This window comes from Flavobacterium riviphilum, assembly GCF_055231795.1.
In genome coordinates, this window is record NZ_JBUYSY010000019.1 from 1 (window position 1) to 41,224 (window position 41,224).

The 41,224-nt window shown below is 35.8% G+C and carries 39 protein-coding genes and 1 pseudogene; 7 read left to right on the plus strand and 33 right to left on the minus strand.

The window, feature by feature from the left end:
* A pseudogene (locus tag ACZIX2_RS12810) lies at positions 1-227 on the plus strand (REP-associated tyrosine transposase); the annotation flags it as partial.
* 80 nt (positions 228-307) lie between these two features.
* Here ACZIX2_RS12810 and ACZIX2_RS12815 read toward each other — a convergent pair.
* Entirely contained in the window at positions 308-727 is a 420-nt protein-coding gene (locus tag ACZIX2_RS12815) for an SMI1/KNR4 family protein (protein ID WP_463340492.1), read from the minus strand.
* A gap of 129 nt (positions 728-856) precedes the next feature.
* Positions 857-1,519 (minus strand): hypothetical protein, encoded by a 663-nt coding sequence (locus ACZIX2_RS12820; protein ID WP_463340493.1) that lies wholly within the window; start codon positions 1,517-1,519, stop codon positions 857-859.
* 484 nt (positions 1,520-2,003) lie between these two features.
* Here ACZIX2_RS12820 and ACZIX2_RS12825 point away from each other — a divergent pair, with 484 nt between their 5' ends.
* The gene (locus ACZIX2_RS12825; RefSeq protein ID WP_463340494.1) at positions 2,004-2,462 is read left to right on the plus strand and encodes an RNA methyltransferase; all 459 of its coding nucleotides are present in this window, start codon (positions 2,004-2,006) and stop codon (positions 2,460-2,462) included.
* Positions 2,463-2,653: 191 nt separating this feature from the next.
* Here the strand turns inward: ACZIX2_RS12825 and ACZIX2_RS12830 are convergent, their stop codons facing one another.
* From ACZIX2_RS12830 to ACZIX2_RS12860, 7 genes are all read right to left on the minus strand, one after another.
* Positions 2,654-3,412, minus strand: a complete 759-nt coding sequence (locus tag ACZIX2_RS12830) for a S1/P1 nuclease (protein WP_463340495.1) — start codon at positions 3,410-3,412, stop codon at positions 2,654-2,656.
* A gap of 80 nt (positions 3,413-3,492) precedes the next feature.
* On the minus strand, positions 3,493-5,322 hold the full coding sequence (locus ACZIX2_RS12835; RefSeq protein ID WP_463340496.1) for a hypothetical protein: 1,830 nt from the start codon (positions 5,320-5,322) through the stop codon (positions 3,493-3,495).
* Positions 5,323-5,363: 41 nt separating this feature from the next.
* Positions 5,364-5,897, minus strand: coding sequence for a mechanosensitive ion channel domain-containing protein (locus tag ACZIX2_RS12840; RefSeq protein ID WP_463340497.1), 534 nt, complete (start codon positions 5,895-5,897; stop codon positions 5,364-5,366).
* A gap of 11 nt (positions 5,898-5,908) precedes the next feature.
* On the minus strand, positions 5,909-6,490 hold the full coding sequence (locus ACZIX2_RS12845; protein ID WP_463340498.1) for a Maf-like protein: 582 nt from the start codon (positions 6,488-6,490) through the stop codon (positions 5,909-5,911).
* A complete protein-coding gene (locus ACZIX2_RS12850) occupies positions 6,483-7,418 on the minus strand; it encodes a geranylgeranylglycerol-phosphate geranylgeranyltransferase (protein ID WP_463340499.1) in 936 nt (311 codons plus the stop codon). Before ACZIX2_RS12850 ends, ACZIX2_RS12845 begins: the two co-directional genes overlap by 8 nt.
* A 49-nt stretch (positions 7,419-7,467) precedes the next feature.
* Positions 7,468-7,995, minus strand: a complete 528-nt coding sequence (locus ACZIX2_RS12855) for a KdsC family phosphatase (RefSeq protein WP_463340500.1) — start codon at positions 7,993-7,995, stop codon at positions 7,468-7,470.
* Positions 7,979-8,740: a Rossmann-like and DUF2520 domain-containing protein gene (locus ACZIX2_RS12860; protein ID WP_463340501.1), complete on the minus strand. Its 762-nt coding sequence runs from the start codon at positions 8,738-8,740 to the stop codon at positions 7,979-7,981. The genes ACZIX2_RS12855 and ACZIX2_RS12860 overlap by 17 nt, the downstream gene beginning before the upstream one ends.
* A gap of 196 nt (positions 8,741-8,936) precedes the next feature.
* Here ACZIX2_RS12860 and ACZIX2_RS12865 point away from each other — a divergent pair, with 196 nt between their 5' ends.
* Both ACZIX2_RS12865 and ACZIX2_RS12870 read left to right on the plus strand, forming a co-directional pair.
* Positions 8,937-12,143 carry a cytochrome c biogenesis protein gene (locus ACZIX2_RS12865; protein ID WP_463340502.1) on the plus strand — a complete coding sequence of 1,069 codons (3,207 nt, stop codon included), beginning with the start codon at positions 8,937-8,939 and terminating at the stop codon, positions 12,141-12,143.
* 139 nt (positions 12,144-12,282) lie between these two features.
* Positions 12,283-12,870: a glutathione peroxidase gene (locus ACZIX2_RS12870; protein ID WP_463340503.1), complete on the plus strand. Its 588-nt coding sequence runs from the start codon at positions 12,283-12,285 to the stop codon at positions 12,868-12,870.
* Positions 12,871-12,970: 100 nt separating this feature from the next.
* Here ACZIX2_RS12870 and ACZIX2_RS12875 read toward each other — a convergent pair whose 3' ends face one another.
* A complete protein-coding gene (locus ACZIX2_RS12875) occupies positions 12,971-14,140 on the minus strand; it encodes a dipeptidase (protein WP_463340504.1) in 1,170 nt (389 codons plus the stop codon).
* A 251-nt stretch (positions 14,141-14,391) separates the two neighbouring features.
* Between ACZIX2_RS12875 and ACZIX2_RS12880 the strand changes: the two genes are divergently transcribed.
* Complete coding sequence (locus tag ACZIX2_RS12880) at positions 14,392-16,485, plus strand: glycoside hydrolase family 97 protein (RefSeq protein WP_463340505.1); 2,094 nt, start codon at positions 14,392-14,394, stop codon at positions 16,483-16,485.
* A gap of 63 nt (positions 16,486-16,548) precedes the next feature.
* Here the strand turns inward: ACZIX2_RS12880 and ACZIX2_RS12885 are convergent, their stop codons facing one another.
* From ACZIX2_RS12885 to clpB, 4 genes are all read right to left on the minus strand, one after another.
* On the minus strand, positions 16,549-16,914 hold the full coding sequence (locus ACZIX2_RS12885) for a VOC family protein (protein ID WP_463340506.1): 366 nt from the start codon (positions 16,912-16,914) through the stop codon (positions 16,549-16,551).
* 62 nt (positions 16,915-16,976) lie between these two features.
* Positions 16,977-17,849 (minus strand): DUF808 domain-containing protein, encoded by an 873-nt coding sequence (locus tag ACZIX2_RS12890; RefSeq protein ID WP_463340507.1) that lies wholly within the window; start codon positions 17,847-17,849, stop codon positions 16,977-16,979.
* Between the two features lie 53 nt (positions 17,850-17,902).
* Positions 17,903-18,157, minus strand: a complete 255-nt coding sequence (locus tag ACZIX2_RS12895; protein WP_463340508.1) for a hypothetical protein — start codon at positions 18,155-18,157, stop codon at positions 17,903-17,905.
* 203 nt (positions 18,158-18,360) lie between these two features.
* Positions 18,361-20,967, minus strand: a complete 2,607-nt coding sequence (clpB, locus tag ACZIX2_RS12900) for an ATP-dependent chaperone ClpB (protein ID WP_463340509.1) — start codon at positions 20,965-20,967, stop codon at positions 18,361-18,363.
* Between the two features lie 154 nt (positions 20,968-21,121).
* Here clpB and ytxJ point away from each other — a divergent pair, with 154 nt between their 5' ends.
* Positions 21,122-21,517 carry a bacillithiol system redox-active protein YtxJ gene (gene ytxJ, locus ACZIX2_RS12905; protein WP_463340510.1) on the plus strand — a complete coding sequence of 132 codons (396 nt, stop codon included), beginning with the start codon at positions 21,122-21,124 and terminating at the stop codon, positions 21,515-21,517.
* Between the two features lie 12 nt (positions 21,518-21,529).
* Here ytxJ and ACZIX2_RS12910 read toward each other — a convergent pair whose 3' ends face one another.
* Positions 21,530-22,882 (minus strand): amidohydrolase, encoded by a 1,353-nt coding sequence (locus tag ACZIX2_RS12910; protein ID WP_463340511.1) that lies wholly within the window; start codon positions 22,880-22,882, stop codon positions 21,530-21,532.
* A gap of 359 nt (positions 22,883-23,241) precedes the next feature.
* Here ACZIX2_RS12910 and ACZIX2_RS12915 point away from each other — a divergent pair, with 359 nt between their 5' ends.
* Positions 23,242-23,763, plus strand: a complete 522-nt coding sequence (locus ACZIX2_RS12915) for a GNAT family N-acetyltransferase (RefSeq protein WP_463340512.1) — start codon at positions 23,242-23,244, stop codon at positions 23,761-23,763.
* An 85-nt stretch (positions 23,764-23,848) separates the two neighbouring features.
* Here the strand turns inward: ACZIX2_RS12915 and argH are convergent, their stop codons facing one another.
* The 18 genes from argH to ACZIX2_RS13005 all read right to left on the minus strand — a co-directional run.
* Positions 23,849-25,129, minus strand: a complete 1,281-nt coding sequence (gene argH / locus ACZIX2_RS12920; RefSeq protein ID WP_463340513.1) for an argininosuccinate lyase — start codon at positions 25,127-25,129, stop codon at positions 23,849-23,851.
* Positions 25,130-25,288: 159 nt separating this feature from the next.
* Positions 25,289-26,359 carry a M20 family metallo-hydrolase gene (locus ACZIX2_RS12925; RefSeq protein ID WP_463340514.1) on the minus strand — a complete coding sequence of 357 codons (1,071 nt, stop codon included), beginning with the start codon at positions 26,357-26,359 and terminating at the stop codon, positions 25,289-25,291.
* A gap of 54 nt (positions 26,360-26,413) precedes the next feature.
* Complete coding sequence (argB, locus tag ACZIX2_RS12930) at positions 26,414-27,190, minus strand: acetylglutamate kinase (protein WP_463340515.1); 777 nt, start codon at positions 27,188-27,190, stop codon at positions 26,414-26,416.
* A gap of 9 nt (positions 27,191-27,199) precedes the next feature.
* Positions 27,200-28,174 (minus strand): N-acetylornithine carbamoyltransferase, encoded by a 975-nt coding sequence (locus tag ACZIX2_RS12935; protein ID WP_463340516.1) that lies wholly within the window; start codon positions 28,172-28,174, stop codon positions 27,200-27,202.
* Between the two features lie 64 nt (positions 28,175-28,238).
* Entirely contained in the window at positions 28,239-29,000 is a 762-nt protein-coding gene (gene proB / locus ACZIX2_RS12940) for a glutamate 5-kinase (protein WP_463340517.1), read from the minus strand.
* A gap of 100 nt (positions 29,001-29,100) precedes the next feature.
* Entirely contained in the window at positions 29,101-30,297 is a 1,197-nt protein-coding gene (locus tag ACZIX2_RS12945; RefSeq protein ID WP_463340518.1) for a glutamate-5-semialdehyde dehydrogenase, read from the minus strand.
* A gap of 83 nt (positions 30,298-30,380) precedes the next feature.
* Complete coding sequence (locus ACZIX2_RS12950; protein ID WP_463340519.1) at positions 30,381-31,517, minus strand: aspartate aminotransferase family protein; 1,137 nt, start codon at positions 31,515-31,517, stop codon at positions 30,381-30,383.
* Positions 31,518-31,600: 83 nt separating this feature from the next.
* Positions 31,601-32,578: an N-acetyl-gamma-glutamyl-phosphate reductase gene (argC, locus tag ACZIX2_RS12955; RefSeq protein ID WP_463340520.1), complete on the minus strand. Its 978-nt coding sequence runs from the start codon at positions 32,576-32,578 to the stop codon at positions 31,601-31,603.
* Between the two features lie 143 nt (positions 32,579-32,721).
* A complete protein-coding gene (locus tag ACZIX2_RS12960; protein ID WP_463340521.1) occupies positions 32,722-33,921 on the minus strand; it encodes an argininosuccinate synthase in 1,200 nt (399 codons plus the stop codon).
* A 52-nt stretch (positions 33,922-33,973) separates the two neighbouring features.
* Positions 33,974-34,594, minus strand: coding sequence for a GNAT family N-acetyltransferase (locus ACZIX2_RS12965; protein ID WP_463340530.1), 621 nt, complete (start codon positions 34,592-34,594; stop codon positions 33,974-33,976).
* Between the two features lie 488 nt (positions 34,595-35,082).
* A complete protein-coding gene (locus ACZIX2_RS12970; protein WP_463340522.1) occupies positions 35,083-36,267 on the minus strand; it encodes a hypothetical protein in 1,185 nt (394 codons plus the stop codon).
* Between the two features lie 191 nt (positions 36,268-36,458).
* On the minus strand, positions 36,459-37,529 hold the full coding sequence (gene arsB, locus ACZIX2_RS12975; protein ID WP_463340523.1) for an ACR3 family arsenite efflux transporter: 1,071 nt from the start codon (positions 37,527-37,529) through the stop codon (positions 36,459-36,461).
* Between the two features lie 2 nt (positions 37,530-37,531).
* Positions 37,532-38,164 (minus strand): arsenate-mycothiol transferase ArsC, encoded by a 633-nt coding sequence (locus ACZIX2_RS12980; RefSeq protein ID WP_463340524.1) that lies wholly within the window; start codon positions 38,162-38,164, stop codon positions 37,532-37,534.
* Positions 38,165-38,192: 28 nt separating this feature from the next.
* The gene (locus ACZIX2_RS12985; RefSeq protein WP_463340525.1) at positions 38,193-38,663 is read right to left on the minus strand and encodes a DUF6428 family protein; all 471 of its coding nucleotides are present in this window, start codon (positions 38,661-38,663) and stop codon (positions 38,193-38,195) included.
* Between the two features lie 17 nt (positions 38,664-38,680).
* Positions 38,681-39,040 carry an ArsR/SmtB family transcription factor gene (locus tag ACZIX2_RS12990; protein ID WP_463340526.1) on the minus strand — a complete coding sequence of 120 codons (360 nt, stop codon included), beginning with the start codon at positions 39,038-39,040 and terminating at the stop codon, positions 38,681-38,683.
* 134 nt (positions 39,041-39,174) lie between these two features.
* On the minus strand, positions 39,175-39,810 hold the full coding sequence (locus ACZIX2_RS12995; RefSeq protein WP_463340527.1) for an SOS response-associated peptidase: 636 nt from the start codon (positions 39,808-39,810) through the stop codon (positions 39,175-39,177).
* 84 nt (positions 39,811-39,894) lie between these two features.
* Positions 39,895-40,641: an LOG family protein gene (locus ACZIX2_RS13000; RefSeq protein WP_463340528.1), complete on the minus strand. Its 747-nt coding sequence runs from the start codon at positions 40,639-40,641 to the stop codon at positions 39,895-39,897.
* Positions 40,642-40,912: 271 nt separating this feature from the next.
* On the minus strand, positions 40,913-41,224 hold a 312-nt coding region (locus tag ACZIX2_RS13005), incomplete at its 5' end, for a T9SS type A sorting domain-containing protein (protein ID WP_463340529.1).

The following is a 41,224-nucleotide window of genomic DNA, read 5'->3' on the forward strand; positions in this document are numbered from 1 at the left end:
GGTGTGCGCATCTTAAGAGAGATCAAAGCTATAAAGTATGGCAAGACGGCTATCACGCAGAAATAATAGAAACCAATTGGTTCATAAAACAAAAAGTGAATTATATCCACAACAATCCAGTAAAAGAGAAAGTAGTTAGCTCACCAGAGGATTATTATTTTAGTTCTGCCAGAAATTATGCAGGCTTAGAAAATGAATTAGATGTCGTAATGTTGGATTTATTTTAGATTGTTGATGCACAGTGTGGGCACGGATTGCAAATCCGCGCTATCGTGCGGGGGACATATCCGCGCGATCGGGATTCATTTTAAATAGTTGATATTAACATTTTTTCTCTTACGAATTCACGAAATGTTTTACCGGTATAGTAAACTTCGTTTGAATCATGCCAAAACTCTACTACTTCGTCTGTATTCTCCTTTGATAAATCAAATCCTGAAAAGTCGCCCGAAAAATTATCGCCAAATAATTTAATATTAGAAGGCAATTCATATATATCATCAAGACCTAGTTCAACAAAGTCTACTAATTTTCCATAAACTTTAAATTGTGAAGACAATATATTTCCTATTCCTATTTCTTGTAAATAATCAATAAAATCAGCTGGCACAGTTGGGTACTCTTTTAAAATATCATCTATTTCATCCTGTGTTAATAATATTCTTTGATTGAGGCTTTTTTGTTCCTCATTAAGATTCAAATAATTTAATTCATTTTCAAAACTCATCTTATCATTATTTTATTTAAACAATTCTCTTGAAGGTGATCCTGCTCCATGAATACCACCTTGATGTTCATCAGGAAATTTAGCAGGATGCATATTCCACCATTCATTATCGCCTCCGAATTAAAATATTTACTCAACTACTACGACATAATCTAATTCCGAAAACTCTAACCCTTCTAGATTCATTGCTTCAATTGTAATTTTTAAATTTTCTGAAACTAGTTTATCTCCATTCATATTTACTACAAAATCAAAAGGATCAACTAACACTGTCTTTCTCCATTCAATATTCTTTTTTGTTTTTTTCCAAATAGTATAATCATAATCATCATATTCTTCGGCTGTTTTTAACCCCATTACTCTTTCATTATCAAGAAAGTATTCACTTTTTTCGTAGTCATAGTTTTGTAATGGGTTTATAGGAAATTGAAAAATCCAATATTTTAGTTTATTTCCTTTATACAAAAGTCTGGTTTCATAAAAATGATAGTCAGGTGCAATTTTAAAATTTTCTAATAAAAGTTTAAAATCATCTGAAATATACCAATAACCTCCTGCTGGATAATCATAAGCTCCTCCATGTACATCTTGCAAGCGCCATTCCCATTCTTCTTTAGATCCAGAGGTTTGCAAATAAAAATAATCAAAAATAGGTGTGTCTTTAATTATTTCTCTATTACCTATTCTGTCAAAATATTCTTTAGCATTAGATACTAACTCTCCATTAGCATATCCTAAAACTTCCTCTTTAGTATTAAAAATACTTGTATAATTTATTTTATAGTACTTCATATTTTAAAAGCTTATTATATCGTTTACATCTTTATTGCTCGCTCTGCGAAGTCTCCCGACTTCGCACTTTTTTTAAATCTTCATTTAAAGCAGTAAATCTAATAAAAGTCTCCCGACTTTTTCCGAAAATATGATAACACCCAATCGCTAGGATATGTATAAATGTTTTTTATCATAGAATGCGCAGCTTTTTATAAGGAAGACTTCGGAGAGGGTAACGGGGTGCAAAGTCGGAGACATTCGCACGGCACGCCCAACTTTTAATAACCTTTTCGTTTTAGAGAAGATTTCGGACAGCTGGGGACTTAAAATAAACGCAAAGTCATGAGACTTTGCGGAGCGGGATTTTCTTGGCCTTATTAGCCATTGTCCTCCTTACGTATGCTCAATTAAATTCGTAATCTTTTCTAGGAGCACCACTTCTTTGTCTTAATTGTTGGGATAAAAACTCCAACGTTCGTTAGTAGTTCGTATTTTTGCAGTTATGAATGATAATTTTACAAACGAATATTTTGGGATTGGGATACAAAATGGTAAAACTCCCGAAAACTTAGGTGTGTTATGGCGCACGGCCCAAAATCTTGGGGCTACGTTTATTTTTACCATTGGGAATCGCTATGCCAAACAAGCTTGCGATACGCATGATGCCGTCAAGGCGATTCCGTATTTTCATTACCAAACATTTGAGGATTTTTACGAAAATCTTCCCAAAGGCGCACGATTAGTAGGAGTGGAGCTGAGTGATAAAGCTGCGGACTTAGAAACTTTTCAACATCCCAGACGTTGTGTGTATTTGTTAGGAGCAGAAGATCACGGATTGTCAAAACTAGCTATGGAAAAATGCCATCACTTGGTCAAATTCAAATCAGAAAAAAGTTTGAATGTATCGGTTGCCGGAAGCATTGTCATGTATGATAGAAATTTACCTAAGCCTAGATCGTAGATATTGTAAATTTCTATTAACCTGTTTAGGTTTGAGTTATTTTTTGGGTTAAGATTTATAGAGAACAAATAGTCTTTAATTTTATAAAAAAAAACAGCAAGCTAGTTGTACTAGTTTGCTGTTTTGTTATGTAAAAGCAGATATTACTTGATTAATAAGTATTTATCGGTTGTTTAATTTTTGATTTAGGTTTACCCAAAAATTTCATTAAGTACTGCTGCCAGTCGTATTCCCGCGTGCAAAAGTTGTTTTTTGATGATTGGACTGTGTTGGTCTACATAAGTTTCATTGATTACATGACCTTTAAAATCATAGATACTTGGCAGATAACTTCTGGATTCTTTGGCCCATTTTTTTACATTGATTTTTTCTAGGCGATTTATTTTGCTTTTAGCATACGTGTTAACTGCTAAGCAATCGTTAAGGGTAATGTTTCTTGCGTTGATAATGCCGCTATCGAAAAAAGAATGTAGGTTGGTGCCTTTGCCATTGTAATTGATTTGAATGGTATTACCACCTTTATCTACACCATACCCCACGTGCATAGGTTGATGCAAATCGCCCACCAAATGAAAAAGAATACAGATTTTCATTTTAACGGCCTCTTTTGAAAGCGTTTTGTAGTTTTTCAATTCTTTTATGGTTTCCGAAAGTTGAAATAAAATATTATCGCCATGCGGAATAATTACTTTAGTTCCTTTGACAAAATTCACATAATGATAAGGCTTGAGGTAATCCAATGTGTGGTCATCGCGTACATCGTCCATCCAATTGGCAGCGTCTTGAATGGAACGCTCTTCTAGGTATTGTTTTACGATTTGCTGAATAGCTGGATCAAGATAGGTGAAAGCAATTTCGGCCACCATAGCATGTCCTTTTTTGCCCCAGGCAAAACTTGGTGTAGTGCAAAAGATTAAGAAAAGTAAGGATAACAGGCTTAGTTTTTTCATGAATATAATTTTTGAGTGTATTGAAGCTATTGAAAGCGCAAAATTACACTTTAAATACAAAACCTTTTGTTAGTATAGGATTATTTGTAGATAACCGTTCTGGGCTTATTGATTTCAAAATCTAGTAAACCAAAGTCGCTACTTTCAAAAGCATTGGTATTGAAAGTTTCACCTGAGGCATTGAAACCTCTAGGGTAATAGGCAAAGGAAAGTTGGAAGGAGCTGAATACCAAATAGTCATTGTTGACAATAAAACCCAATCCAATACTAGAAAATGTTTGTTTTTTTAGTAACGTCTTTTTTGGATTTCCGATAATTCCCAAAGTGTAATTTAAAAAGGGATTCAGGCGAAATCCCCATAGATTCCAAGGGGAGTAACTTTGGGTTTGCGTACTTAAAATTAGTTTTTTGGTGCCATAGAGTGGCTGATTAAAACCAGGAATACCACCTGTGTTTTCATTGATGGTCAAACGATCGCTCAAGGTTTCAAATCGATTAATACCTACTATAAATTGTTGTTTTAAGAATTGACGAATTTTCCATTCTCCCACTTCGTAGAGTTTAGTAAAATAGTTAGTCTGTAATGAAAAGGTAGTTTGCAAAGTTTTGGAGTTATTTACAAAAGTGCCTATTTCGCCATTCATGCTGAAAAATCCCCAACGGAAGTAGTTCCCAAAAGAAGCTCTTCCTCCAATATACCAATTGGTTTCGTGGTTTTTTCTTCGGAAACCACTAGTTATGCTATATACTTTGCCAATAGGAACGTCTTCAATAATTCCGTTATTGAATAAATACCGTTCCTTGATGAAGTTTCTCGAATTGATACCTACACTGAGTAGGAGTAATTTTTCGTCATTGTAAAATTGGATACTATCAAATTCAATGGAGGGTTTTTCAAGGAATTTTAGATGTAAATAGCTCGTAGAAAAGACAAAATTAGTGATTTTGGCAGGATTCTCTTTTTTCAATGGAATGGCATATCCAAACCAATAATCGTCTCGATTGGTTTTGAAGCGTTGCTGTTCTAGGGTGCCTTTTTGGTTGGCTAACGTGTCAAATTCAAATCGATGATCTAGTAGTATTCCACCACCCCATCGGGTCAAAGGCGAAAAAAAGGAGCGGGTTAAATTAATACTTCGGTTGTAATCGCCATTTAATTTGTTTTGGTTAGTGGCCTGTAGTTGTATAAACGATTTTCTAATATTCTGAATGGTATATTGCAGTAGATGTCCGTTGTTTTTATCATTATTGTTATAATAATATTCACCACGTATTTCGTGACCCTGCCCCATAAAATTGCGTTCTTTCAGTTTCAGAGCCGTTTGAGAGGAACTAACAGAAGCGTTGGGGATTAAGCTCCAAGAATCCAAAACGTTTACATATACATCAACTGAATCTGAAGTACTAGAAGTATTTTTGATGTTTATGGCTACTGTTCTAACAAATCTTTGGGTTCTAAGTATACGTTCACTTTCTTTAATTTCTACAGAGTCTAATTCGGTGTTTTCTTTGAAGAGAAGAGTTTTTCTAATCGTGTATTTTTTAGATTTTAAATGCAACCGATTCCCTAATACTTCAACTTTTCGAAGGTTTCTATTTGGTAGAACGATAGCGTTGTTTTCATTGCTATAGCCAAATGGATCATAGGTTTCGATTATTATTTTTCGAATTATTTTACATTGATAAGGAGCGTAATTTTCTTTGAAGTTGATTTTTTTATATAGTTTAGGTTTTACTGGTTTAAAGATAAGTTTATGAATAAAACTGGTGGTTTTCTTCTTTTTTGAAAATTTTTCAATGTCTTGATAAATTTTTACGGTGTCTTGTTGTCTTTTTTGCTCTTGTGCGTATATAGGCAAGTGCAATGCACTTAGAATAGTAAAAAACAAAAGGGTTTTCCATAGCCACATAAAAATTAACTACTTATTTATCAACCCTTAAATATAGTAATTTAATCAGTAAACTCGTTGATTTCGCTAGTTTTCTTTTTTACAATGGAGATCCCTTTTTGGAAGAATAGATTGTTTGGGTAGATAACGGTTTCTCCTTCTTTGGATTTAAGCGTTACGTGGAAGGCACCAATATCCTCGATCTCGCCTTCTACCAAGTATTCTTTGTCGTGAATTAAAATTACATCGCCAATTTTGAATGGAAAAGAAAAGAAGAGAATAATTCCAGCAGTAATATTGCTTAAAATAGACCATTGTGCAAACATAGCTACCCCTATCACGGTGGCGACAGAAGAAATAGTAATAAAAATATCTTTGGCTTGAACACCCCATATCAAGATAAGAATGATTATGGCCAAGATCGAAATTAGTATATTGATGTATTTGATTACTAAGTTGGTTCTTCTTTCAATGATCTCACTTGATTTGGCATACCTTCGGACAATTTTAGCAATTAAAGTTTTGGTAATAAAAACTATAATCAACAAGGCTAAAGTGCTAATTTCTTCTTTGATATAGAGGTTTAAAAAGTGCATAAATAGGGTGGTTAAAGCGAATTTAAATAGTTAAAAACTTGATCAGTAGGTAAACCCATCACATTGGTATAAGAGCCTTCAATTTTTGCAACACCAATATGTCCAATCCAATCTTGGATACCGTAGGCGCCTGCTTTGTCAAAAGGGTGGAAGTTTTGAATGTAATAATCGATTATCTCATCACTTAATTTATTAAAGGTAACTCGAGTGGTTTCGCTAATCACTTGCGTACGGTCTTTGGTTGTAAAACCCACAGAGGTGATCACTTCGTGTGTAGTATCCGACATGGACTTTAGCATTTCAAAAGCGTCTTTAGCATCTTTGGGTTTTCCGAGGGCTTGGTTGTTGTGCCAAACTATCGTATCGCTAGTTATCAAAATCTCGTTGTCTTTTAATTCCCCTTCAAAAGCTTTTGCTTTCAGTGTGGCTAAATAACTTGTGATTTCAGCAGCTTTCAAATGATCTGGATACACTTCCTCAATCTCTTTCAAGCGAATTTCGAAGTCGATATTCAACTCTTTAAAGAATTGCTGTCTTCTGGGTGAGCCCGAAGCTAAAATTATTTTATAGGAAGATAGTTTCTCTTTAAGCATGATGTTTAACAGTATAATCTAAAATAGGCAAGAGGAATATTCCAAAAAACACGATCCATTTTAATAAATTGCTCATCGTTTGAAAATCTTTTTTACTTGAAGCATTCCAAATTTTGATTGCAAAAAAACACATCGGAGCTAGTACGAAAGTTAAGCAATATATAGCAATCAAATGTAAGTTGTTCATCAAAAAATAGGTAATTGTGTAGTACAAAAGTAAAGCAATAGGAATAATAGTTAGTAGTGCTACTGTTTTTGTAGTTTTTGCAATACCCAATTGAATGGCCATCGTTCGCATACCTTGATTCCAATCGCCCTCATAATCTTCAAGATCCTTAACTATTTCGCGAAGCAAGTGTATAAAGAAACCTAATATTGAATAATCAAGTACTATTCCCATTAATCGGCGCATTTCAGCTTGGTTTTCTGCATAGTTTACAGGTAACAAATCGAAAATACCTATAATAAGTATACTACTAGCCAGAATTAATGCTACTAAGACGTTGCCGATTAAGAAAAGTGGTTTTAAAGTAGTGGCATAGTAATACAAAGCAGCGGCAATTATAATAAAAAATGCAGCAAAATTGGGTCGTTCAATACTGTTGGCTAAATAAAATCCGATACCTACACCAACAATGGTTAATCCTGCGTATAGCGAATAGGCTTGACTTTCGGGCACCGATACACCAATTATTCTTTTATGGGGTTTGTTTATAGCATCAGTATTTTGATCAAAAATATCATTAATAATATAACCTCCTGCTGCAATAGCTAAGGTGGCGATGATTAATAAAACAAATGAAAAATTTGATAGCCCTAGTGGTCCTTGTTGTGGCACTAAGAAACCATAACGAATCATAAGTTGCATCAAGGCAATCATGAGTAAATTTTTGTAACGAATCAGCTGAAGGTATTTAGCAATATTCATTTAAATTAGTTCGACTAGTTAAGTAATTGATTTCGGGGAGTAATTTGGGTTAATCTAATTTACCGTCAAAGCTTTCCATCCATTTGGCTTGTACTTTCATTACTTGTTCTATCACATCTCTCACGGCACCTTTTCCGCCGTTTTTATGAGAAATGTAGGTGGATATGGCTTTTATTTCTGGGGCTGCATCTTGTGGGCAAGTAGGGAGTCCTACTTTTTGCATAACATGATAATCGGGTATGTCGTCTCCCATGTATAGTACCTGTTTGGGATGAATGTTGTAGAGTTCGATGTATTCATCAAAAGTAGCCACTTTGTCTGGTGTACCTAAATGGATATCGGTGATTCCTAAATTGCGTAGCCGTACCCGAACGCCTTCATTGCTTCCGCCCGAAATGATGCACACATTATAGCCATTGTCCACTGCTGCTTTCATGGCATAGCCATCTCTGATGTTCATGGTACGTAGCATTTCGCCTTGATTGTTAATAAAAACAGCGCCGTCAGTAAGTACACCATCCACATCAAAAACAAAAGTGGTGATGTCATTCATTATTTCTTTATAGCTTTTTGCCATGATTTTGTATAGATTGAGTTAATATATTATAAATGGTACGTTGATGCTCTTGAGTGAGTAATTTTTGGTGCGCCATAATTGTATGAGTGTCATTTCTCTTGGCGGGACCGGTTTGTGCTTGACTAGGTGTTAAGGTTTGAATTTTTTGGGCGGTTTCGAGTATGAGAGGTTGTAAAATCTCAAAAGGAATTTGATGTTCCTCACAAATTTCTTGGCCAATTTGGTAAAGATAATTGGTAAAGTTGTTCACAAATACAGCAGCCAAGTGCAAAGCTTTTCTTTGCTCTGAATGGATTGCATACACCTTGGTACTTATTGTTTTGGCAAGGGTTTCTAAAATAGGATACTCTTTTTCGCTTTCCGTTTCTATGCACAATGGGATGGTTGTAAAATCTACTTTTTTGCCTTTGGTAAAGGTTTGTAAAGGATAAAAAACCCCTCTTATATTTTTTTTGTCTAAAGTTGTTAAAGGCATCGCTCCGGAGGTATGTACGACTAAACGATGGTCAAACGGTAGGGATTGTGATACCTCTGCTATAGCGTCATCGCTCACGCAAATCAAGTACACATCGGCCATAGTTAAGGCATCGTAAGAAGTTACAATTTGATGAGGAAGCAGTTCCGGTATTGATACTGTGTGATTTCTGGAAAACACTTGTTGTATTTCGATACCTGGGCTGGTATGAAATACTTCGATGAAATGGTGTGCCAAATTGCCAGAGCCTATTACGGTTACTTTAATCATAAAAACAAAATTAGTGATTTTTTATAGGGATAAAAAACATTAAGGCGCTACCGTTTAGAAAATACAAAATAATGAGACTTTTTTGAAAGTGTTTTTTGTCAATTTTGTAAAAATTAAATTAACAAATGTCACGCTTTTTATCCACAATAATTAAGTATTTTTGCCACACTTTAAGAATTTTAAACTTCAATTTTTAATGGATAAAAAAATATATTCAGCCCTTTTTTCTACACGATTCATGGCTCTTTTATTTGTGGTATATGCCGTAGCCATGGCAACAGGTACTTTTATAGAAAGTAAATACAATACCGATACTGCCAAAATTTGGATTTATAACGCTTGGTGGTTTGAAATGATTCATTTGTTTTTCCTAATCAATTTTTTTGGAAACATCAAAAAATATCAATTGCATAAAAAAGAGAAATGGGCGTCTTTATTGCTGCATTTGGCTTTTATATTTATCATTTTGGGAGCTTTTATTACCCGATATATTAGTTACGAAGGTATGATGCCTATACGCGAAGGGGCTACTGAAAATCGTATGTATTCTGATAAAACGTATTTGACCGTTTTTGTGGATGGGGAGTACAAAGGAGAAATGAAAAGACGTGTTTTCGAAAAACCCTTGTTGCTTTCACCTGTAACGAATAATGATTTTAGCATTTCCAACGAATTTGCCGACATACCTTTTGAAGTAAGCTATGAAAACTTTATTATGGGAGCCAAAGAATACATCAAGCCCGACCCCAAAGGGATGTATTATTTGAAGTTGGTTGAAGCTGGCGAAGGGGGGCGAGAAGAGCATTTCTTAAAAGAAGGAGAAGTACAAAACATTCACAATGTTTTGTATGCCCTCAATAAATATACAGAAGGTGCAATTAATATCACTATACAAGGCGATACATATACCATTCAAACACCGTTTGAAGGGAATTTTATGCGAATGGCTGATAAGTTGCAGGGTAAAGTAACTAAAGATGTGGCACAACCCTTAATGATGCGTTCACTATATTCTATTGGCGAAAAACGTTTTGTTTTTCCTGAACCTGCTGTAAAAGGCGTAATTGCCTACGAATCTAGCAATGATTTTAAAGCCAAAAACGCAGATGATGCCTTAGTGATAAATTTGACTTCTCAAGGTAAAACGGAACAACTTACATTGGTAGGTTCAAAAGGAAAAATTGGGGATTTTAAAACCGTGAAAATCGGAAAACTTGACTTTACGTTCTTTTTTGGTAGCAAAGAATATACTTTGCCTTTCAAATTGAAATTAAATGATTTTATAGCGACCAAATACCCAGGTACAGAAAAAAGTTACTCAGCTTTTGAGAGCCAAGTAACGGTACTAGATCCTAAGGGGAATTTTGATGCTCGAATCTATATGAATCACGTATTGGATCATGAGCAATATCGCTTTTTCCAAGCGTCTTTTGATCCTGATGAAAAAGGAACCGTTTTGTCTGTGAATCATGATTTTTGGGGAACCAACATCACTTATTTGGGGTATTTTTTATTGTTTTTTGCTATGATGGCCATTTTATTTGTGAAAAATTCGCGTTTTGCCGATTTAAAACGAAAACTAGAGAAAGTAAAAGCTAAAAAAGCCGCTTTGCTTCCCATTCTTTTCTTGTTTTTTGGTCTTACAAGTATAGCTCAAACGCAAGCGCCACATGATCATAGTGAACATGAGGGACATCAGCACAATGAGGCGCACACCAATGCCAAAATGCCTGTTCGTAAAGTGCTGTCTGATGCAGCCATCGATTCGTTAGTGAAGTTGTATACTGTGGCTCCTGAGCACGCTTCGAAATTTGGACGCTTGGTGATTCAAGATGCTGGAGGAAGGATGAAACCTATCAACACTTTTTCCTCTGAATTGTTGCGAAAAGTACATCATGCCAACTCCTTTAAAGGATTGAATTCGGATCAAGTATTTTTGTCTATGACTCAATATGCTAACTTTTGGTTGGATGTACCTATGATTTATATCAAATCGGGGAATGATAGTATTCGTAAAATTATCGGTATAGATGCCAAGGCCAAATACGTTCCTTTTATTAAATTTTTTGATGATTTCGGGAACTATAAATTAGCGCCTTATTTGGATGCAGCCTACAAAGCCGCCAATCCTAATCAATTCGAAAAAGACTTTGTTGAAACCGATAAGAAAGTCAACTTAATGGAATCTGCCTTGAGTGGAAGAATTTTGAAAATATTCCCTATACCCAATGATGCTAATTCTAAATGGATTTCCTATTTAGAATTGAATGAAGCTAAATTGACAGGGATGGATTCTACTTATACTAAAAGTGTTTTGCCCTTGTATTTTGGTACTTTAGACCAAGCTATTAAAACCAAAGATTATACCACTTCCGATGATTTATTAGAAAGTATCAATGGATTTCAAAAGAAATTTGGATCAAAAGTTCGTCCGTCCGAAGAGAAAATTGATTTAGAGATTGCTTACAACAAATACGATGTTTTTCAAAAATTACCTTATGCTTATTTGTTTGGTGCTGTGTTGATGCTACTCTTTGCGGTGCTACAAATTTTTAAAGATCGTAAAGTGTTGCGTTGGGGAATCAATGGATTTCATGTTTTCATAGGATTATTATTTCTAATACATACATTGGGTTTGATAGCTCGTTGGTACATTTCAGGGCACGCCCCTTGGAGTAACGCTTATGAATCCATTATATATATCGCTTGGGCCACTATGTTTTTTGGTTTGGCCTTTGATCCTAAATCTAAATTGACTGTAGCCTCTTCAGCATTTGTAACTGCCATGATATTAACGGCAGCTTATGCTAACTGGATTGATCCGGAAATTGCCAATTTACAACCCGTTTTGAATTCGTATTGGTTAATGATTCATGTGGCTGTTATTGTGGCGAGTTATGGCCCATTTGCTTTGGGAATGATACTTGGTTTTGTTTCTTTACTGTTGATTTTCTTTACGAATGAAAAGAACAAAGTTAAGATGGATTTACATATCAAAGAATTGTCCTACATCAATGAAATGGCCTTAACTGTTGGATTGGTAATGCTTACCATTGGGAACTTTTTGGGAGGACAATGGGCCAATGAAAGTTGGGGGCGTTATTGGGGTTGGGATCCCAAAGAAACTTGGGCTTTGATTAGTATTATGGTCTATGCATTCGTTATTCATGCTCGATTTGTACCTGCTTTGCGAGGAAAATGGATTTTTAATTTGATGAGTATGTTTGCTTTCTTGTCGATTTTGTTTACCTATTACGGGGTGAATTTCCACTTGGTAGGGTTGCACTCGTATGCTAGTGGAGAAGCCAAATCGTTAAGTTGGATATGGTATTCGCTAGGTACTATTTCATTTATAGGTGCCCTGACGTATCCAAAGTACAGAAAGTATTATAAGAAAAAGTAACTATTCTAAAATGTTAATAAAAAACAATTGTACCTTAAGGGACAGTTGTTTTTTTTTTTTTTTTTGAAACTTTTAGAAATGTTTAACAAAATATATTTTTAATCAAACAATAAATAAGTAACTTTACAAAAAAAATCAAATGAAAAATTGTTTCGCAATTGCCAGTTTCTTGATGCTTTTTTTGAGTTGTCAAAATCAAGCTCAAACTTCTCTTTCAAAACCCTTAGTTATGGATGCACAAGTACTAAAACAAAACATTTATCAGTTTAAAGTTACCGATTTGTACGGTGCTCCTTTTGATTTTGCTAGCTTGAAAGGGAAAAAAATTATGATAGTGAATACGGCTTCAAAATGTGGATTAACTCCACAATACAAAGATTTAGAAGCTTTATATAAAGAATACAGTTCCAAAGGATTTGTTATTGTAGGTTTTCCAGCCAATAATTTTATGTCACAAGAACCTGGAACTAAAGAAGAAATAGCCTCTTTTTGTCAAAAGAATTATGGTGTAACTTTTCCTATGATGGATAAAGTTTCGGTAAAAGGGGAGGACATGTGTCCTATTTATCAGTTTTTGACTCAAAAATCCAAAAATGGATTGAAAGATTCAGAAGTAGAGTGGAACTTTCAAAAGTATTTGTTGGATGAAAAAGGAGAATTGGTTGATGTTATTTCGCCAAGAACTTCTCCTAAAGATGAAAAAATTATTAAATGGTTAAAAGGTTAGTTTATTTTGTTATTTTATTTTAGAATTTAATTTTGAAAAAAGAGCTTCTTCGAGCTCTTTTTTTTTGCTATGATATTATTATACATTCTTGGCTTACGTTTTATCTTTGTTCGTTGGCTTGTAAGACTCTTAAAAAGTTACCTCCTAGAATTTTAGCAATATCCTTTTTACTATATCCTTTTTCGGTAAAGTACTTGGTAATTAAGGGGTAGGAGGTCACATCATCCAATACTAAAGGCGTTAGATTGATTCCGTCAAAGTCTGAACCTAAGCCTACATAATCAACGCCTACTAAACGAATGACATATTCTATATGGTTCATAACGAGTTGGAAGGCAGGACGAATGGCATTGGCCTCTTGAGGATGTTTTTTGTATAATGCATCTACACTATAATGCGGTCCCAGTCCACTTTTAGATAGGGAGTCCAATTCGGATTGATGCGTTTGTATGAATTGATTTTCTTTGGCCGAGAACGTACTGTCTATAAAAGCGGGATGAAAATTGATTTGAATGACACCTCCATTTTTGGCGATGGCTTTAATTTGATCGTCTTTTAAGTTACGACGATGTGGAGTAAGAGCATAGACAGAGCTATGTGACGCAATTATGGGTTTTGATGTCAATTTGATAACCTCCCAAAATGTCTGTTCTCCTGCGTGACTTACGTCGATTAACATACCTAAGTCATTCATTTTTTGGACTACTTGTTTTCCGAAGTCGTTGAGCCCTTTTTGTTTTTTCGATGAGGCATCAGTTTCGTCTACACAACTGCTTACCCATGATGGCGAAATGTTATGGGTTAATGTTAAATATCGGGCTCCTCTGTTATAGAGAGTTTCCAATTTCGTCAAGTCGTTTTCAATCATATGACCGCCTTCTACCCCGAACATGGCAGCTATTTTACCCTTTTTAACAGCTCTTTTAAGTTCTTTATAGTCGGCTACTTTATATATTTTGTACTGATTTCTTTTGATAACAGCATCCAAACTGTCCATCTCTCGGCTTGCATAGGCAAAGGGATTTGGAGCATCTCCATCACAAAATACCGAAAACAATTGGACATCGAGTCCTCCTTGTTTCATTCTAGTTAAATCGCTGTGGGTTTTTCCTTTTAGATTCTGATCTATAATCACTCCATTATCGGCCACTTTCATTAAAATATCATTGTGAGTATCTACCACTATAGCTTTGTGATGGGTGGTAAGATATTGTTGTGAATAGCCTTTTCCGATAATGATCGATAAAAATAGAAGTAGGGTAAGTCTCATGTTTTTTGTCTTATTTTGAGAAGTAAATATAGTTTTTTAACTAAGAAATATTCATTCTTAAATGAATTTTATTTTTAAAGTATAATCAATTAAAAGCGTCACCTAAACTAGACTTCATACATTGTAGCATAACTTGTTTTTCTCGCAATCGATTGAATAGTTATACTTAAGTTAAAATTTAAAACTTGAGGTTTTTTTCTGTTTTAGAGCTATTATTTTTAAATAATTTTAAGGTCTAAAATCAATACTACATGAAAAAAATATTCATTTTATTATTACTGAGCATCGGAATTTTGGATGCTCAAACCCTACAATCCCCAAAGGGTGATTTATCATTAACCTTTCAATTGAATGCTTCGGGTGTGCCTACTTATAGTGTTGCATTTAAAAGTAAACCTGTAATTACCACGAGTGCTTTGGGTATTAGTTTAAAGGATAAAACAGGATTAGTTCAACATTTTGAAGTAATTGGCACTAAAACTAATTCGGTTAACGATACTTGGCAGCCTGTTTTAGGTGAGGAATCAACTATTGTAAATCATTACAATGAGTTAATTGTTTCTTTGCTTCAAAAAGAATCGAAGATACAAATGAATCTAGTATTTAGAGCTTTTGACGAAGGTATTGCTTTTCGTTACGACTTCCCTAAACAAGAAAACTTGAATTATTTTATCGTTTCCGATGAAAAAACAGAGTTCAATTTGACTGATAATCATAAAGTTTTCTGGATACCAGGAGATTTTGATAGCAATGAATATGTGTATAACGAAACCCAATTTTCTGAAATTGACAATGAAAAGTTGAATATGAATAATGGTATTGGTGTTAAGTCATTGCCAGGAAAATATACGATTCAAACTCCGTTGCAGATGAAATCAAATAATGGTTTGTACCTCAATATATTCCAAGCTGCAGTAGTAAATTATCCGGTCATGCATTTGGATGCCAATGTGAATAAATACACTTTAAAAGCCAATTTAGTTCCTAATGCGATTGGAGATAAAGCCTATTTACAAGCGCCTTGTGTTTCGCCATGGAGAACCATTATGATATCTGACGATGCTCGCAAAATTGTGGGTTCTAAAATGATTTTAAATTTGAATGAACCTTGTAAGTTAGACGATACGTCTTGGATCAAACCCATGAAATATGTTGGCATTTGGTGGGAAATGCACGTAGGAAAATCCACTTGGGATTATGCGGGTTCACAAAATGCACAAAACGCGGATGGAAGTGCTATTCCAACGGGTAAACATGGTGCTACAACCGAAAACACAAAACGCTACATTGAATTTGCTGCTAAACACGGATTTGATGGGGTATTGGTAGAAGGATGGAATGTTGGTTGGGAAGATTGGGTAGGCAATTGGAAGGAAGATGTATTTGATTTTATTACACCTTATCCTGATTTCAACTTAGAAGAAGTGAACGCTTATGCTAAAGCGAAAAATGTTAAAATGATCATGCACCACGAAACTTCAGGTTCTGTTGGGAATTATGAGCGCCATTTGGATCGCGCTATGGATTTGATGAAAAAATACAATTATCCAGCAGCTAAATCGGGTTATGTTGGGAAAATAATCCCTCGTGGCGAATTCCATGATGGACAAGCCATGGTAAAGCATTTTAATTTTGTAGCGCGCCGTTTTGCAGATAATAAACTGATGTTGAATTCACACGAATGTTCTGTACCAACTGGGTATAGCAGAACCTATCCCAATTACATTGCTGCTGAGTCTGCCAGAGGAAATGAGTTTAATGCTTGGAGTAACGGAAATCCACCAGCACACGAAACCATTTTACCATTCACTCGTCAATTGGGAGGACCCATGGATTATACGCCTGGTATTTTTGAAGTAAAAATGAGTTATTACGGCAAAAACAAAAAAGAACAAGTACATACTACTTTAACAAAACAATTGGCATTGTATGTAACGATGTATTCTCCTTTGCAAATGGCGGCTGATTTGATAGAAAATTATGAAAAATATCCAGATGCTTTTCAATTTATTAAAGATGTGGAATTGGATTGGGATAAGAGTTTGTACCTAGAAGCAGAGCCTGGGGATTATTTGACAGTGGCAAGAAAAACCAAAGGGAAAGAAACCTGGTTCTTAGGAGCAATTACGGATGAAAATGCTCGTAAAACAGAGATTAAACTGGATTTCCTAAACAAAGGACAAAAGTATAAAGCCATTATTTACGAAGATGCTAAAAATGCACATTGGGAGAAAAATCCAATCGCTTATAAAATTAAGACACTACTAGTAACTTCTACTAGTACGTTGAAATTAAATTTAGCTGCTGGTGGTGGAACTGCAATCAGTTTTGAGCCAGTGAAATAAAAGTGTTTTTTGTTTGTTAAAATCCATTTTTCTGAAGTTTTTGACTGATGAAAAATGGATTTTTTATTTAGAAAACGTTCCAAAATGCCATAATATACCTGAAGGATCGTGTAGGAAACATTCTTTGCCCCACGGTAATGTGCGTATAGGAACCAATTTAACAGAAGGGAATTTTGTTGTAAGATCTAAATTTTGAAGCGATTCCCAAAACTCATCTACGTTTTCAACCTCCATAAAAACCATAGTATTGTCAATCCAGTCTTTAACGTAAGCGTCTTGTAGATAAAATCCAAAGTTTTCGCAATGAAAATAACTAAGTTGATTGGAGATTTTGCTTTCAACAAATCCTAGTTCGGTATAAAAACTTCTGGACACCTCAAACGCTTGGGCACCTATAAAAGGACGAATGGATTGAGCTTTAATTTTCATTTTACATTCAGAAGTTGGTAGAAGCAAAACAGAAATAGAAAAATCGTTTCGTCTTCTTGGGATTATTTTTTACCTAATACTTTTTTTACAAGGGTTACTACACCAACAGTAACAAGTCCCACTAGAAAACCTACTACTAATTCAGTTAGCATCGCTGGAATTTGAGGAAATATATGGTGTAGCACAGGAATATTGTGAACAAATATTCCTCCAGCAACTAACAGTAAAGCGATCGTTCCAATAACTCCTAAACTTTTAATAACCAAAGGCAATGCTTTTACTAATATATTACCTATAGTAGACAGTATCCCTTTTTCATTGGAACTCGTATTTATTAAACGGTATCCCATATCATCCATTCTAACAATTAAAGCTACTATTCCGTATACTCCGATAGTGGCTAATATTGCTACAAACGAAACCGATAAAATTTGTATGGTGATTGATTTTTCTACAACAGCCCCTAATGCGATGATAACAATTTCAATAGAAAGAATGAAATCGGTAACGATAGCAGCTTTAATTTTATCTTTTTCTAGTAACAATACTGCTTCTTCAGAGAGGGATTCTTCAGCTTGAATTGCTTTGGTTTCATGTGGGTGTGGAAAGAAATATTCTATGATTTTTTCGGCCCCTTCATAAGCAAGATACAAGCCACCCAAAACCAAGATAATGATGATGGCCATGGGAGAGAAAGCGCTTAAGAGGAAAGCAAATGGCAAGATGATTAACTTGTTGATAAACGATCCTTTTGTAATGGCCCATAAAACAGGAAGTTCTCTTGAGGATACAAAGCCTGAAGCTTTTTCTGCGTTTACCGCCAAATCATCTCCTAATATTCCAGCTGTTTTTTTAGTTGCTACTTTACTCATAGTAGCTACATCATCCATAAGAACTGAGATATCATCTAATAAGGCAAAAAATCCTGAGGCCATACTTATTTAGTTTAAAATTTGGTTAATTAAATTATGTAAAAGGAGTAAACAAATTATTTTTCTTCAAATCCTGAAACTTCATTAATTTGATCTAAAATATTGGTTTGATTGGGTGAAATATAATTTTTGTTTTCTGTAGTGGGTTCTTTTTTGAATAATAAATCTAAGGCATTGTATAGTTTTAATAAAACGTCTCGATCCTGTTTGTCGATTTCCACTGCACTATTAAAATTAAAGACATAATTATTGGAATTACGCACTTCTACTTTTATAGTTTTAGGTGTGATTTTAAATTTAACAATGTCCATGCTTTGTATTATTTTTTATGAAGGCCAACAAAATGATTCGATTTTAGGTTGGTTTACAAATGTATGCAAAGTCTGAACAAATCAAAAAAAAATAACTCGATTGCCAGGATTTAATTCTAGTTTTTTTAAAATTATATTTCTTTGTCAAAAAAAAACCTTTCGGACTTGTGAATCCGAAAGGTTTATGAGGGAATATTTATTTTTTAGGAATTCACTAAATCACTTTGATTTCTGAAGACCAATTCATTGTCAAAAGCATCCAGCAACACTATGCTATCCGTGGTGATTTTTCCTGAAAGTATTTCCTTGGACAAAGCATTAAGAACTTCACGTTGAATTACTCTTTTTACGGGTCGTGCTCCAAACTGTGGATCAAAACCTTTTTGTGATAAATACGTTATAGCTTCCGGTGTTGCATCAAGTGTAATGCCTTGTTGCGCTAACATATTCGTCACGTTTTTCAATTGTAAACCAACAATTTGCTCAATATTAGCGTTGGTCAACGGAGTAAACATCACGATTTCGTCGATACGGTTGATGAATTCTGGGCGAACCGTTTGTTTGAGTAAACCCAATACTTCTACTTTGGCGGCTTCGGTAGCAGCTTCGATACTTCCTTTTAAATTCTCGAATTTATCTTGAATGATTTGGCTTCCCATATTCGAGGTCATAATGATAATTGTGTTCTTGAAGTCGGCCAAGCGTCCTTTATTGTCTGTTAAACGACCTTCGTCCAGCACTTGAAGCAAGATATTGAAGGTGTCAGGATGTGCTTTTTCTATTTCGTCAAGCAGAATTACAGAATACGGTTTTCTTCGCACGGCTTCAGTCAATTGTCCTCCTTCGTCGTAACCCACATAACCCGGAGGCGCTCCAACCAATCGGCTCACACTATGACGTTCTTGGTATTCGCTCATATCGATACGGGTCATGGCATTTTCGTCGTCGAAGAGGTATTCTGCCAAGGCTTTGGCCAACTCGGTTTTACCCACACCAGTGGTTCCCAAGAAAAGGAAGGTTCCTACGGGTTTTTTCATATCCTGCAAACCTGCGCGACTTCTACGAACCGCATCACTCACAGCCTCGATGGCTTCTTCTTGTCCTACCACACGTTTGTGTAATTCATCTTCTAATTTCAATAGTTTTTCACGTTCGCCTTGTAGCATTTTCATGACAGGAATTCCGGTCCATTTGGCTACAACTTCGGCAATATCTTCTCGCGTTACTTCTTCTTTAATCAAAGAAGTACCCGATTGATTTTCTTGTAATTGATGCGTAAGATTTGCTAATTTTTCTTGCGCTTCTTTGATTTTACCGTAACGAATCTCCGCTACTTTACCATAATCGCCTTCACGTTCGGCGCGTTCTGCTTCGTACTTGAAGTTTTCGATTTCTGTTTTTACCAATTGTATGTTATCTACGATATCTTTTTCAGATTTCCATTTGGCAAAAATTTCGTTGCGTTCTTCTTTTAAATTGGCCAAATCCAAGCCTAAAACTTTCAACTTGCTTTCGTCTTTTTCCCGTTTGATGGCTTCGATTTCAATTTCAAGTTGCATGATTCTGCGATCCAAGACATCGAGTTCTTCGGGTTTGGAGTTAATTTCCATACGTAATTTCGATGCCGCTTCGTCCATCAAATCGATGGCTTTATCCGGTAAAAATCGGTTAGAAATGTATCGTTGTGACAATTCAACCGAAGCAATAATAGCTTCGTCTTTAATTTGAACTTGATGGTGTGTTTCGTATTTTTCTTTGATACCTCGTAAAATCGAAATAGCGCTTTCGGTATCGGGTTCTTCCACCATTACTTTTTGGAAACGACGTTCTAAGGCCTTGTCTTTTTCAAAATATTTTTGGAATTCATCCAAAGTGGTTGCACCAATGGCACGCAATTCGCCACGTGCCAAAGCTGGTTTTAAGATATTGGCAGCATCCACCGCACCCTCGCCACCACCAGCTCCAACTAGTGTGTGAATTTCGTCTATGAATAACACGATATCTCCTTCCGAAGCGATAACTTCTTTCACTACCGATTTCAAACGTTCTTCAAATTCTCCTTTGTATTTAGCTCCTGCAATCAGAGCACCCATGTCGAGTGAGAACACAATTTTGTTCTTTAAGTTTTCGGGAACATCGCCCGCCACAATTCGGTGCGCCAAACCTTCGGCGATAGCCGTTTTACCCACACCTGGTTCTCCCACGAGCATTGGATTGTTTTTGGTTCTTCTAGTCAAAATTTGAAGAACACGACGAATTTCTTCGTCACGCCCAATTACAGGATCTAATTTGCCGGTTTTAGCTAACTCGTTTAGGTTTTTAGCATATTTACTCAAGGAATTATACGTTTCTTCTGCCGAGGCCGAGGTTACGCGTTCGCCTTTACGCAATTCGTCGATGGCCGCTTTTAGTCCTTTTTCAGTCACACCTTGGTCTTTTAGAATTTGGGCGACTTTACTTTTTGAGGCAAAAATGGCTAGGATTAAATGCTCAATACTAACGAATTCGTCATTCATTTTTTTAGCAATGATTTCGGCTTCGTTAAGTGCGGTGTTAGCATTTCTAGATAATTGAATTTCACCTCCAGAAACTTTTGGAAAACTTTGTATGGTACTGTCAATTATTTGTTTGAATAAAGGCACATTTACATTGAGTTTTTTCAAAATAAAAGGAGCTACATTTTCGTCTACTTCAAAAATAGCTTTGAAAATATGTTCGTTTTCTATTTGTTGTTGCCCAAGGCTTAGCACCAATTGTTGGGAGTGCTGAATGGCCTCTTGGGATTTGATGGTAAATTTGTTAATATTCATGATTGATAGATTTGATGATTATTGTTTGTTGTAAATGTTTATTTTTGTTGACAAAGCGTCAAATGGTATTCCAATATAAATTTACGGACATTTTGGCTGTTATTATTTGATTTTCATTATTATTTAACGACAAAAAGACATAAAAAAAGACAAAATGAGCCTATTTCATTCCCTATTTGGTAGTTCAGAAGAAAAAAAAGAATCGGTTAGTAAAGTCAATTGGATACCCTTGCAATTGATGGGACAATTGGACGAGTTAACAGCACATTCTAATGAAAAACCTATACTTATCTTCAAGCACAGTACGCGTTGTAGCATTAGTCGATTTGCCTTGAAACAGTTTGAAAATGAGTTTGAACTGCACGATAGTATCGATGCTTATTTTTTGGATTTAATTGCTTATCGTGAGATTTCAAATGAAATTGCCACTCGTTTTGGTGTACAACATCAATCGCCTCAACTTCTTTTAATTAAAGAAGAAAAGGCGATTTATAATGCCTCTCATGATGCTATTGAGGCGGTTGCTTTAAGTAAGTTTTTAGGACAATAAACAAGTTTGTAATTATTTTGAGAAGGCTTCCAAAACAGCTGCTAAACCAAGGGATGTTCCGAATGGTATAGCAGATAAATCAACCCAGAAATCGGGATTATGATTCGAAAAAGGGAATTGTTTGCCTTCTTTTGTTGCTTTTTCAAAAACTTCATGATTGGCGATTCCAACGATGAAATAATTGTAAGGGACTTCAGGATGATCTTTAAGTAATTCTTGAACATCTTCTGATCCCATAACCGGAGGTATCGATAAATTTTTGTTTGGGCCAGCCATTTTCTCTAAGGCTATATTGATTTTTGCAGTCAAAGCCTCATTATTTTTTAAGGTACCAAGATTTTGTTTAATCACTGTTTTTGGGTATAATTCTTTGGGAAGATTATTTGAAACAGCGATTCCTTCATTTATTTCATTAATTCTTCTGAGTAAAAGTTCTTTGTCTTCTTTTCGATACCATCGAAGATTTAGTTTTAATAAAGCTTTATTAGGAATGACATTATTATCAATTCCAGCTTCCATAGCGCCTACGGTCAATACCACAGGAAATTGAGGGTGTGAATTTCGACTTACAATAGTTTGGTATTGAAGGATGGCATTAGCAGCCATGACGATAGGGTCTTTAGTTTGCTCAGGGGTTGATCCATGTCCGCCAATTCCAAAAAATGTAACATCCAATTGTACCGCTCCTGCCATACGTTCCCCTGGTCTATTTAAGTATACTCCTACCGGAGCAGGCCCCGTATGCATGCCTAAAAGCAAGTCTGGAACGGGGACACCTTTGCTGTACATTTCCTCTGCCATTGCTATGGCTCCAAATCCGTTTTCTTCTGCTGGTTGTCCTACTAGCACAAGGGTACCTTTCCATTTGTTTTTTAATTTTACCATTTGTTTGGCCATACCAAGCATCCATGTAACATGAGCATCATGTCCGCAAGCATGCATTACGGGTACTTCTTTGCCTTCTTCATTTTTTACTTTTTTGGTGCTAGCATAGGGGAGATTCACGGCTTCTTGTACCGCAATACAATCCATATCGGCTCGATACATTACCGTGGGGCCATCCCCATTTTTCAAAATGCCTACAACGCCGGTCTTGCCTACTTTTTCTATTACTTGAAAACCTAAGGCTTTTAATTCTTTAGCAATAATTCCTGAGGTTCTAATTTCCATGAATGGAAGTTCAGGATTACTGTGTAAATCCTTAAAAATAGCTTCTAATCTAGGCGTATCATTTTTACATAATTCTTTCAATTCTGATACAGAAATACCATTGATAATTTCTTTTGATGCCTCGGAAGTGTTGGATTGACCAATCGCAAAAAAAGATATAATACTAAAGCAAAGGGTAGAAATAATCGTTTTCATAATTTATGTTTAAAATTAGTTAAGTGAAAGTTATTGTTTGAACTTTATTTAAGGTAAAACATGCTTTATTTATTAATTTTTTTTTGTTTGAACGAATACTTATAATTCGAAAACCAAGAATATCAAAATGATTTTTTATTTTTTAACACATGAATAATTGGAAATTCAGATGCTCCTCATCAGTTTCAGGTCTAATTCCTACAATTTAATTTTGCTTAAATTTCTTCCAACGGATCATTAGTATTATATTTAACCCAAAGAAGCTTATATTTTGCAACTATTTAATCAAGGAAAGACATGATGTTACAAAAATTCGCTTTTTTTTCAAGTTAAATATAATAAATATTAAATTTAAAATTATGACCAATATTGTAATATCTAAAGTTCAAAATAATGATATAGCTCAATTGCAAAAAATAGGACAACAGACTTTTCGAGAGACTTTTTCTGATTTTAATTCAGAAGCAAATATGAAAATCTATTTGGAGGAAGGTTTTTCTATTGAAAAACTTACGTCAGAGTATCAAAACAAAAATTCTGAATTCTATTTTGCGACTTATCAAAACGACATCATTGGATATTTGAAAATCAATTTTGGAAAGGCTCAAACAGAGTTGAAAGATATTCTAGCGCTTGAAATTGAGCGTATTTATGTTGTCAATGCCTTTCATGGTAAGGGTGTTGGGCAATTACTCTATGATAAAGCCATAACGGTTGCCAAATCAAAAGGACTTGCGTATGTATGGCTTGGTGTTTGGGAAAAAAATCTCAGAGCGCTTCGTTTTTATACCAAAAATGGTTTTGTACCCTTCGACCAGCACATTTTTAAGTTAGGCGATGATGAGCAGACCGATATTATGATGCGATTGGATTTGAGTTAGTTTTGATTTGAAAATCGTAACCAAGTTTAATAAAAAAACCGTTCTAAATTTCTCAGAACGGTTTTGTGTTTTAGATGCATTTCTTCTAAAAAACATTTTGCATTTTTTCTTTAATTTCCTTCAAACACAAATTATTAATACTTCCTTCGTGCGTGTGTTGGGTAGCTTTTGGTGATTCGTAAGTACCATTTTCTAATTGTTCTGCCACCGCTTTGTAGGCGTCTCTAAAAGGCATTCCAGCTACTACCATTTCGTTTAAAGTATCTACGGTAAATAGGTAATTGTATTTAGGGTCGGCTAGAATGTTGTCTTTTACCTTAATGTCTTTGATGGAAAAAATGGCAATATCCAAACAGGCTTTTAGATTTTGAATCGCAGGAAATAATCCTTCTTTCAACAATTGAAATTCACGGTGATAGCCACTAGGAAGGTTATTAGTGATTAAAGTAATTTCATAAGGCAACGCTTGAATTTTATTGCATTTGCCACGGATTAATTCAAAAACATCGGGGTTTTTTTTGTGGGGCATAATGCTCGACCCAGTCGTTAGATGAGCTGGTAAACTAATAAAATCAAAGTTTTGGCTCATATATAAACAAACGTCCATAGAGAATTTTGCCAAAGTCGCTGCGACACTACTCATTGCAAAAGCTACAGTTTTCTCGGATTTACCACGGCTCATTTGTGCTGCTACCGAATTGAATTTTAAAGTAGCAAAGCCTAATTCCTGAGTAGTAAAGGTTCGGTTGATAGGGAAGGAGCTGCCATAACCAGCGGCAGAACCTAACGGATTTTGATCGACCACTTTCAAGGCGGCGTTCAACATCGTGATATCGTCTATTAAAGTTTCGGCATAAGCAGAAAACCACATACCAAAGGATGATGGCATAGCAATTTGTAAATGCGTATAGCCAGGTAACAGTACGTTTTGATACTGTTCAGCGGATTCCATGAACAAATCAAAAAGCGTTTTTACTTGCTCTTTGAGTGCAATAACAACGTCTTTCAAATATAAATTGACATTCACTAACACTTGGTCGTTTCTAGAACGTGCCGTGTGTATTTTTTTACCAGCATCGCCTAGTTTCTCTGTCAATAAATATTCGATTTTGGAATGTACGTCTTCAAAGCTGTCTTCGATTTCGAAATCTCCTTTTTCGATAGCTGTGATTATCTCTTGTAAAGCCAAAACTAAATCATCAGCTTCTGTAGTCTCCAATAATCCTATTTGAGCCAACATTTTAGCGTGAGCAATAGAACCTAAAGCATCGTATTTGGCCAAAACCAAATCGAGTTCACGGTCATTTCCTACCGTAAAATGTTCGATTTGTTTATCGGTTGGTATTCCTTTTTCCCAGAGTTTCATATTATTTTTTTTTTCACAAAGCACCACAAAGGAGATCAGAGGTTCGCAAAGTGTCTTTGTTAGATTTATGTTCTCGTTTTATTTTATTCCTAGCCCCGATAGTAGTGAAAATCCTTTTATGGCGGGGTTCGCCATAAAAGATTGTAACGGATAGCGGGATTAGCTCCTAAAAAAATCTGTCAATATTTTAATGTACAATTCAATTCCTTCTTCGATTTCATTGATGTAAATGAATTCGTCTGCCGAGTGTGACCGCAGGGTTTCTCCTGGACCTAGTTTTAACGACTGGCAACTCAATACCGATTGGTCTGAAAGCGTAGGAGAGCCATAGGTGGTGCGCCCTAACGCGATTCCTGCTTGTACTAATCCGTGTGAAAGAGGAATAGAAGAAGCATTGAGATGCATAGAACGCGGGGTAATCTCAGCTTTCACTTGTTGACGAACTGTGTCTAATATTTCCGCATTGGTATAACAATCGTTTACTCGAATATCGACTACCAAATGACATTCTGCAGGCACTACATTGTGTTGTTTTCCTGCGTTGATTTGGGTTACCGTCATTTTTACAGGTCCTAAAACTTCTGATACTTTTTCGAATTGGTAGCTGTTAAACCAACTGATGACAGGCATCGCATTGTAAATCGGATTGTCTGGATTGTGATGCGCTGCGTGGCTTGCGGTTCCTTTTACGACTACATCCAAAACCAAAAGGCCTTTTTCGGCTATAGCCAATTGCATTAAGGTAGGTTCGCCCACAATGGCGCAATCAATTTCTGGTAAATGTTGTAGTACGCTATTCAATCCGTTTTTGCCACTGCTTTCTTCTTCTGCAGAAGCCACCATCACCAAATTGTAAGGCAAATTTTCTTGAGCATAAAAATGAACAAAAGTGGCCAATAAAGCCACTAAACAACCTCCAGCATCGTTACTGCCGAGACCAAATAATTTCCCGTCTTTTTCTATAGGCTCAAAAGGGTCGTTGGTATAGCCTTGGTTGGGTTTTACTGTATCGTGATGCGAGTTCAGTAAAAGGGTAGGTTTAGCCGCATCAAAGTGTTGGTTGTACGCCCAAATATTATTGTTTTCCCGCTCAAAAGGAATGTTATTTTGTTGGAACCATTGCTCTATCAAAAGCGCAGTTTGTGCTTCTTCACTAGAAAAGGAAGGAGTAGCAATCAGTGCTTTTAGTAAGGCGATGGCTTCTTGTGTAAGGGTTGTTATGGTTTTCAAAATTTATAATTTAACCCTTTCAGAGTTTCAAACTCTGAAAGGGTTGTTAGTAATCTATAATGTTATACTCGTACAAAGTACGTTGTTGTCTTTCAATAGTCTGTGATGTCCAATTTTTATTTTATGAACGCCTTTGGACAAGCTGTTAAAGCAATTGTCGAGTTTTGGAATCATCCCTGAATGTATGGCGCCTTCTGTTTTTAATTGGTCATACAGTTCTTTATTGATGTTTTCAATGACAGAAGTGTCATCTTCTGCATCATACAAAACCCCTGATTTTTCAAAGCAATACGTCAAAGTTACTTCAAAAACTTCCGACAAAGCAATGGCTAATTCACTGGCAATCGTATCAGCATTCGTATTCAATAATTGTCCTTGTTTGTCGTGTGTAATAGCGCAAAAAACCGGTGTTATCTCGTTTTTAATCAATGTTTCTAGCAGCGAGGTGTTTACTTTTTGCACATCTCCCACAAAACCGTAATCAATCGTGGGATGATTTCTTTTGGTAGACTGAATCAAATTGCCATCCGCGCCAGAAAAGCCCATAGCATTGGTTCCCTTTGCTTGTAATTGTGCCACGATATTTTTGTTGATTTCGCCAGCATAAATCATCACCACAACGTCTAGCATAGGCTGGTCGGTAATGCGTCTTCCATCAATCATTTGAGGGACTAAGCCAATACTTTTTGCCATTTTGGTCGCTGATTTTCCTCCACCGTGCACCAACACTTTATAGCCTTCAATTTTTGAAAAATCGGCAATAAATTGCTGTAGTTCTGCTGGGTTGTCGATGATATTACCTCCGATTTTTACTATTGTTAGTTGTTCCATTTTTTTAGTTTAATAATCCAAACTATGGTTTTCATCAGGAAGCCTTTTCAGTATTTTTTGCAAAACTAATTGAGCCGAATAGGTTCTGTTGTTGGCTTGTTGAATTACTATGGAATTTTTACCGTCAATTACATCGTCTGCTACAATCATATTTCTTCTCACCGGCAAGCAATGCATGAATTTAGCATTATTAGTTAATTTCATTTTATCGGCCGTCACGGTCCAATTTTTATCCATACTGGTTACTTTACCGTAGTCGTTGAAATTGCTCCAATTTTTGGCATAAATGAAATCAGCATTTTCAAAAGCTTTGTTTTGATCGTATTCAATAACCGAATCTTTGGTGATTTCGGGATTCAATTCATAACCTTCCGGATGCGTAATTACAAAATCCATATCTTTTTGCAGTTGCATCATTTCTACGAACGAATTGGCTACGGCCTGAGGCAATGCTTTTGGGTGCGGTGCCCAAGTCAGCACTACTTTGGGTCTGTGTTTGGTTTTGAACTCGGCCATGGTTATTGCATCGGCCAAGGATTGTAGCGGGTGACCCGTAGCACTTTCCATATTAACAATAGGTACTGTAGCGTATTTTACAAAACCATTCATTACCGTTTCTGCATAATCTTTTTCACGATCGGTAAGTCCCGCAAAAGCTCTGATGGCAATAATGTCGCAATATTGCGAAACGACTTCAGCGGCTTCTTTGATGTGTTCTGAGGCGCCTTGATCCATTACGGTACCGTCCTCGAATTCTAAAGTCCAACCTTCAGCGCCAAAATTCATCACCATCACGTTCATTCCTAGATTGATGGCCGCTTTTTGAGTACTTAAACGCGTTCTCAAACTTGGATTAAAAAAGAGCATTACCAATGTTTTGTTCTTGCCTAATGATTGTTTTTTTAAAGGGTCTTTCTTTATCTTGAGGGCTTGTTTTACCCATTTTTTTAGCGAATTGATTTCTTTTATTGAGGTGTAATTCATAGCTATATCGTATTAGAATGCTATATAAGCGGATTTGTAGTTTGTGATTTTTAGTGGCTCTAAGTTAAATAATTTTAGTGAAAGGGATTTCATTCCGCAGCGCTTTCCGCATAAAATCATCCTCTAGGCCATTCACAATCCAAGTCTCAATATTGGCTTTTTTGGCAATGGCTGCCGCTTCAATTTTCGATTGCATACCTCCAGTTCCGTGTGAAGACTTGAAATCGCCGATTTCTTTTTCTAGCAAAGACAAATCATTTACGTGTTCAATGGTGGTTGGTAATTCCTCTTTTAAAGAGGCCTTGGTGTATATTCCATTGGTGTTCGTAGCAATAATCAAAATATCTACTTTTAAAAGTTCAGCTGTCAAAGCGGCTAATTTATCGTTGTCGCCAAACTTAATTTCGTCTGTCGCCACCGTGTCATTTTCATTGATGATGGGGATGTAGTTGTTTTTGACCAACACATTGATGGTGTTCACGATGTTGTCTTTGGATTGTTCTTTTTCAAAATCAGAATAGGAGAGAAGACATTGAGAAATATGCAATCCTAAATCACTGAAATTTTCGTGGTAAATACGCATCAAATGAGGTTGCCCAATAGAGGCTAAGGCTTGTTTTACAAACACTTCTTGGTCATTATTGTCAAGTTTGACAAACTGTTTGGCAGCGGCAATCGCCCCAGAACTTACAATAATGAACTCGTATTGGTCTTGTAGCGCAGCAATTTGCATTCCAATATCCTCAATCTTTCCTCTCGAAATATGATTGGTTTCCTTGGTTAAGGTGTTGCTGCCTAATTTTAATAATATTCTTTTTTTTGTCATCTTTTTTAACCGCAAAGGGCGCATTTTTTATAATTGGAACGATTAAAACGCAACGTTCGCAAATCTTTCGTCTAAAATCTATACTCTCAATTCTGCCATCTTATCTGACTTGTCCTTCTCCGTAAACATACCATTTGTTGGTAACCAAATGTTGTAAACCAATGGGACCGCGTTGGTGTAATTTGTCTGTGCTGATAGCCAATTCTCCACCTAGACCAAATTGTCCTCCGTCGGTAAAACGAGTCGAAGCATTATGATAAACAGATGAGGCGTCAACATTATCCATAAATTCTTGGGCTGTAGTTTCACTTTCGGTGATGATAGCAGCTGAGTGACCACCGCAATATTTATTGATTTTAGCTATTGCTTCTTGATTAGAAGAAACTGTACCAATTACAATCTTGTAATCCAAAAATTCTTCATACCAAATAGCATCTGAATCAATTTGGGAAATTTGAGTAGCTTTGGCCATTGTAGCATCGCCCAAAACGGTCACTTTTCGTTCTTGTAAAGCACGAACTAATTGGTTTGCAAAGTCTTCCCAATTTGGTAAATTAACATCAATGACTACTTTATCTAAAGCATTGCAAACAGATATATTTGAGGTCTTTGCGTTTATAATTATATTTAAAGCTTTGGTTACATCCGCTTCTTTTTCGATGTATAAAAAGTTGTTGCCACGACCGCTCACGATGACTGGACAAGTAGCGTGTTTTTTGGTGAATTCAATTAATTTTTCTCCGCCACGAGGTACAATCAAATCGACTTTTTGAGTTGGTTTTTCCAAAAAAGCTTGGGTTTGTACTCTATCGTAATTCAGGTATTCTACCCAATCCGTTGCTACACCATTGCTGTCTAACGCTTGATGCCAAAGACTTACAATCTTTTGATTCGATAGTAATGATTCTTTACCGCCTTTTAAAAGAATTTTATTTCCGGACTTAAAAGCAATACCACCTGCTTCAATGGTTACATCAGGTCGAGACTCATAAATAATTAAAATAGTGCCAAATGCAGCCGTTTTGTTATAAATTTTGAGACCATTATCGTGAACAAATTCAAAACGTACTTTTCCCACGGGGTCTTCTTGAGTGGCCAATTGTTGCAAGGACAAAATCATACCGTCAATTTTGGCATCATCGACCAACAAACGTTTTTCCATTGCCAAATCTTCTCCAGAATAATTGGCTAAATCCTGTTGGTTGCTACTTTTCAACGCCGTTCGTTCCTGCTCAAGCAAAGTTGCCATCGTGGTTAAAACGGCGTTTCTTTTTTCGATGGTTAGTAGTGTATTCATAGTTTTTGGTTAGTTAATTTTTTGGGCGTGCCCCTTTTTTATTCTATAGTCTTTGGTTTAAACCACAGGCTAAAGAATAAAAACTATTTCAATTCGGCCAACGACTCTTTCAAGGCCGTGATAAAGGTATCAATTGCTGTTGTGGTAATGGTCAAGGGCGGTAAAATTCTCAATAAGTTTTTATTATTGGCACTTCCTGTAAAAATATGCTTTTCCACTATCATTTTCTTGCGTAAGGCACTCACATCAAAATCAAATTCTACCCCCAGCATTAATCCTTTTCCTTTTACTTTGATGATTTCAGGCACTTGTTGGATGGCTTTCATAAAGTACTCGCTAACGGCGTTTACATTATCCATTAATTTTTCGCTTTTAATCACATCCAAAACGGCAATTCCTGCGGCACAAGCCAAATGACTTCCGCCAAAAGTAGTACCTAGCAAGCCATAACTCGCTTTGAAATGTGGAGCAATCAAAATCCCACCAATTGGGAAACCATTGCCCATTCCTTTGGCCAAGCAAATGATATCCGCTTTGATGTTATGGTACTGATGTGCAAAAAACTTCCCGCTTCTGCCATAACCTGATTGGACTTCGTCTAATATCAAAACCGCTTCGTATTGTTTGCACAGTTTTTCTAAGGCTTGAAAGAATTCGGTTGTGCCTTCATCTAAACCGCCCACACCTTGAATACCTTCAATAATCACGGTGCATACATCGCCTTTTTGTAATTCGGTTTTTACCAAATCAATCTGGTTTAGTGGTAAAAAAGTAACCACTTGTTGTGCATTAATGGGAGCCACAATTTTTTTGTTGTCCGTTACCGCCACTGCTGCCGATGTTCTTCCGTGAAAGGAGTTATCGAAAGCAATCACTCTCGATTTTCCGTTGTGGAAAGAGGCTAATTTTAATGCGTTTTCATTGGCTTCGGCTCCTGAGCTGCACAAAAACAAAGCGTAATCATCATAACCTGATAATTCACCTAATTTTTGGGCTAATTCCACTTGTAATGGATTTTGGATGGCGTTAGAATAGAATCCAATATTGTCCAATTGTTCTTTTACTTTCGCCACATAATGCGGTTGGGTGTGCCCAATGGAGATGACTCCGTGGCCGCTGTATAAATCTAAATATTCTACACCGTTTTCATCTGTAATGGTGCAGTCTACTGCTTTTACAGGTGTGATGTTGTATAATGGGTAAACGTCGAATAGGTTCATTGTTGTTTTTTGTTTAAGGTTTAAAGTTTAAGGTTTAAGGTTACACGAGCAACTTTAAACTTTTAAACTTTAAACAATTTTTTCTAAAATCCACTTGGTTTCAAATGCAATCCGGTACTTTCGTCGAGTCCAAAGAGCAAGTTCATATTTTGAATGGCTTGACCTGAAGCACCTTTGACTAAGTTGTCGATAATCGATGTAATCAAAATTCGGTTGCCTTTTTTCATCAAACTAATGATGCATTTGTTGGTTTGAACCACTTGTTTTAAATTAATGTTGGTAGTGGTAACCGTTACAAACGGTTCGTCTTTATAAAAAGCTTCATATTTGGCCACGATATCTTCTAAGCTTTCCTCACAATGCGTGTAAAGTGTGGCAAAAATTCCTCTTGGGAAATCGCCTCTGTTGGGAATGAAAAGCAATTCGTTGTTGAAATCTTCTTGCAATTGGTGCAAACTTTCGCCTATTTCTCCCAAATGTTGGTGTTCAAAAGCTTTGTAGTGCGACATATTGTTGTTTCTCCAACTAAAATGTGAGGTTTCTGAAAGACTCACTCCAGCGCCCGTACTTCCGGTTGTGGCGTTGATATGCACATCGCTATTGAGTAATTTAGCTTCTGCTAAAGGCAGTAAAGCCAATTGAATAGCGGTGGCAAAACAGCCAGGATTAGCGATGAATTGTCCATTTTTAATGGCTTTTTTGTTCAGTTCTGGTAAGCCGTATATGAATTTTTTGCCGTCAAAAATTGCGTCTTTTTCTAACCTGAAATCATTGCCTAAATCAATGATTTTGGTATGGCTGGCAAATGTATTTTCGGATAAAAAAGCTTTGGATTTACCGTGACCAAGACATAGAAACACTACGTTTACATTTGGGTTGATGGTGTCTGTAAAATTCATTTCGATATCGCCCAACACATCTTGATGCGCTACCGAAAGCGGTTTGCCCGCATTGGTGGTGCTGTACACAAAGTCGAGCTTGGCGTTGGGATGAAACATCAAGATTCTGATGAGTTCGCCAGCCGTATAACCCGAACCGCCAATAATTCCAACATTAATCATAATTTTTATTTTTAAAAGCTGAATAGAAATTCTCTAAAAAGTAGTAGGTTCAAATCTTTAACACTAAGAACATAAAGAAGGCACAAAGTTCACAAAGCATGGTGTGTATTGTGTCTTCTTAGTGAGCTTTGTGGTAAACTAACTTACTCGTAAGTTTCTTGATTCACAGATGAAAATATGTTCTGCGCATTGCCTAGAATTTTGATAAAGCCTTTGGCATCGTCAGACGTCCAAGCATTGTTCATTTCACCGTATTGACCGAAGCCGGTGTTCATCAAATCGTTTGGTGATTCGATGCCGTCTAAACTGAAATGATAGGGTTTTAAAGAGACCGTTACGGTTCCATTGACTGTCTTTTGCGTGTCTTCTAAGAATGTTTCGATGTTGCGCATCACTGGGTCTAAAAATTGCCCTTCGTGGAATAGCATTCCGTACCAGTTGCCTAGTTGTTCTTTCCAGTATTGTTGCCATTTGCCTAGTGTATGTTTTTCTAACAAATGGTGCGCTTTGATAATGATTAATGGGGCTGCGGCCTCAAAACCAACTCTTCCTTTGATACCGATAATGGTGTCGCCCACGTGGATGTCTCTTCCGATGGCGTAAGCGCTTGCCAGTTTTTCTAAGGCCACAATATTGTTAGAAGGTTTATCTGTTTTGCCATTTATAGCAACCAATTCGCCCTTTTTAAATTCCAAAGTTACTTTCACTTCGCCTTCTTTTTGCAATTGCGAAGGGTAGGCCTCGCTTGGTAAAGGTTGTCCTGAAGTTAAGGTTTCTTTTCCGCCCACACTGGTTCCCCAAAGGCCTTTGTTGATAGAATATTGTGCTTTTTCCCAAGAATAATGTACCCCGTTCTTGGCTAAATAATCTACTTCTTCCTGACGAGATAGTTTTAAATCACGAATAGGAGTGATGATTTCGATTTCGGGAGCTATGGTTTGGAAAATTAAATCAAAACGAATTTGGTCGTTTCCTGCGCCAGTGCTTCCGTGTGCGATGGCTGTGGCTCCAACAGATTTGGCGTATTTTATGGCTTCGATGGCTTGAAAAACACGTTCGGCACTCACCGAAAGCGGATAGGTGTTATTTTTTAGAACATTACCATAAATCAAGTATTTGATGGCTTTGTCGTAATATTTGTCTAAAATAGTTAGGTTAGCGTGTTTGGCGCTTCCTAATTCGTAGGCTCTGTCTTCGATGGCTTTGAGTTCGGCTTCATCAAATCCGCCCGTGTTGATTAATACGGTATGTACTTCGAATCCTTTTTCGTTTTTTAAATATTTTAAACAGAAGGAAGTGTCTAATCCTCCGCTATAGGCTAATACTACTTTTTTATTTTCCATGGTGTATTTTTTAATGTTTTGCTCAGCGCGCCACGTTATATTTTATAATTTGTTATTTGTTTTTCAAGAATAAGGCTTGTTTGATCTCCTTTAATCGATTCCAAATCCGGACATTGAACGGATGTTTGGGTGGATTTTTTTGTTTTTCTTTGGGATCATACAGCATTCCAGTACACAAACACATTTTGTAGTCTTTGCTTTTTAGGATTTCAAAATTGGTACAAGTTTGACAGCCTTTCCAGAATGTAGGGTCGGTAGTCAATTGAGAAAAAGGAACGGGTTTGTATCCTAAATCGGAATTGATTTTCATTACGGCGAGTCCAGTGGTGATTCCGAATACTTTGGCGTTTGGATATTTTTCTTGCGAATAATAGAAAACTTTTGTTTTGATTTTTTTGGCCAATCCTAAGTTTCTAAAGTCAGGATGTACAATCAGACCTGAATGCGCTACAAATTGCTCATGTTGCCAAGATTCGATGTAGCAAAATCCGGCAAATTTTCCATCGATTATAGCAATAACAGCGTCTTGATTTTCCATTTTTTTCTGAATATACTCAGGTGTTCTTTTGGCAATACCGGTTCCTCTTAAACGTGCCGAAGTTTCGATGGTATCACAAATTTCAGCTGCATATTTGAAATGTTCTTTTTGTGCAACAGTGATAAGCATATTCATTTTGGGTTGAGCTTTTAGAGTGGATGATTTTATTTTCTTTTTGTCTAATACAAACATATTCAGTTAGATATTAAATGTATTGTTTTTTTCAAAACCATTTGTTACATGATGATGAGGAAAAAAATACGAAATGATAGACTTTGTGTTTTGTTTTTTTTGAAACACCAAGTATAAAAATGGTTTTGATTTCAAAATGGAAAAATGAAAAAATGGGATAAAATAGTAATTTACTAATGTTGTTGGAGCTAGAATTATAGCATCCGCACCTCGGGAGAGGGAGAAGGTAAATTTATCCGGTAGATAGAAGTTATATGTAAACTTGTTTTTTTCATTGGCGCAAATTTACAATATAATTAATTATGAAAAATCAAATTTTTCATAAAAATGCCAAAAATCACAAAGATTTATTTTTTAAACAAAAAAAAGTGATTTTTAAAGTCAAAATCACTTTTTTTGGTAGTAAATCGGTCTTTTTATTGTTTTTTCTTTTATAAATGTAACTGATTAGAATTCAGTAAGTTTTTAATTTTGGCTTTTAAATCCTCTCCAGCATCATAAATCATTTGTTCAGAGGTAGGAAAAGGGACCGCTCTTCTGTCAAAAGTGGCAAAGTAACTTTCTTCAGAGGCTCTCTTGTCTCCTTTATAGGTTGCATAAACGTTTTCAAACACATATTCACTAGTTAGTGGAAAAGATTGTATTAATTGTTTCGTGTTTAAATCGGTAAACTCAATTTTGGCTGTAACTTGACAAGCTTTGAATTGTTTGAATTCGTATACTGCTATGGTTACTTTTTTGAAGTTATCTACAACAACTTCTTTTCCATTGCTATCTAAGACTATTTTTCCGTTGGCATCCAAAACTTGTTTTACTCCGTCTTTTACTTCTTTTTCTTTGGTAAACTCTCTTTCTTTAATTTGTTCGGGAGATACTTGAATGTTTCTAAAGAGGATTTGCATCACATAATCATAATTTACGCCTCTTTGAGTAGTGTTGTGATATTCTATCCAACGATTGTTAAGTTTGAAAGTACTAAAATCTAACAAATCCGTTTGAAGTTGCGCTGGAATTATTGTATTGGATTCATTTTTCGTTTTTACCAAGACATAATCTGTTCCTTTAATAAGTGCTTCTTCTTTTAAAGAGGCTACGTTTTTGTAATTTGGAAGCAATTGGTTCAAATAGTTTAAATCCTCGTATGCCTTTCTGTAATCCAATTTGTTTTGATTTTTCATGAGTAGAACAGCATTTTGGTATAAAAACCCAACCAAGTTTTGTCGACTTTCAATAATTTGTTTGTTGTAATTTTCAAAAGGAAAAATGGCATTTCGATTCTCTTTAAAAAGCGTCAACGGAAGAATCGGTTTAATTTTTTCTTGACGTTCGTGCAATTGCTGGTATAAATTATACAATTTTTCGTAATCATTAGGATTGGCTCCCATGTTTATCATTTGTATAGCATTCAAGTCTCTTTCTTTAGCTTTAGCAAACGCCTCTTCAAGTAAGTAAATATAATCTTGTTTGCTTTTTTTGTCTTTATTGCTACGTAAGTTGGTTAATGCGGTTTGAATGGCTACGTCATAATTGCCTTCTCCGACTAATCTTTGTGTTTGTTTTACTCCGCAACTTAACAGAACAGTTACAAGTAATACGATACTGGTAATTTTTTTCATTAGATTAATGTATTATACTTTGATTTTGGATGTTGAAGGCAAATATACTATCAAAATCATTTTTTATGTGTTTTTTAACATGATTACTTGTGTTATAAATTATTACCCAATTCCCATAAAAAAAAGACACTAGATCGAAGGTGGTGTGATGATCTAGTGTCTTGCTTGTTTGAAGATTTTAATTAGGTTTGTTAGCTGGCATTAGAATAATACTTAGTACGAAACCAAAAAGCTAGATTTACTAAGGCAATTAAGGCAGGTACTTCTACTAAAGGGCCAATCACTCCGGCAAAAGCTTGTCCGCTATTGATGCCAAATACCCCTATGGCTACAGCAATGGCTAATTCGAAATTGTTTCCTGTTGCTGTAAAGGCAATGGCGGTAGCTTTGGAATAATCAGCGCCAAAGTATTTGCCAATAAAGAAACTAAGGACAAACATGATAGCAAAATAGATTACCAAAGGAATGGCGATTCGAATGACATCCATTGGTATTTGTACAATTAATTCACCTTTCAAACTGAACATTATGGCAATGGTGAATAATAAGGCTATCAAAGTGATAGGAGAAATGAAGGGTACATATTTGTTTTGAAACCACTCTTCGCCTTTCCAATAGATAAGAGCGTATCTACTGATTAGTCCCATTCCAAACGGAATGCCTAAATAAATTCCAACACTTTCTGCAATTTGTCTAATACTAATATTTACTTCAAATCCGTCATAACCAAAAAATGGAGGTAAGATGGTGATGAATAAATAAGCATATACACTATAAAGTAAGACTTGAAAAATACTGTTTAAAGCAATTAAGCCTGCGCCATATTCGCGGTTTCCTTCGGCCAAATCATTCCAAACTACCACCATGGCGATGCATCGGGCTAATCCAATTAAGATAATACCAATCATGTATTCGGGATAGCCATTTAGGAAAAGTAAGGCCAGAACAAACATTAAAATGGGACCTACAATCCAATTTAAAAGTAAGGAAGCACCGAGGACTTTGATGTTTTTAAACACTTCACTAATTTTTGAGTAATTTACCTTGGCCAAAGGAGGGTACATCATTAAGATTAATCCAACGGCAAGGGGGATGTTGGTTGTGCCACTAGAAAAAGAATTAATAAACGTACTACTCGATGGAATAAAATAACCAATGGCTACTCCTACCGCCATGGCTAGAAAAATCCAGAGGGTTAAAAATTGGTCTAAAAAAGATAGTTTTTTTCTTTCTAAGACAGGAGTGCAATGTGTTGCGGACATATTTACTGATTTATTTGTGAGAAAACGAAAAACATTTCGGTAGCAATTTGTAAACTTCTTTCGAGGTATTTTTCTGCTTGTATAGGAGTGTTGTCAAATGCTTTAGGGTCTTCAAATGTGATAGGAATTCTTTTTTCAGCACCTGCTATGAATGGGCACCCACCATCGGCTTGAGAACAGGTCAAAATAGCTGCGAAACCAGTTTCGGGATTGAATTCGTCATCGTATTTTTTGGAAAAGGCAATAACTGGGTGTTCGTTTGGGCTGAATTTAATAGCATACACAGGATTGTTTCCACTTAACACGGTTTGAACTTTGAATCCGGTATTGGTAAGGGTTTGCGCCACCATTGGAAACATAGCGGTAGTTTCAGTGCCTCCAGAATAACAAAATACGTTGTCGATTTTAAAGAACGCAGCTGCAGTTTGCGCCCATATTTGTGATAGATGACTTCTTCTGGAGTTGTGGGTGCAAATGAAGTTTAGTCTGATGGATTGTTGGTTGTTCACTTTACTTTGAACAAAGTCAATCAAGGGCTGTAGGACAGCTTTTCGTTCATTTGTGACACTATTCGTATCAATTTTTTTAAAATATTCTGCTAAAGTTGGATAGCATGAAGTTGTTTCTGTTGTCATTATTGTTGAAGTTTTGATTATTTAAAAGTTAGCAGCACTTGCTGTTTGGGGTACAACAACCACTTTCGTTTTTTAAATCCGAAAGTCTAACTTTTGGTTTGTTGTCTGAAACCCCACATTGGTCTTGTGCCAAGCAATTCGTTTGCTTGTTAGTCAAAAGAAATTCCGTTCCATTGAAATCTAAACCGTATTTTCCGATTGTTGTATCTTGATATTCTACTTCAATTTCGAAGTCTTGGATGCCTAGTACTTTTTCGGACAATTCAATAATATGTATTAGTTTTTGAGGCTTTAAACGGTGTTCCAAATCGTTGGCATTCCACAATTGAAAATTCACCACTGTTTCGTTTCGAACTGTGCCGCCACAATCAATAAAGTTTTTGGTAATTAATCCCACTTCGGTTACATGAAAATGTTCTGGGACATACGTTTCGTTAGGTAGTTTGAAGTTGACCGTTTCTAGATCAGCTAAAATGGTTTTAATTTGAGATAGTTTCATTATACTTCTTTTTTAAATTAACAACATGACTCTTTAGCATTGCATTCGCTCAGGTCAATTTTCTTTTTTTCTAAATGATTGGTAATGTGTTGAAAAAAAACATTTATACTTTCAAAGCCCTTCTGGCTTAAACAATAACAAATCGAAGTGCCATCCACACTTCCTTGTATGAGTCCTGCATTTTTCAGTTCTCTAAGGTGTTGTGAAACGGTAGGTTGTGCCAATGGTAATTCGTTTACGATATCGCCACAAATGCAAGTATCTACTTTTAATAAGTATTCTAGGATTGCAATGCGTGCCGGATGTCCTAGGGCTTTGGCTATTGTGGCTAATTCGTTTTGTTGTGTAGTAAAACTGTCTGTTTTTGTTGCTCCCATGTTGATTGATGTTATATTGCAATATTACGATATATAAAGTTAAAAATAAACTATCGAACAATATTTTTTTACTTTATTTAGAGTGATATGAAATAATTGTTTTGAACTATTTACGTTGCATTGTGTGTTATTTCTTAAAATAGGGCGCTAAAGTTTAAATTTTTGGCTACCAAATTCACTTCATATGGAAAAGAGAATTTTTGTATGGGTTCGTGCTGCAACCATTTTTGTTCATCTTCAGGCCGCAGTATAACTGGCATTCTTTTTTTGATGTTATGTATTTCTGCCATTACAGAGTTGGCGGCTGTGGTTACAAGCGTATAGGTGTTTTTTAGTTCTCCGGTCTTTGGGTTTCTCCATATTGCATATAGTCCTGCAAATGCAAAAAGCGCTTCGTTTTCAATGCCAATTTCAAATTTTGATTTGTTTTTTCCTTTACTATCGTGCCACTGCCATTCATAAAATCCATTGGCAAGGACTAAACATCTTTGGTTTACCGCGTTTTGAAAGGCAGGTTTTTCGGTTATCGTTTCAATTCTGGCGTTAAGTGTATGCTTTTTTATTTCTTCATCTTTGGACCAACTGGGTATCAACCCCCAATGGTAGTGTGTGATTGTATCAGGGTTTTCATCTGTAATTATAGGGTACAAAGGAAAATCAAAACCGTTTACTATTTCTTTGGGTTGAAATTGTGATCGATTATCGATTTTGGCTTTGAATCGATTTTCTACTTCGGTTGCAGATTTGGTTTGTTTGGAATGAAAGCACATTTTGAGTTGATTTTAATGGTGTTTTAGAATAGGAGTGTAGCCGATGCTATACATGTTGAATTAATAATTAAGCATACAAGGTGTTTAGTAGTTTTTTTTCGCCTTGTTTTCAAATAGCCACCACTTAGGTTTGTATTGTTTTTTGATCAGTCCAAATTCTTTTATAGCATGTGTTTCCAAATGGGTAATGACATCAGGTATTGAATCTGTTACATAGAGAAGCTTCATGTCTTCGGGGCTGATACTTTCATTTTCAAGCATAATTTTAATATGATGGCAAAGTTCTTTATGATATTCGGAATCAAAAATTATTACTGGAAAATTTTTAATTACCTTGGTTTGTATTAGTGTGAGTGCTTCAAATAATTCGTCTAAAGTCCCAACGCCGCCTGGCATTACAATAAAGGCATAAGAGTATTTTATAAGAATTACTTTTCTTATGAAAAAATAAGGGATGTTGATCCAATTGTGTAGGTATGGATTGGGTTTTTGTTCTAAGGGGAGTTCGATATTGCAACCCACAGAATATCCGCCATTTTCAAAAGCTCCTTTGTTTGCAGCTTCCATTATTCCGGGTCCGCCTCCAGTCATTATTGTAAATCCTAGTTTTGCTATTGCTGCCCCAATTTTTTCAGCATTTTGGTAGTGTTCAGAATCGGATGTAAAGCGAGCTGAACCAAATACAGTTACACAAGGACCAATAAAGTGCAATTTTCTAAATGCTTTTATAAAGTGAAATTGAACCTTAAAGGTGAACATCAATTCTTTAATTCGAGATATCGGACCCTGAAAAAACATGGACTCATTGGTAATCAATTGATTGTTTTTCATTTTGATGTTGTTTTTAATTTGAATAAACGGATACCTTTAATTTTGAGATATGATAGGTGTACTAAAATTAGTTAATTTTATATCTGTTTTGTATTTCGTGAAGGATATATTTCAAGGTTTAGGTATCTAATTCATTGATTTATTTTATTGTAAATACCCAAAAAGGTATCAAATATTTTTCAAGAAGTTCGTTCGAACAATGGTGGAAAGTTTTAAAGGTTTTTCTTTTCATAAAATAAAAGGCTGCAATGTTGCAGCCTTTTATTGATTTTTACTTTTGAATAATTATTTTCTTAGTTATTTTCTCCTTTTGGGTAGTAAAATTCAGGAAGTACATCCCATTGGGTAAGTGACTCAAATTGAGTTCGTGTTCCTGGGTATTCAACACCTCTGTTTTTACTTCTTGTCCTAAAATGTTGACAATAGAAAGGGTCGTGGCTTGGTCAGAGTTACGACTAATGGTTAACGAGCCATGCGAAGGGTTAGGGTACACTTGTATACTAGCAGCCAGTATTTCTTCTTGTGGATTTTTCACCTCAAGTGACTTTCTAGTACCAGAACAACTAGCGATGTAAGTATGTTC

Bases quoted from the DNA above. Each gene is read 5' to 3' on its own strand.
- ACZIX2_RS12815 (WP_463340492.1), bottom strand. From the start codon at position 727: ATGAGTTTTGAAAATGAATTAAATTATTTGAATCTTAATGAGGAACAA.
- ACZIX2_RS12820 (WP_463340493.1), bottom strand. From the start codon at position 1,519: ATGAAGTACTATAAAATAAATTATACAAGTATTTTTAATACTAAAGAG.
- ACZIX2_RS12825 (WP_463340494.1), top strand. From the start codon at position 2,004: ATGAATGATAATTTTACAAACGAATATTTTGGGATTGGGATACAAAAT.
- ACZIX2_RS12830 (WP_463340495.1), bottom strand. From the start codon at position 3,412: ATGAAAAAACTAAGCCTGTTATCCTTACTTTTCTTAATCTTTTGCACT.
- ACZIX2_RS12835 (WP_463340496.1), bottom strand. From the start codon at position 5,322: ATGTGGCTATGGAAAACCCTTTTGTTTTTTACTATTCTAAGTGCATTG.
- ACZIX2_RS12840 (WP_463340497.1), bottom strand. From the start codon at position 5,897: ATGCACTTTTTAAACCTCTATATCAAAGAAGAAATTAGCACTTTAGCC.
- ACZIX2_RS12845 (WP_463340498.1), bottom strand. From the start codon at position 6,490: ATGCTTAAAGAGAAACTATCTTCCTATAAAATAATTTTAGCTTCGGGC.
- ACZIX2_RS12850 (WP_463340499.1), bottom strand. From the start codon at position 7,418: ATGAATATTGCTAAATACCTTCAGCTGATTCGTTACAAAAATTTACTC.
- ACZIX2_RS12855 (WP_463340500.1), bottom strand. From the start codon at position 7,995: ATGGCAAAAAGCTATAAAGAAATAATGAATGACATCACCACTTTTGTT.
- ACZIX2_RS12860 (WP_463340501.1), bottom strand. From the start codon at position 8,740: ATGATTAAAGTAACCGTAATAGGCTCTGGCAATTTGGCACACCATTTC.
- ACZIX2_RS12865 (WP_463340502.1), top strand. From the start codon at position 8,937: ATGGATAAAAAAATATATTCAGCCCTTTTTTCTACACGATTCATGGCT.
- ACZIX2_RS12870 (WP_463340503.1), top strand. From the start codon at position 12,283: ATGAAAAATTGTTTCGCAATTGCCAGTTTCTTGATGCTTTTTTTGAGT.
- ACZIX2_RS12875 (WP_463340504.1), bottom strand. From the start codon at position 14,140: ATGAGACTTACCCTACTTCTATTTTTATCGATCATTATCGGAAAAGGC.
- ACZIX2_RS12880 (WP_463340505.1), top strand. From the start codon at position 14,392: ATGAAAAAAATATTCATTTTATTATTACTGAGCATCGGAATTTTGGAT.
- ACZIX2_RS12885 (WP_463340506.1), bottom strand. From the start codon at position 16,914: ATGAAAATTAAAGCTCAATCCATTCGTCCTTTTATAGGTGCCCAAGCG.
- ACZIX2_RS12890 (WP_463340507.1), bottom strand. From the start codon at position 17,849: ATGGCCTCAGGATTTTTTGCCTTATTAGATGATATCTCAGTTCTTATG.
- ACZIX2_RS12895 (WP_463340508.1), bottom strand. From the start codon at position 18,157: ATGGACATTGTTAAATTTAAAATCACACCTAAAACTATAAAAGTAGAA.
- clpB (WP_463340509.1), bottom strand. From the start codon at position 20,967: ATGAATATTAACAAATTTACCATCAAATCCCAAGAGGCCATTCAGCAC.
- ytxJ (WP_463340510.1), top strand. From the start codon at position 21,122: ATGAGCCTATTTCATTCCCTATTTGGTAGTTCAGAAGAAAAAAAAGAA.
- ACZIX2_RS12910 (WP_463340511.1), bottom strand. From the start codon at position 22,882: ATGAAAACGATTATTTCTACCCTTTGCTTTAGTATTATATCTTTTTTT.
- ACZIX2_RS12915 (WP_463340512.1), top strand. From the start codon at position 23,242: ATGACCAATATTGTAATATCTAAAGTTCAAAATAATGATATAGCTCAA.
- argH (WP_463340513.1), bottom strand. From the start codon at position 25,129: ATGAAACTCTGGGAAAAAGGAATACCAACCGATAAACAAATCGAACAT.
- argB (WP_463340515.1), bottom strand. From the start codon at position 27,190: ATGGAACAACTAACAATAGTAAAAATCGGAGGTAATATCATCGACAAC.
- ACZIX2_RS12935 (WP_463340516.1), bottom strand. From the start codon at position 28,174: ATGAATTACACCTCAATAAAAGAAATCAATTCGCTAAAAAAATGGGTA.
- proB (WP_463340517.1), bottom strand. From the start codon at position 29,000: ATGACAAAAAAAAGAATATTATTAAAATTAGGCAGCAACACCTTAACC.
- ACZIX2_RS12945 (WP_463340518.1), bottom strand. From the start codon at position 30,297: ATGAATACACTACTAACCATCGAAAAAAGAAACGCCGTTTTAACCACG.
- ACZIX2_RS12950 (WP_463340519.1), bottom strand. From the start codon at position 31,517: ATGAACCTATTCGACGTTTACCCATTATACAACATCACACCTGTAAAA.
- argC (WP_463340520.1), bottom strand. From the start codon at position 32,578: ATGATTAATGTTGGAATTATTGGCGGTTCGGGTTATACGGCTGGCGAA.
- ACZIX2_RS12960 (WP_463340521.1), bottom strand. From the start codon at position 33,921: ATGGAAAATAAAAAAGTAGTATTAGCCTATAGCGGAGGATTAGACACT.
- ACZIX2_RS12965 (WP_463340530.1), bottom strand. From the start codon at position 34,594: ATGAATATGCTTATCACTGTTGCACAAAAAGAACATTTCAAATATGCA.
- ACZIX2_RS12970 (WP_463340522.1), bottom strand. From the start codon at position 36,267: ATGAAAAAAATTACCAGTATCGTATTACTTGTAACTGTTCTGTTAAGT.
- arsB (WP_463340523.1), bottom strand. From the start codon at position 37,529: ATGTCCGCAACACATTGCACTCCTGTCTTAGAAAGAAAAAAACTATCT.
- ACZIX2_RS12980 (WP_463340524.1), bottom strand. From the start codon at position 38,164: ATGACAACAGAAACAACTTCATGCTATCCAACTTTAGCAGAATATTTT.
- ACZIX2_RS12985 (WP_463340525.1), bottom strand. From the start codon at position 38,663: ATGAAACTATCTCAAATTAAAACCATTTTAGCTGATCTAGAAACGGTC.
- ACZIX2_RS12990 (WP_463340526.1), bottom strand. From the start codon at position 39,040: ATGGGAGCAACAAAAACAGACAGTTTTACTACACAACAAAACGAATTA.
- ACZIX2_RS12995 (WP_463340527.1), bottom strand. From the start codon at position 39,810: ATGTGCTTTCATTCCAAACAAACCAAATCTGCAACCGAAGTAGAAAAT.
- ACZIX2_RS13000 (WP_463340528.1), bottom strand. From the start codon at position 40,641: ATGAAAAACAATCAATTGATTACCAATGAGTCCATGTTTTTTCAGGGT.